Consider the following 57671-nt stretch of genomic DNA (forward strand, 5'->3'; position numbering starts at 1 on the left):
GTGAATATTGAAAATGTACAAGTAATTATTCCCTTTAAAAAGCAAGCAGGACTTTCAATGCCTGACTATATGAAAGAAGCCAACCGGATTATCTCCAGAGCTCGTGTCAGAGTTGAGCATGTGATTGGTTGTATCAAACGCTTACGGATGGTCAAAGAGGTGATCCGATTGAAAAGAGATCAAATTAGAGATCAGATTATGCTGATAGCAACTGGATTACACAATTTCAGAAACCGATTTAGAGCAAAACTAGAAACATAGTGATTTATTCGTGATAATGTCTATTACCCTCTGGAAAAAAAGCCTTGATTTTGAATCAGGGCTTTATGAAAATAGAATCCTAAAATTATATTCTAAATCTCTATATACTTTGGAGCTTTCCAGACAATACTCTCACAACATTTCATCTTACTGTATGTCTCAAAAGACATCTGCGACCAATCTACAGCCACACCAGATAAAGAATATATATCAAATGCTTTAGAGCTAACTGGGTTGCTATACTGAAAATAAAATTCACCTTCATAAATATAACTTTTCCATGCACCAAAGTTTGCCATGCTCATCGAGTCAGATTCAATTTGTGCATTGTCGTCAATAATTCGTTCCTCAAGCCAAGTAGGAAGCTCAACCAGTACAGGGTTAACCTCATCATCCTTTTGACATGACACAGCAATCAGTATAAAAAAAAGGAAAGCAATTATTTTAATAGGTTTCATACTTAAAAATTGAAAATGGTGAAAAATAGTATTTAGATAGAAAAGTCATTATAAAATATAAATAATTCTATTTAATTCTGAGAGAAAGGTAAAAACAACCCTCTTTCATTATTATAAATATTATTCAAGCAATCGATCATTTCATTATAAACTGCTTCACTAACCTCAATACCAGACTCAAATATTTCTTCAGGCAAATTATCAGGTTTCCGATAATTTATAAATACAATATTCCCATACTGAACACCCTCATATTTCATAGTCGCAGCATATTCAATCCCCATTCTATCAAAATTAAATGTCGTAACTGCTGTATTCACAATTCCATATCCTCTGTGGTAACTAACATGATTATTATTAACAATCAATGTTTCTTCCCCGAACATATTCCATAAAAGATATTTAAACCCTAAGAATAGGATAAATCCAATTATCAATACTCCGAAGATAAAACCTACATTTATCTTACTCTCTTCATTTGGTTCAAACTGAAAAGCACCATAGAATAACACTGCTATGAAAGATAGTAGCATCATGGATATTATAATCTTCCCCAGTATTGTAGACCTGATCTCAGAAATCACATATACATTTACCCTATCAGTACTGACTACAGAAAAATTCTTCATAAGAAAATCAAATGATATTACATTTCAAACTTTAAAAAAATTACCTACTTTTTAAGATCATGACTTTATATCACTTATCCAACTATTAATAACTTCACTTACTTCTTCTGCCCGATCATAAATCATAAAATGTGTACCATCTCCAACAAGGACAGTATTTTTACAATTTGTAGGAGGCAACACTTTATCCTTCGTACCACAAATTTTCAAACAATTTTTCAATTGAACATTATTGCTCCATGTCAACAAAACTGACACTGCCCATTTGGCAAAAGTTAGGTCTGTATCATCCAGAATAGATCGCAGTAATGCTTTCTCTTCTGATCCAAAAAAGCAATATGCCAAAGGGTGAGGAATTTTAAAAAACTGTTCTGGAAAAAAGTTGATCAGGTTTGTTTTGCTAAATAACCGAAAGATCAAAGGGAGTTCACTTCTGGTTTCTACTGATGAAATTAATATGGTAAAAGAAGGATTCATTTTTTTACTGATCTCTGTAGCGATCATCCCTCCAAAACTCAAGCCTATTATCCCAAAATCTTCCTGCTGATTGATCACCTTGGAAAGTCTAGTAGCATAAGCCTCAATGGATTCATTTTTTTCTGGCTTGATCCAACTTATATGTGTTAACTGGTAATCAAGTTGAAGTTTATTGAAAACCCGATGGTCTGCACCCAAACCACTGATAGCATAAATTTTCATATCCTATAAATCATAAAAAGTTTTGTATGGAAAACTAAAAGTAATCAGTTTCCACACAAAACTCTTTAGGATGGCTGTTACGAAATGATTTTTCTGAATATGATTATCGCTTTTTGCCCCAAATTTCAACTTTAGCCCTTTTACTAATGACTACCTTCCCCATTGAATCATATTTAAATTTCACTTTCTTCAATTTGTTGTCTTTTCCTGGCAAATCAATGACCCGTGAACTTTGCCCTTTGGTAAGTACACCTACCACTGTCGGGCTACTGTCTTTACCATCATCCATTTCTATTGTGATATCCTTAATCTTTACCGTTCCCTGAATGCATTTTATTTTAATTTTGGATACGTCAGCTTCTCCACTAGAGGGTTTTACTTCATCAGTTTCTGACTGAAAATTGACAGTTTTGGTAGCAATTTTTATCCAACCATCTTCCTTATCTTGACTATAGGCTGCTCTTGTAGTTATAAAGAGAAGCAAAATGCCAATGACCAATAATTTTGTTTTCATAGGTATATGCTTGTTTTGATAGGTAATCAACTGAGAATTCAGTCGGTGAGAGGGGTTATTTATGAACAAACACATTTATATAACAAAGCATTCGTTACTGAGATCCAAAAAGACTGAATACCTATCATTAACCTAAAAAAACACAATATCTTCTTTCATAAGAAACCCTTTATCTAATGTAACAAAGGGTTTCAATTATATCTATATCGCCTCAGCTTTCCCAAGTTACCTCTACCAGCTCTCCTTTAGCATCAGTAATAACGACAAGCAGCTGATTGCAATATTCTCCATCTAATTTTATAGAATAGTCAAAGACGCCATAATTTTTACCATCAGGGTATATACCAACTCTTACTAGTTCCAATAAATCAAGTAACTGTTGCTTCTGAGACAACACAGGAAGTGTTATATCAACATACATTTCGAGTTCATCTACTAAATAATCCTCATAATACTCTTCAATATAAGCTTCAGCTTCTCCGTCCTCATAATAATCTTTCTGATAGTACTGGATATTTTGATTATGATAGATTTCTAAATTATTGATAAACGCCACAATTGTCTGTACTGAATCTGTATCTACGCTTAATGAATCAAAGTTTATATCCAATCTCACTTTTGTTCCATTAATCTCAGTTGAAGCATCATAACGATCTTGGAGTTCATCAAGGTTAACATCACCTATAAATGGGATAGTATAAGTAGCCATAAATTAATTTTAGTTTGATAGATTTTATATTGAAAAGGTAATATAAAACAAAACCCCACCAAAGCTATCGCTTTAGTGGGGCTTCTATTTGAATTCTTGTCCCGTCCTAGCATAGCGTTACACCAAAACTGTAACGTCATGGAAGAGAAGCAAGTAAATGAGGTTTATATAAAGCGAACTCAGAAGGATTATACAATGTCCTTCAAGCTTCAAGTGGTCGCTGAATTGGAAGAAGCCAAGCTCTCAGTACAGGGCGCTTGTGACAAATATGGTATTCAAGCCAAATCTACTGTTCGTGACTGGTTGCGAAAATTTGGTAACTTGGACTGGTCCAACACCCCCCCCTTAAAAATGTCGAAAACCCCTGAGCAAAGAATATTGGAGCTGGAGCAAAAAGTCAAGCTGCTGGAACGTCAGAAGCAAACCCTAGAGAAGCAGGTAGAACGAGCTGACAAGAAGATCATTCTCTTTGATATGATGCTGGAGATGGCAGAGAAAGAATATAACATCCCGGTGCGAAAAAATATATCCCCCGAGTAATCGAGGGCAGCAACATTGAACACGGTTGGAGTAAGGTTGAATGTTGTGAGTTACTCGGGGTAAACAGGCAGTTTTATTACAGATGTAAGCAGGAGCAAAAGAAGCGGGAAGCCCTAACGGTGAAGGTATTGGAGCTAGTGACGCAGGTACGCATGCGACAGCCTCGCTTGGGTGTGCGCAAACTGTACACCATCTTGGAACAGGAGTTAAGGACTCTTGATGTAGGAAGAGATCGGCTTTTCGATATCCTCAGGGCTAACCATATGCTGATAAAGCCTCGCAGAAGATATCACGTGACCACCAACTCACATCACCGTTTCCGTAAGCATAAGAACCTGACGCAACACTTGGAGGTAAAGCGCCCAGAGCAGCTTTGGGTGGCTGATATCACCTACATAGGCACAAGGCAAAACCCGATGTACCTGGCTTTGGTCACGGATGCTTATGCCAAAAAGGTTGTTGGCTATGATGTATCCAACAGCTTAAATGCCCAAGGGGCTATCCGGGCATTGAAAAGGGGACTCCAGCAACGGGAATACCCTGCAGAAACCTTGATCCATCACTCCGATAGAGGGTTACAATATTGTTGTGATGATTATCAAGAAATGCTGGACGACGCACAGGTAACCTGTAGCATGACTGAGAAGTATGATCCTTATCAAAATGCAGTAGCTGAACGCGTAAATGGCATCCTTAAGCAGGAGTTTATAAGAGGAATCCAAATCAATGATATCCAACTTATGAAGAAAATAATCAAGCAGAGTATAGACATCTACAACACGGAAAGACCCCATTTATCATGCAGGATGAAAACGCCAGAATACATGCACCTGCAAAGAGAGATAAAGATTAAGACCTATAAAAAAGAAAACCCACCAGCACTTGAGCTAGTGGGATCCATATAAAGTTGTATCATTGTAAATCTGTAGCGCTATTTCAGGACGTCACAGCTTACTGATTCTTAAGAGAAGTTGTGCAGCATAATTGGCATAACCAGCATCAGAACATCCTCGTCAGTTAGGTTCTCAGCAGGAACGATCAGACCAGCCATTCCCGGCTCTGATAGTTTCAGTGTTACCTTATCAGCGTGGATATTGTTCAGCATTTCAATCAGGAACTTGGCGTTAAAACCAATCTCGATATCTTCACCGTCATGCTCACAGAAAAGACGCTCATTTGCTTCATTTGAGAAATCAATGTCCTCAGCTGAAACTGTCAGCTCATTGCCTTGCACTTTAAAACGAACCTGGTTAGTTGATTTGTTAGCGTAAATCACAATACGCTTCAGACAGCCTAACAAGCCTTGTCTGTCCAATGTAACCAAGTTATCGTTGTTCAAAGGAATTACGTTCTCATAGTCTGGGAAACGCTCATCGATCAGACGGCAAATCAGTTTTGTACTTCCAAATGAGAAGATCGCATTCTGATCATTGAACTCCATTGTCACATCCTCTCTTTCTGATGGAAGGATGTTCTTCATCAGAGACAAAGCTTTCTTGTGGATGATGATGGCTGCATCCAAGTTTGCCTGAAGATCTTCACGACGGTAACGGATCAACCTGTGGCTATCAGATGCCACAAAGTTTGCATGCTCCTCTGTTACATTGAAGAATACACCGTTCATCGCTGGCTTCATCTCATCATTGGATGTTGCAAAAAGTGTATAACCGATTGCATCAGTCAACACATCACTAGGGATTACCAGTGAGTCTGCTCTACCCAATTGAGGGATTGAAGGGAAGTCAGCGGCATTTTCACCTGCCAGTTTGTAACGACCATTGTCAGAGTTGATCGAGATACTGTAAGTATCCAAATCAATGTTGAAAGTTACAGGCTGCTCAGGCAAGTTCTTCAATGTATCTGCCAACATTTTTGCAGGAATTGCAATACTGCCGTCAGTATCAGCTTCTACGCTAACTTCTGAGATGATAGAAGTCTGAAGGTCTGAAGCCGTGATTTTCAACACGCCATTCGTGATTTCGAAAAGGAAGTTTTCCAGAATCGGAATAGTCGGATTGGATGGAATTACCCCGCTCAACGCAGAAATCTGCTTCAGGATCGTGGAGGTAGATGCTGTGAATTTCATAAATATATTCAGCTTTTAAATTTAATCAGATCAAGTATTTCGTTCAGCAATCGCAAAGGATTTATACCTACTTTCTGCTAGACGAATAATTTTATTAAAAATAGAAATTTTTAAAGATTACAACAATAATCGCATCCAAGACTTGAGATCAAAGAATCAAGACTTCACTTCTTATTCTTTTTAACCTCTGATCTTGGTTACATCATTTATGCATAACCCAATTTCTGTCTTACTTCAACCATTTTGGCTTGCGCAATCTCTCTTGCTTTTGCCTCCCCTTTCTGAAGCAGTTCTTCTACCTCATTAGGGTTATCCATATAATGGTCAAATGACTCTCTTTCTTTCGCAAACTTTTCCAAGATCAGGTCCAGTAATGCTGTTTTTGCATGACCGTAACCGAAGTTTCCAGCCAAGTATTTCTGTCGCAACTCCTCAGTTTGTTCCGCTGTTGCAATCAGCTTATACAGTTGGAAAACGTTACAAGTATCCGGATTCTTTGGTTCTTCCAGAGGCGTACTGTCTGTAACGATACTCATAACCTGTTTCTTCAGTTGCTTTTTAGGCAAGAAGATATCAATTACGTTTCCGTAAGATTTACTCATCTTCTGTCCATCCGTACCAGGAATGGTCATCAGCTGCTCATTAATCTCCGCCTCAGGCATCACAAACGTTTCCCCATATGTTCTGTTGAAGGCATTAGTAATGTCACGCGTCATTTCAAGGTGTTGCTTCTGGTCTTTACCAACCGGAACTATATCTGCATCATACAAGATGATGTCACCAGCCATCAGTACTGGATAAGTGAACAGACCTGCATTTACATCAGAAAGTTTATCAGACTTGTCCTTGAATGAATGTGCGTTGGCAAGCATCGGGAATGGAGTCAGACAGTTCAAGTACCAGCTCAGCTCCGCCACTTCCGGAATTCTTGATTGTCTGTAGAAAACAACCTTATCCGTATCCAAACCACACGCCAGCCATGCAGCGGCAGTCGCATAAACATTTTGTTTACGAACTTCACCATCTTTGATGGTTGTCATGGAATGAAGGTCAGCAATAAACAGGAAAGACTCATTGCTCTCCTTGTTTGCCAGTTCAATTGCTGGGAAAATTGCTCCCAACAAGTTGCCCAAATGCTGTCTTCCTGAACTCTGAATGCCTGTTAAGATTCTTGCCATTTTGGTTTTTATATTAATATAATTTGGAATAAAGGCGACCAAATGTAGCCGATAAATATGGCTTTTGTATCGACCTTTTTCTTCCTGTTTATTTTTTATTCAAAAAATGGATAACGTACAAATACAGCCTGCAAAATTAACAATTTAAGGAAAAGTGTCACAAAATATTTCAATAGAATCAGACAGAATTTCCCTAACCAATTCAAATAGGCCAAATAAGCTTACCCCTAAGTATAATGGCTTGAGCATTTTAGCACCTGACAAACAAAAAAAGCAGCCCCATTGAAAGGCTGCTTCCATCTATATAAGAATTGAAAAATTCTTTATTACTGCTGTGGCAGCATACTTTTGAATGTTTGGTAGTCTATTTCTGAAGGTGACTTGTTACATCCAATCTCTGTAGCCAAGCTATTGATATCTTCAACACGGCTATCGGGAGATGGGTGTGTGCTCAAGAACTCAGGTGTTCCTGACGACTGTCCTTCATTCAACAACTTCTGAAAGAAACCTGCAGCACCATTACACTGATAAACTGATGGAGAAAGGTACTTTACCGAAAACTCGTCAGCTTCTGCTTCCTGATTACGGCTAAACTTCAAAGATACCACCCCTGCCAACACGTCAGCAATCTGACCTCTATCCTGTCCTAGCACGATATCCAGCAATACCTGAATACCCATACTTCTTTCCAACTGGTCAATAGAGTGACGTTTTTCTGCATGGGCAATTTCATGGCCTATTACTCCTGCCAAATGATCTTCAGAATCCAGGTACTTGATCAAACCTGTATAGACGTAAATATACCCCCCAGGAGTACAGAAGGCATTCAAAACATCATCCTTATTAATGATCTTAATTTGTTCATAAGCAAATTTGTCCTTGTACTTGATATCATCAGATTCAAGTACCTCAGCCAAGATACCTCTGAGGTAAGAATAAGCTTCAGGATATTCGCCTTCCTTCAGTATAGGATACTCACTTGGGTTATTGGCGATTTCTTCAGCTACCTGCTTCCCCAAATCGATATCCTTCTCAATAGAAAAAAGGTGTACTTCTCCGTTTTCATCACAAGATGAACCTACGAAAAGTGTCAGTAAGAGTGTAAAAGATAGTAGTAGTTTACGTTTCATTCCAGTAATTAATAATAGAGATATAAGATTTTAATATGCTGTATTTTTATTCTAGTTCATTCAATACAATGGCTTTCAACACTTCCCGCTTAACCTCATGGCCTCCTTCAAACCTAATTACATCAGGCTTTTTCAGTAACTGAGTTACCATTTCAACTTGAGCATCAAGGTCAATAAAACTTCCTAGGTGATCCTGATCTCCCAACACCATATAGACGGATGCCTCAGGATTGACAAACAAAAACTGTTCTTTGACAAATTCATCTGGCATTTTTCCAGCCCAAAATGTTAAAGACTTAAACGGTAACTGTCTGGATACAGCCCATCTTGTCATAGTAGCAACACCTTGTGAAAAACCGAACAAATGTAATTGTACATTATCCCAATCTACATTTGCCGCTTCAGCTTCCAAAACAGCATCCAAATATGAAAACTGATTGTCAATATCAGTTTGACGCTCTTCACGGGTCATCCAAGTAGCTCCTACCTTTTTATACTCTTTGTCTAAATAAAACCTTGATAACCCCTGAGGTGCGATAACTAGATGAGTTTCTTCGTCCAGAAAATCAAAGCGTCGCATAAAAAAACGGCTCAACTGACCGTAACCATGAAATACTACCCAAATATGACGTGTCTTTTCTGACACCTTACCTTTGGTATAGTAAGGCGCCTTAAAAGTCATTTGAATTTCCTTTTGCATATTTTATTTATATTCAAGAGAAAAATTACTGACACACAACATTTACCTTACACTTACCACTTACTATCACAGCTATGATCTTTTACCAAGACAAATATGTGACTATTCGGCGTCCGTATGGCACCAGCTCATTTTTAAGAATTGATTGGAAAGAAACCACAAGTAGTCTTTCTGATTTTCACTTTAAAAATATCATCAATATTCTGACCGATATTCTTGAGGAAAAAAAGATTCGCAAAATACTGGCTAACGGCACAAACAACTTTTATGTCATGCCCTCAGATATGCAAGACTGGCATGAAAACGATATTATTCCCCGCTACCGCTCTTTAGGAATTGCTCGCATTGCCTTCCTGATCAGCACAGAATTAATGATTCACCTGGACCATGACACTCCTCACCACTCCCAGAATAATGGCGAAATTCCTGCTGTTCGATTTTTTGCCTCAGAATATGAAGCGATCAGGTGGTTACTAGAATAAATCCACTATTGAATTCTTCCGACCATTACCCCTGTATGACGTTTATACTTCTGAAGGTAATCAGCTAAAGGCATATCTGAAACCACAACTTGTCCTACAGTAGATGCATGCATCAGGTGAATGCGATCCCCCCTCTTTACAGCGATGCCAACGTGGGTAATATCCAATCCTTTGATGGATGTTGTAATGGCAATCAGGTCTCCATTTTCAATTCCAGACTCTAGTTCTGAAAGCTTTTCTTTTGGTATAAAATACAAAGTACGCCCATTCAGTGATTCCTCTATATCCTGAATCGCCTTAAAGTTATCGTCATTGGTAGCCAAAAACGGATAACTGCTACGGTGGGTACTCATAAAATCTATTTTCTTTTCAAATGGCTCACCTCCTATTTCCTTGGTTACATTCTTAATGAATCCTTTTTCTTCATTATCTGCCAACCACTCAGAAAAGTAATGAAGCCTTGAAGGGTAACCATCCAATTTGCCATCACGGTACCTTATTTCTTCTAGGTAATGCGCATAACGATCAAAGTTATCTGTACCTTCTTTGACCATCAACGTAAAGGCTAAGACATTCTCCAAGTATGTAGTACAATCTAACCCATGCAGATTAACCACCAAAGATTCCTCTTCACCTACCTCTAAAGTTTTGGCTACATATGGCATTCCTAAAAATGTTTTTCCTACTTGAGCAGAAATTTCACCTGCATCATCTCGATTGACTTCCAGCCGAGCCAATACCTCCATTTTTTCAGTAAACGCTGCTTTATCTTCCGCTGGACAAACTAATTGTTGCGCAATTGTATATTGGAAAGCTGCACCCATACAGGCTGCTACTAGAATCAGTTTTTTTATCATATCAATATCCTTTTGATCTATGACACTTCAAGTAAGTTGTTGGTTAAATTAAAGAGCGCCTAAATCAAGTATACTTAAAATTCTGCTACACCACAGATTTCAGTGAATTCATTATTTGTAAAAATAATTTCTCCGAAAAATAATAAAACCCTCGAACAAATTAAGCTCGAGGGTTTCAATAAGGTCATATGATATTTAAAAACTCTTCAGTTTCACTCCCAGATAAAAGGTTCTAGGTTTTGCTGGTCCATATACATAATTGGAGTCACGATCAGGTCCAATATCAAAATCATTTTGATATGCATTGAAGATGTTCTGAACTCCTCCAGAAAACTCAATTATTTGCGAAATTTTCTCAAGTTCAAGTGAATAAGTCACCTTCAGGTTTGTTTCCCAAAACTCATCTGTTCTTACAAGCCTATCCTCGTCTACTCCTGGCGAACCACCATAATGTGGCACTAGCATCGGACCCGTATAAACACCACTGATATAAAAGCTCCAAGCTTTTGAAGGCATCAAGTTAAGGGTGTAAAAACCATACTGGTTTGGTGTTCGAAGATACCTTCTTGAACTTTCTGCATTTTCTGACCAAACAATTTCCCTATCATACAAGCTTTCCTGAAGCGTGAAACCCAAATTGACTTCTACCAATTGATCATAGTTGGCTCGTCCTTCCAATGTAAGTCCTTTGACCGTAGAGTTTCCGCCATTTTTCTTTTCCAGAATTATTTGGGACTGACCATCTACTGTACGTTCCAACTCTTCCAATACAAAAGCATCTCTTAGCGTCGTATAAAAGCCTGATACTGTAAAGCCATAAATATAATGTTCGGTAGGCTTATCAAAATCAGTTGAGAAAGTGTAACTGTTTGAGTGCTCAGGTTTCAAATCTGGTGAAATCTGAATTCTGTTGATTCCTCCTCCTGAAAAAGCGATATGCATATCTGCATCAAATGCTTGTGGAGCCCTAAAACCTGTCGCAAATCCTCCTCGAAGTTTGAGATTTTCAACAGGCTTATACAATAGACTTGTCCTTGGAGTAGCTACAATTCCATCCACATAGTTATGCTTGTTGAGTCTAACGCCTGCCAACCAAGTCAACTTTTCATTGATTTCCCAATCTGACTGGGTAAACACAGCCCATTGTTTGGTCACTTGGTCAATCAGGTAATTATAGGCTTCAATCTGATCAAAAATATCATCAAATTGATACTCTAAACCACTACTTAGTGTGTTCTTTCCTCCTATAAAATTATTGATGGTAATATTGTACTGTGCACCTGACTGCCATGTTGTATTCTTGGTATTGCCATATCCTTCAGGAAACTCATAGGTACCAGTATAATGACTTCTTCGGGTATGCTGCAATCCTGTATAAACCGATAAATTGCTAATATCTGAGAGTTTGGTATCCATCTCTACATTACCTGAAAGAATGTTAGTGTCTCGACTTTCAGACTGTAACCTTTTATGAGGCTCCAAGTCTAATTGGTCTCCCCCATCCCTTTGTTCCTGTATAGCATTTAAAGAGATCGCATACCGAGTCCTCGTCGTTGGTTTCAAAAAAGCATTGGTTCCAAAAGAGAAGTTCTTGATTCTAGGCAACTCTGAAAACCCATCATTGTTTTGGTCAAACTCCTGACGCTTTCTGTGTGATAAAAACACCGTCATCCCTCTGTTTCCTGTATTGTTAATCAATGAACCATTGAAATTGACCACATTATCATGCGAATCCCCTCCAATTACTGCATGGTTTACAGATAAGCCATAAGCATTTTTCTCAGGGTCTTTTGTCAGAATATTGATTGTACCCGCAATAGCACTTGAACCATACATCGCAGAGCCACCTCCTCTTACCACTTCCACTCTGTCTATCATATTGGCAGGGATTTGTTCCAGTCCATACAATCCCATCAGAGAACTGAAGATCGGTCGGCTATTTATCAGCAGCTGTGTATAGGCTCCTCCCATACCATTCATCCGAACCTGTGTATAGTTACAGGTTTGGCAATCAGTCTCTACCCTTAATCCAGACTGATAGTTCAACCCATCAGCCAAGCAAGCTGCCTGTGTTGCCTCAAAAATCTTACTGGTCAAAATATCGACAGCAACTGGTGACTGTGAACGCAGCCTATCCGTCCGAGTACCCGTTACCACAACTTCATCCATACTAAATAGGTCTTCCTGCAAGTGAATATTAACTTCACTACGCTTCTCACCTCCAACAAATACTTCTTTCAGGACAGTTCGGTAACCTATGTAACTCACTTTCAAAACCTGCTTACCTACCGTGACTCCTTTTATTTCAAATACTCCTTCAGCATTGGTTATCACGCCTTGTTGAGTACCAGCAAGCTGTACAGTTGCACCAGGCAGTGGCGTTCCTTCCGCTTGCACTTTACCATACAATATCAAGTCCTGGGCTGTCACCATGTTGGTCAGGCTCAAAAACAACAGCAAGAACCACCAGTATAATTTATTTTTTGGCTTAGTAATCATATTAGAATTCGCTATGAAACAATCTATCAATACACAAACCTAAATATATTTTTAGACTTACCTAAATTTATTTTACCTTTACGCTTAAATAAACTTTTTGGCTAAGCAAAAAGTTATCGCTTATAGTCAAATTATCATATAAAAGGTTTTAGGCTGAAAAAGGAGAAGTATGGATATAAATAAGGAGACACCGTAGAATTAACACAGAGAAATAGATAACAATCCCTAACTTTTAGACATATCTAAAAATATTTATAGATATTCAAGAAAAAATTGATTAGTCGAATTGAAATTGCAAACTTTACCAAGTTTCAAAACTAATTCACACAGCTATTTATATATGAGAGTAACTAATTGGCTTATAGTAGGACTGCTAACCCTGCTAATGGCTGCTTGCGGTACAACGGAAAAGCAGAAAGGAGAAAAGCTGACCATCATTACAACTACAGGAATGATAGAAGATGCTGTTAAAAATATTACAGGAGAACTCGCTGATGTAGAAGGATTAATGGGCCCTGGAGTTGACCCTCACCTATACAAGGCAACACCTTCTGACCTACAGAAACTGAGAGGTGCGGACATCGTATTTTACAATGGCTTACACCTTGAAGGCAGTATGACAGATGTGCTAGAGAAATTTGCCCGTAAAAAGGCAGTATTTCCACTTTCAGATGGTCTGGATGAAAAAAAGCTAAGAACACCTGAAGACGGTTCAACGGTACATGACCCACATATTTGGTTTGATGTAGAACTTTGGTCTCAAGCGGTATCCTATGCTGCTGAAAAAATTGCAGCTCAAGACCCCGACAATGCAACTGTCTATAAAACCAATGCTGAGAAATACTTGCAGCAACTTCACGAGCTAAATAACTGGACACGGACTCAAATCCAATCTATCCCTTCCCAAAGCAGGGTTTTGATTACTGCACATGACGCATTTGGCTACTTTGGCTCTGCATATGACATTGAAGTAAAAGGCTTGCAAGGCATTTCAACTGTTGCCGAATTTGGTCTTAAGGATATTTCTGGTTTGGTCAACTTTATTGTAAGCCACAAGATCAAGGCTGTTTTTGTCGAAACATCAGTTCCTCATAAGTCGTTGGAAGCGGTTGTTTCAGGATGCCATGAAAAGCAACACAATATCAGTATCGGTGGTACACTTTACTCAGATGCCATGGGTGCTTTAGGCTCTGAAGCTGGTACTTACATTGGCATGGTCAAATCCAATGTAAACACCATCGTAAGTGCGCTCAAATAAGTCCTTGCTCAGAAATCTCGAGTAATTAGATCGGAAAAGATTTTCAATTATGACGATACATAACGTTCAACATCCCGCAATAGAACTACATAACCTGACAGTAACCTATGATGGCAAGCCCGCTGCTTGGAACCTTGACTACACCCTTCCTCAAGGTCAGTTGATCGGTATCATGGGACCCAATGGTTCAGGAAAAAGTACTTCTATGAAGGCGATGATGGGATTGGTACCATTGGCAAGTGGAGAAGTGCAGCTTTTTGGCAAACCATTAGACAGTGTCAGAAACCGTGTAGCATATGTTCCCCAAAGAGGGTCTGTAGACTGGGATTTCCCTGCATCAGTACTTGATACCGTGTTGATGGGTAGGCTTAACCGGAAAAATATTTTCAAGCGAACCTCTAAGCAGGATAAAGAAATTGCTTTGGAATGCATCAAGAAGGTTAGGCTCGAAAAGTTTGTCCACAGACAAATCTCACAGCTTTCAGGTGGACAGCAACAACGTGTTTTCATAGCACGTGCCTTAGCGCAGCAGGCTGATCTGTACTTGTTGGATGAACCTTTTGCAGGTGTAGATGCTGCTACAGAAAATGCCATCATCGATCTATTAAAAGAGATGAAGGAAGAGGGTAAAACTGTTGTAGTAGTCCATCACGATCTTCAAACAGCCCCTGCCTATTTTGATTGGTTATTGCTGATGAACACCCGACTGGTTGCATCAGGTCCTACAGAAATGGTATATAAAGAAGAAATCCTGAACGATGCTTTTGGCGGTAAACTAAATGTACTCACGCAACTGGGTGAGCTTATAAAAGAGCAAAACCACCCATTCAGGGAAAAGTAAAAGAGATAGACTAATTAATTGAGAGAATAATGGGAGACTTTTTTCTATTACAGGACCCCAATGTCAGATGGGTAGTTTTAGCCATGATGCTGATCTGTGGAAGTGCGGCTGTTGTAGGCTGCTTTGCATTTCTCCGGAAACGTTCGTTGGTGGGTGATGCTGTTTCCCATGCCATCCTTCCCGGTATATGTTTGGCGTTTATGCTTGCCCAAACCAAGCATCCTGTGGTGTTGATGTTTGGGGCAGTGTCTGTTGGACTTTTCTCACTTTGGTTAATTGATTTCATTACTGACAAATCCAAGATAAAGCCTGACGCTGCACTTGCCCTTGTAATGTCTGTTTTTTATGGTATCGGTATCTTGCTGATGACCTCTATTCAGGCTTCTGGTAATGCTGCCCAATCCGGTCTTGACAAGTTTCTTTTTGGAAAAGCCGCTGCCATGATGCAGGAAGATGTTATCGCATATGGCGTCTTTTCATTAGTCTTATTGGCCATTGTCTTATTATTTTTCAAGTCATTTTCACTGATCATTTTTGACAGAGAACATGCACAAGTCATCGGCTTACCTGTCAAGCAACTGGAATCTTTGATGGCTTTATTGACAGTATTTGCCATTGCCATTGGTATTCAGGCAGTAGGTGTTGTACTCATGTCGGCATTGCTCATTACACCTGCAGCAGCAGCTCGCTACTGGACACACAACCTAAAAGTAATGCTGGTACTGGCAGCATTCTTTGCTGTTCTGTCTGGCATAGGTGGCGCCTACATTTCATACACCATTCCCAAAATGCCTACAGGTCCTTGGATTGTTGTCCTTCTGACATTCATGACCATCATCTCAGTTCTATTTGGAGCCAAAAAAGGTGTCTGGTTTAAAAGCATCGAGAATAGGAGGATGACAAGTAGAATGGTTGAGGAAAACATTCTGAAAATCCTCTATATGTTTGGAGAAAAGGAGGATGCATTTGATAAGCAATATTCCATAGCTCAATTGAAATCGAAAAGGAAGTTTAACCTTTTCAAATTTAAGACTGCACTGAAAAGGCTCGAATCGAAAGGAGCAATTCAAAGGAATGGCAACCAAGTTTCACTGACTGCAGAAGGTATTGAAAAAGGAAAAAGAGTAACCAGACTTCACAGGCTCTGGGAGCTATACCTAACAAAATACCTTAACCTCCCTGCCGACCACGTGCATGAGGAAGCTGAAGCAATGGAACACTTGATTACACCTGAACTAGAAAAGGAACTCGAAAAAGAGCTTGACTATCCTCATGTTGATCCTCATGACTCTCCAATACCTAGATAGTATTATTCAAGCCTTTAGGAACGAAACTTCTTAAAGGCTTTTTTATGTCCACATTTTGAAAGCATGTATCTTCATTATTGGTTAACTTAGAAATGCCCACACAACCGCACTTTCTTTTTCTTAACCGGCCCTCATCATGCAAAAGTTTCTGACATCTCCCCTACTTCACTTCTTCCTACTCGGTGCTGTTATCTTTGTTATTTATCACTTCACAAATTCAAAACCCGAAGTGGATACTATTTTAATTGATAATAGCGACATCCAACAAATGGTATCTAAATGGGAAGTAAAATGGAATAGGAAGCCAAATACCGAAGAACTATCCAACTTAATTGACGATGCTATCAATCAGGAAGTTCTTTACAGAGAAGCTCTAAAAATGAAACTTGAGCACAATGACGAAGTAATCAAACGCCGTCTAGCTCAAAAAATGCAATTTATTACCAGTGATCTAGCAAAAATAAAAGCGCCTTTAGAAAAAGATTTACAACAGTTTTTCGAAAAAAACAAAGAGAAATACTCCACCAAAACATCCTATAGCTTATACCAAATCACTTTCAATTATAGCAAAGGCAATAATGCTAAACTAAATGCAAAAGAACTTCTAATAAAGAATGAAAAGGCTACCATAGAAGAAATGAAAGGCAAAGGTGATGTATCTGTTATCCCATTCTATTTGGAAAAAATGGATATTGATCAGCTTAGAAATAAAGTCAGCTTACAATTCGCCCAATCTATAAATGATTTAGAAACTGGTAAGTGGGAAGGACCAATATCATCAGGATTTGGAGAACACTTAGTATATATCACAGCAAAAGAAGCGCCTCAAATACCAAAATTAAACACTATAAAAAATCAGATAACCCGAGACTGGTATTACGAACAAGAACAAAATATCTATGCTTCCATTTTAGAGGAACTCAAAAAAAAGTATAAGATTAAGATTGACATTGAATCCTCTTCATCTGAAATAGATATTTTAAAATTACAGCAAGAGAACTAATGAAACTAACTATCAATATCCCTAAACCTTGCCATGAAAAGTGGTCTGAAATGACGATATCATGCTCATCCTGTTAAACCTAAAAAGCAGCAACCTTTTCTTCAACGTGTACGTGACCTATTCAAAAAGAACGAGGAGTAATGTTTTTACTTAAGTATTTTAAACCAATTGCTATTATCAGTGTTAGTCATATAACTTTGTATTGTTTCTATAGAAAGAAAATAAGATTTCATCACCCGAAAATATAGTAGAATGTTTGATGTGCTGATTGTAGGGGCTGGTCCAATCGGACTGGCTACAGGTATAGAAGCCAAAAAAGCTGGACTCAGTTATGTAATTATTGAAAAGGGATGCCTAGTCAATTCACTATACAATTACCCTGTGAATATGACGTTCTTCTCTACTTCTGAAAGGTTAGAGATTGGTGATGTCCCATTCGTTTCACATAATCCACGTCCTACCAGACAAGAAGCCTTGGAATACTACCGCAGGGTCCAGACAAAATGGGAACTGAATGTACAGCTGTTTGAAAAAGTTGAAGCTGTAAACCGAGAAGAAGGGCAAGAAGTCAGCTATACCATTCAAACATCTAAAGGTACTTATCAGGCTAGGTCAATCGTGGTGGCAACAGGCTTTTTTGACTTCCCTAATTATATGAATATCAAAGGTGAAGAACTGCCGAAAGTCAAACACTATTATGACGATCCACATTTATATGCCTTTACCAATGTTGTAGTGGTAGGTGCTGCCAACTCATCTGTTGATGCGGCACTACAAACCTTTAGAAAAGGGGCAAATGTTACCATGATTATCCGCGAACAGGAAATCAGTCACAGGGTAAAATATTGGGTAAAACCAGATGTTGAAAACCGTATCAAGGAAGGTAGCATTACAGCTCACTTTGGCGCAAACATAGAAGAAATCAAGGAAGGTAGTGTCATCTTCAGAAAAGAGAACGGTGAGGTTGAAGAAATCCCAAATGATTTTGTCTTGGCTTTAACAGGCTATCAACCGGATTTTGGTTTCCTGAAAAATATTGGGATTGATCTTTCTGATGACGAAAAAATGGAACCTGAGCACAGTAAGGAAACTTACGAAACCAATATGCCAAATATCTTCTTGGCAGGTGTAATCTGTGGAGGGATGATCACCACTACTTGGTTTATTGAAAACTCACGAGAGCATGCCGATATCGTCATCAATCAGATAAAAGAACGAATTGGCAAAGGGAAGAATGTTGAAATCAGCAACTAGATAAAAAAAGGAGATAAGCATTATTCATTAGCTTGTCTCCTTTTATTTTACTTCCTGCCAGATTCACTGGTCAGCATTGTATAGTACTCAAGAGCCTCTATAAGTTCATCTTCATTTTTCAACTTCAGGTCATTATCTGACACAAAGTTCTTGACAGCCTTTCTGTATGCCCCCATCAAATCATAGAATCCTTTTTTGTTGTACACAAACTCATCAGAAAACACCTCTAAAAGTTTTGAACCTTCCAGATTAGGGTATTTGAATGAATGAAGTTTATGCAATTGGTTTTCCCTGATGACTAATAGCGAATAACGGCTAGGATTTCTGAACTCACGATAAGCTTCTCCATTACTTCCTGATTCTGCACTTGTCATTGGAGTCTGACGGACAGCCAAAACATCAAAATAGTTTGACTTATAACGCAACTCCATAAAAAGCTTTCGCTCACCGCCTGTATAGTCAAAATTGACTTCCACAGCTTCAAAATGTCTTTGCTCTTCATTTTCCATATCATAGAACACAAATGCATTAACCTGATAAGGAGAAAAACTTTCTGTAGATTCAGCACCTTTTAAGTAAACCAAACTTTGCAAGCCTCTTGATACAAAGTTTACTTTCCCTTCTTTTACTTTGCCATCAGCTAATTCAACAGCACCATCATACCATACATTGGGGAAATTGTCTTGTGCAAAGGAAAACGTGGAGGTGAGGAGGAAAGTTAGTAGCGATAGTAGTTTTCTAACCATATACGATTGATTTTTAGGATAATAGATTAATTCCCTCCCAAAGTAAAAAAAATATTGTGTTGGTCTAATTAACAAATGAAAATACCTCACAAAATTTCGATAAAAAGTTCATTTTGTGAGGTTTTCAGTTAAATATCACGAATTATTTGCGTGCATCTTTTTGTTTCTGCTGAAATTTTTCTTTTGCAATCTGCCCCAAAGACTTACCCTTATATTGAGACCTGATAAGGTGTTTGCTTGTCCCTACAATCTGAGAGTTATAAATACCTGCATGTCCTGAAAACAAGTAACTTACAACACAGGCTATTGCTATATAAACTCCATAATTAATTCCGAAGAGTTCCAAACCCATTACTGCACACGCAATCGGTGTGTTAGCTGCTCCCGCAAAAACTGCTACGAAGCCCATTCCCGCTAAAAGATCAAAAGGCAACGGAATAATACCTGATAATGAATTTCCCAATGCAGCTCCGATAAAGAATAATGGGGTAACCTCCCCTCCTTTGTATGCTGCACCTAAAGTCAGTGCTGTAAAAAGTAATTTCCCAGCCCAGTCATAAGGTGCTAAATGTTGAGAAAATGCGGCTTTAATGGTTGGCACACCTAGCCCCATATATCGAGTACCGACATCAGGACCGACCCCGAAATACAATACCCCAAAAAGTATCATGACGATAGCTCCCCCAACCAAAGGTCTGAAAGGTGCATAGGATATTTTCCTTTTCAGGAAATCACCCCAAAGGTGTGTTGTCTTGGCAAAAAGCCTCCCTGCCAAACCAAAGCAGATACCCGCTAAGGATGCATACACTATATGCATCACAGGGATGACATGGTCTGGATCTCCCGCCACATGGTAAACTGAATGGTGAATATATAGGTACTCATGTGAAATCAACCTACAGAAAAAGTCTGCAATGGCTGCTGCAAGGAAAGCCGGTAAAATAGCCTCATGGGAAATACGACCTAACAGAAAGACTTCAAGCCCAAAAATCGCCCCCGCCAATGGCGTACCGAATACTGAGCCGAATCCTGCTGCCATACCTGCAATCAGTATCATCTTTCGATCTTGCGCAGTCAGTTTGAATAACCTTGTAAACTGATCAGCTATAGAAGCTCCCATCTGGATGGCAGTTCCCTCTCGACCTGCTGAACCACCAAATAAATGGGTCACCACAGTTCCAAACAACACCATTGGAGCCATCCTGAAGCGAATGATTTTGCTAGGCTTATGGATTTGGTCAATGATAAGGTTGTTCCCTCCCTCTACTTCTTTACCGAAGTAATTATAGAGCAGTCCTACCCCAAGTCCACCAATTGGCAGGAGTAAAACCAACCATAAGTGTGCTGCACGGGTATCACTTGCCCAATGCAATGACCAAAGGAAAATTGCTGAAGCAAACCCTGCCAATACACCTATAATCAATGAGAGAATTACCCACTTGATCAGATAAAAAATGATAGGGAATCGCTGAAAAATCGGAAATAATAGAGAACCTTCCTGTATATAAAAAGGATTGAATCGCTTCATGGTCAAAATAAGATATTGTAAAAAATCAAGTCGCAATTTAATCAATCTACCAAAATAGCCTTATGTTCATTGATATAATCGTATCCTTTAAACTAAATGATCTTTATCAACTATCGAAATCACAAAACTCCCATGAACAATGTTATCAATTGTTTGCAGCACTTTATCAAATCTTAATACCATTCTAAAGCTCACCTATATATTAATAAGAATCCAAAATCCGTTATTGATGTAACCTGCTAGTAAAAGCATTTAAACGATTATTTTTAACCAACTAAAAACCAAAAAGAAATGGGTTTCTTTGACAAGCTAAAAGCTGTAAAAAACATGGTTACAGGTGGTGCTGCTGAAGTGGTAGCGTCTATCGAGCACGATGGAGAACTATCTGTAGGCGAGCCATTCAACATCAAGGTTCAGGCGCTTACTAAAGACGCAGACCTTAAAATCGGTAAAGTTTACCTTAAGCTGAGAGCCGTAGAGCATATTGAAGCGGAAGGTATTGAGGTAGAGTATGAAGGTGGCGAGCGTGAAGTAGAGCATGAAATCGTGAAAAAGACAGTAGAAACCTACAACCACGAGATTCTTGTAGACGGCCCTCAGACTATGGAAGCCAACGAAACTTATGAGTGGAATGTGGAAGTGACTATTCCTGAAAAATGTAATGGCACTTATAACGGAGTTCATGCTGAACACAGATGGATGTTCTTCGTAGGTCTGGATGCATTTGGTAATGATCCGGATTCAGGATGGATTCCTTTTGATATTTACTAATACATGAATCCCTGCTAAGAGTAGCAGGGATTTTTTTTGCCGTTTTTTGCCTTTCTATATCATAACATTGCGCTACCATTCTGAAAGAAATCTCACCTATCTGTTAATGAACTGAAATATTACATTCAATATTCTCAGAACCTTCTGCACAATTCATATAGGCTTTATGAAATTAAATGAATAGGCTTTTTATTGTGAGCCGTGTCTATGGATGCTTATTGTCAAATAAGACATTCAAATGTTCAATTTTAGTCACTAATTAACTGTAACTGAAAACTTTCAAAATGCTATGAAAAAATTACATCTAATTGTAACAGGCCTATTTATGATGTGCCTAATGTTCACAGGAGTATCTTATGGCCAGACCAGAGGTGCTTCGATGGCTGCAGGTGAAGCCAAAGAACAGATCCATCAAATCAAAAGCTACCTGACTGAGAACCTAAAATTATCTCAAGACCAGCTTAACATGTTGGAGAAATCTAACCAGAATGTGATCAACACTTTGAGTGAAATCGACAACAGTGAAGAGGATGCAAAAGTGAAAGCTGAGAAGATCAAAGCTTTGGCTACACAACGTGAAAATGAAATGAATACCATCTTCACTGATGAAGCTCAAAGAGATATGTTTGACACGCATATGAAACAGTATGCGAAAGAGCTGAAAGAAAAGAACAAAGAAGGTGGAATCCACTTACCAGATATTGGAAAGGACCTGATTGATGATCATGGTAACATCACTGCTGAAGCAGTGAACTTAGTATTGGGACTATAATCATTATCGTCAATCAATTAAAAAGCCATTCTGTGTTATTGCAGAATGGCTTTTTTATGATAATCATCTTCACCCTATTGGACTATTTCCAAACTCAATACCTCATCCGAATATGGAGATGGATGCCCCTTGCAGGATATATGATTATCGTGTGACTCTTCCTCTGCTATCCTGCCTCCAGTATTTTGCTGATCAACCTTGGGTTTCTCATCCACATTAGCCAACTCCCAAGCGGTGGCAAATACCAATTCGGTTCTCCTTTCCAGTAAAGCATAATCAATCTTATCAGCCGTATCTGTAGGTCGGTGGTAGTCCTCATGTTCACCATCCGTAAAAAACATCACAGGAATATTGTGAATGGCAAAATTGTATTGATCAGAACGGAAGTAATACTGTTTTGGATGTGTAGGGTCATTATGTTCAAAGTCCATTGTCAAGTCTTTAAAGTAAGAACCACTGATTCCCGTAAAGATTTCATGCAAGTCTGATGAGAGAAAATCAGAACCAATCGGGTAAACATATTGCCCCCCACCTGAGTGTTTGTCGTCTATCCTGCCCAACATATCTGAATTGACATTAGCGACTGTTTGATCAAGCGAAAATACAGGGTTCTCTGTATAATAAACGGAACCTAATAACCCTTTCTCCTCACCTGAAAGTGCCAAAAAGACAAGAGTTCTTCTTGGTCCATTTCCTGAAGTCTTAGCCGAAGCTACAGTCTCAGCCATTTCCATCAAGGCAGATGTACCAGAACCATTATCATCAGCCCCATTATAAATCACATCTCCAAATGCACCAACATGGTCATAGTGCGCTGTCAAAACTACCACCTCATCCTTGAGGTCACTTCCTTCCACATATCCGATTACGTTTTCAGTCTGTACTTTCCCTGTCTCTGATGTAACTGACATCGATATCGTCTGTTCACTTTGCCCTGCCGACTCATTCAGTAGTGTGCTTACACTTTTTCCAAACAAACCATTTCCCATTCCAGGTGCTCCGATAAAAACAGGAAAATCATCTGATTCCGATAGCTCATCAAAAGTCAGTTTCGTTCCTTCAAAATATGACTGGTAATGATCAAAGTAATTGATATAACCTGACTCATCATAAAAGATTGCAATGGCAAATGTCGCCCCATGCAACTTTGCCTCCGCTATTTTTCTGCTCATTGCTGCATTGTCGCCATTTTCCAATGCCAAATCTTCAGGTGCTCCCAAAAAGAACATCACCCCTTTCCCGTTTACATCAACACTTTCGTAGTCAGAATATTGAGGATCTACAATTCCAAACCGGACAAAAACAACGTCCTTATTTAGTATTTCTACATTTATGGGTTTTGATGCACCATAAGGCACAAAATCATCAAACAGGTCTGCGCTATAATTTCCCGCTTCCAAAACACCAGATGCCAAATTCCAGCTATTCAAATCAAATGACTGAAAATAAGGGTTCTCCAATGCAGTAGGACTTTCCAAACCAACCTTCTGAAAATGGTCTCTTATATAGTTAGCGGCCATTTTTTGCCCTTCGGTGCCTGTATCCCTTCCCATATACGCATCACTACTGATTTCTGTGAGGTGTGCCTTTATCCTATTCTGATCAATTGTTTTGTAAAAAACATCCTTTGACGATTCAAATATGGGATCTGGCTCATTGGGTGTATCCTCTTTACAGGAAGTAAAAAGTAACAATAGCATCAAGCTTGCCTGAAAAAAAATCGAATGTCTTGACATAGTTATTTATTAGTTAGTGCTGTAGTGATAATTCCTAAACTAGGAAGAATTGATTTGAGTTTAACCTAAGTCCTGTTATCAAACTGAACCAATCAAACCCAATTGATGTACAAAGATGCCATCCAATTAATTAATACTTGATGAAACTGACTAAAAATCTAACAATAATCCTATTCGATTTATACTTTTCCAAGGTGCCATATTAAGATTTGTTGATACTACAGGCTTATCATTTCGGAACTCCTCCCCTACCTTTGCTGTTCTCTGCCTGTTGATCGAACTCAAGTTCATCAGCAATAAAAGAGTGAATCAACCATATACAACCTTGATTCCTCTCTTATTGGCTAATAGCCACAAGTGCATCTTTAATTCACCTAATTAACAAACAAGTTACCATGAGCAAGACAAAAGGGAATACGTCAAATAAATACTTTGACGTTCACGGTCCCGTTTTTTGGCCTGCAACAATTCTGATTGTACTCTTCATTGCCATTACACTAATTGTTGGAGAGCCTATTAAAAACTTTTTTTCAGAGGTTCAAAATTCTATTTCCAATACCACAGGCTGGTTTATTATTATTTCCATAAACTTCTTCCTGTTTTTCTGCCTGTATATGGCATTCAGTAAATTCGGGAAAATTAGGCTTGGTGGAAAAAAAGCAAAACCTGAGTTCAGTACAACTGCATGGTTTGCTATGCTTTTCGGAGCCGGAATGGGTATCGGATTGATGTTCTGGAGTGTTGCAGAACCAATCTATAACTTCGTGTCACCTGCCAGACCTGACATAGAGCCAAAATCTATGGAAGCATACTCTGAAGGTATGAAATATGTATTCCTTCACTGGGGATTCCATGCTTGGGCGGTTTATGCTTTAGTAGGAATGGCTTTGGCTTACTTTACTTTTAACAGGAAGTTACCTTTAGCCATTCGATCTGTATTTTACCCGATTTTAGGAGAACGTATTCATGGCCGAATTGGTGATGTAATAGACGTGCTTGCTGTAGTCGCAACCCTATTCGGTTTGGCATCTTCCTTAGGACTAGGTGTACAACAGGTAGGTGCAGGTATGGAATACCTTTTTGGATTTGAAAATAACACAAGCCTTCAGATCATTCTCATTACAGTGATTACCTTGGCTGCTACGATTTCGGTGGTTACTGGACTTGATGGTGGGGTAAAATTGTTGAGTCAACTCAACCTGAACCTGGCTACCGTATTCCTGTTGATTCTGCTGATTCTAGGCCCAACAATGTTTATCCTAGATGGTTTCATTGAGAATCTAGGTAATTACCTTGGAGACTTTATTAAACTAGGATTCTGGACTGAAAGCTATGTAGACGGTAAACTTGATCCTAATCACGTAGATTGGCAAAATGGCTGGACACTGATGTACTACACTTGGTGGATTGCATGGTCGCCATTTGTTGGTATTTTTATCGCCCGTATTTCCAAAGGACGTACCATTAAGGAATTCGTATTAGGTGTATTGGTCGTACCTACATTGGTTACCTTCTTCTGGATTAGTGCATTTGGAGGCACGGCATTTTTCTTCGAACTGACAGGTGTAGACATGTCATCTACCATCATGAAAGATGTATCTACTTCCCTTTACTTCCTGATGGAGCAACTGCCACTGTCTAGTATCACTTCGTTTCTGGCAATGATTCTGGTCATTAGCTTTTTTGTAACCTCATCAGATTCAGGTTCACTGGTAGTGGATTCTATCACTTCTGGTGGTAAACTGGATGCGCCAGTAGGTCAACGTATATTTTGGGCACTTACAGAAGGTTTTGTTGCAGCCATGCTGCTATACGGTGGAGGACTTCAAGCCATACAGGCAGCCGTGATTTCAACTGGTTTGCCATTTACTGTGATTCTGGTGCTTATGGCATTCAGTCTGCGAAAAGCCATGAAAGATGAGAAAGACCTCGATGAGTCAAAAAGCAGTAGCGGTAAGGAGAGTGAAGACTACAAAAAGGTTATTGCTGAAATAATAAAGCAACAACAAACCAAGAAAAAGTCCATCGTGACCGAAAATCAAATAATGGAGAACCAAGAAACAGCATTGATTAAAAATGAAAGTAATTGATCATATTATCGTTGGGCTAGACCTGTCCACCATGGACGGTTATCTTTTAGAGTATGCCGCTTTTATCAGTAATAAGCTAGGTGCAGACAAGATCAGCTTTCTTCATGTCACCCCAACATTCTCCGTTTTTGATGAGCTTGAGGATGATTGGACGGAAGAGGAAATTCCCGATTCACTGGAAGAAATCATTAAGGAAGAACTTTCGGACAGAGTTCAGAAATACTTTCACCCCAAAAGCAAGACAAGTATCGAACAGCAGGTAGTTGTACTTGAAGGAGACACCACTGAACAATTTATCCGTTATGCTGTTACCAGCAATGCAGACCTATTACTGCTAGGTAAAAAATCAGGGTTAAAAGGTGCTGGACTGATTCTGAAACAGGTTATCTCCCTTTCTCCATGTTCAGTGATGTTGGCTTCAGAGCTTGCTCCACACAGTATTGATAATATTATGTTGCCGCTTAACTTCTCCAGCAACTCTATTTTAGCATATGAAAGGGCTGAGATGCTGTCAAAATACTTTGGGGCCAATTACTTTATGCAGTTCGTTAACACTGAAGTTACACTTACTTCCTTGTTAAAAACGAAAATCTATACATTCTCTGAAAAGGAGAAGGAAGCCTTCAAAGGAAGTGTAGAAAAGGAAGCCAAAGCGAAGTATAAAAAATTCCTGAAGAAAATCGGTAAGACAGAGGATGAGATGACTGACATCAAGTTTACGGTCAATACAGATGGTGACCCTGCATATACCATTTACCGATATGCCATTAAAAGAAAGGCAGACTTGATATTGCTGGGTGCCGGTATCAGGAGCAGTTACTCCAACTTGTTTTTGGATAGTATTTCTGAAAAGCTGGCAGCTTATGATTCAACAATCCCTGTATATATCGTAAAGAACAAGGAGCGTAACCTCAAGAATATTCACGACCTGTTCTGATGGTATCTACATTCCAATAAAATTAAGGCAGTCCTGTACAAGGGACTGCCTTTTTTATTTGGTTCACTATTTGTCTATTCACCATTAAACCACAAAAATACTATCTGAAATACCCATAAGACGGATTTCTATACCTATTTTCATATGGCTAAACAGGATGATCTGACGATAATTTTTATCTTTACCCATGAGAATAGACTAAAAATTAACCAATATAGAGATGACGAAAGAAATGAAAAGACTTTTTGGTCTGTGCATCACACTTTTTGTCGTGACACTCTCCTCACAGGGTCAGGGAGTTATGATTGGAGCGAGAGCAGGAATGAACCTAGGGATGATGAAACATTCAGAATATGAAATTTCTCCAGATGTAGGTTTCACGGCGGGAGTTATTTTTGAAGCAGCTACGAGTCCTATTTTCTCACTGCAACCCGAACTGAACTTTGCCATTCAGCGTGTACAAGTCGAAAACCAAGCAATCAACATTCAATCTTTTGAAGTACCATTGCTCTTCAAGTTCAGCACTACTCCACGCAGAAAAGTTAGGGTTTTTGGAAATATTGGACCAGCGATTAGCCTTATCCAAAAAATCAGTGGTGACGGAGTCTATTACCCATTTACAGAACAATTTGACTTTAGTGACCCTGAACCAACTTGGAGGGACTATTACAAAAGTGCTAATCTCAGTTTTGTGATTGGAGCAGGTGTGGCATTTGACAATATCCTGATTGAAGGAAGATATTATGGCGGACTGAGTAACCTGAGCAACTCTGATAAGCCTTCTATTTCTGTATCAAAATTCAATCTGACTACAGCCTATATTCTGGTATTCTAGCATACCAATTCTTGATAAAAAAAGGGTTTGAAATTACGATTTTCAAACCCTTTTTTATTGACTGAACTACTCAGTTTTATCTGTATTCAAAGCGGCATTTACGTTCCACTTTCCATGTCTCATTCTCACTTTTGCGGGCAAACCCTCTACTGACAACCTCTACCTTTGTAGATGGGCTTGCAGTACCTACCACAACCGTATAAGGATCCAGTTTTTCATCCTTATTCATATTTGCCTGATGCAATTTCACAGGATGGTTGATTAACTCAAATTCCGCACGATCTTCATCCAGCAGTGTAACTCGATATTGAAACGCCAATCCTTTATCATGACGACAAAGCTCTGTCAAGAAGCCCTCTTCACCTTTAGCATAAAAGTAATCTGTCACAGAAGCTTTCACATACTCCAATTGCAAATCACCTAGGAATGATTGCATATCAACCTCTCCTCCATCACCTTCACCTGTAACCGCACTAGCCACTTTCTTGTCAGTATGATTTACTGGCTTCTCAGGCAAGTCGTTTTCCTGATATTGTCTGCCTTCTTTTACAGGAAAAGATTCAGACTGATAACTTCTCTGACCAATATTGCGAATTTGCTGCTCAAGACGCTCAAGCCTGCCATCGATGTTATAAGTATTGACTTCAGAACGCCCCTGTTCATTCATTTCCCTTTGGCGTTGCTGAATAATCATTGCTTCACGACGACAATCCTGTAGCTCACGCATCAGGTCTTCACGTACATTCTCTATTTCATCCTGAAGTGTGAAATAGCGTTTGTTGAGTTGCTGGTTGACAGAGAGAAGCTCATCTTTCAAGGCCCTTACCTCATCATCATAATGACGCAGTGCATTTGAGTTATGATGATGCCCTCCTCCTACTCCTCCTTCAGAAACAGATCTTTCCAGTTTTTCAATTCTGTTGATATAGCCATCCAAATAAGTTCGGGTTTGCAGCAATGCATCAGATGGAAAATATTTTTCCACATAATTAACAATTGACTGCTGTACGCCTTCTTTTACTTTTTGGTGAAATTTTTCTTCAACTTTCTTAAAGAGCATATTGATGATGTCCTCTTCTTGCTGGTATATAATTTTCGCAAGCAATTCTGCACGTGTTTTATCCAATACTCGTGCAGCATTGCTGATAAATTCTTGCTGGTCTGTATTTTGACTATCTTGAAGTAGTGTTGAAAGCAACTCCGTTACAACCTCCGCATTCTTTTTGTACATAAAAACTAATAAATCTGAGTCAGCTACTTGATTGATTGGTTAGTCTGTCGGACAGGTGACGTTACCGACAGTTTTTGTATATGACAAAATTATACCGATTTCTCAGATTTCTATCTTTTTTGTAATTTTTCTATGATTTTATTGTAAAAACCTCTTAAAATCACGCCACCTAACACTTTTTCATTAGCGAGTCACAAAATCCCTTGACCAATAAAAAAGCCCTCAAGGTGAGTAATCGCTCACCTTGAAGGCTTCTTAATCAATATATAAAACTTTACTATTCGTCGGTAGCTTGTTGATCAACAGGGCATCCCGTCTTAACCTCGTACACAGTTGTAATCCCAGATGTATTAAAATATTCCCTTCCTAAGAAAACCGCTCCACTGTAGTAGTCAAACTGACCACCTAGAAGTGATGTTCTTTCGCCATCTGACCCTACCAAGAAAGACGCTTTGCTTACCATATTTCCGTTCCCATCGTACTCATATTCCGTAAGCTTTTCATAAGTAGCTTCTTCTCCCACTCCTTTTACATAGTAGTTCTCATTCTTTAAAAGTCCATTTTCATAATATTCAAAAAGAACATACTTTTCCACAAAACTCTCTTTGATATCCTGTCTGATGAACACATCCGTCTCTTCATCATAGGTATTGGTATAGACTATTTCACTGCCTCCACTTTCATACTTTAGCCTGTTCCCAAAAGAATCAAATGTGATATCATAAACCAAGTCTTCTTCAATACGGACATTGTAGTATCGAACACGTTTCTGTGTAATGCCGTCTACCCAATAGTCAATCACTCTATAGGAAGTCAATTGCCTGTTGGAATTAAATTGTTCCACCTTGGTTGGCATTCCTTTACTATTATATGTAAAAACGGAATAGTCTGTGTACTGTTCTTTTTGGTTTCTCCTGTAATAAAACAGTGAGTCCGCGCCATAAACATCCAAATGGAACAATGCCCCTGTTGTATTCTCTACATTGGTTTCATAAGCGACTAAACAGTTTCCACTACCCAACACCTGATCAATAGGTAACAATTCTGTAGGGTCACATCCACCAAAAAGAATTAAAACGGGCAATAAGAGAAGGTGTAGTTTATTTTTCATATGCCTTGAAGCTCTCAGTTTCAGAATAAAAATATGGTTAGTTACTTCGTTAGCTATTATACGAATAATTTTGAATAGAATTTTAGCAATCAAAAATAATGTGCATTTCCCAAAAGGGATGTGTTAATTTGCAGTCGCTATTTTAAATCAACTACACAGCACCTTATATCATGACTATCAGAGAGAAGATTTATAATATTATAGATAATGAGAAGAACCTAAGCACAAGACTCTTCGATGCATTTATGACCACCCTGATTATACTGAATGTAGCTGCCATCATTCTGGAGTCCCATCAGTCACTGGCAACTGCATTCCATCAGGAGTTTTTCGCATTTGAAATCTTCTCTGTTTTTATCTTCACAATTGAATTGATGCTACGGATCATTGTCGCTGATATCCATTATAAGTCGGAAAATTATCTCAACTCAGTCATAAGGTACCTATTCTCATTCAGCGCCATTGTAGATATTCTTGCGATTATGCCTTTTTACCTACCGATGTTCCTAGCAGTAGATTTACGCTTTATCAGAATGCTAAGACTTGTAAGGCTACTCCGTGTACTGAAGATCGGACGTTACAATAAAGCTTTAAAAGCCGTTGCAAAAGCATTAGGTCAAAGAAAAGAGGAACTGTTCCTAACGTCTTTTGTAGGATTGGTACTGCTACTATTTTCCGGAACGCTGATGTACTATGTAGAGCATGAGACACAACCAGACGCATTTCCTAACATTACAGCCTCACTATGGTGGGCCATCGCAACACTAACAACAGTTGGTTATGGAGATGTTTATCCTGTTACAACATTGGGAAAATTTATTGCGGGTATCATTGCATTTATAGGCGTAGGGTTTGTAGCACTTCCAACGGGTATTCTCAGTTCAGCCTTTATGGAGCAAATCAACCGAAGAGAACAAGAAGAAAAGGAAAAAGAGGAGAATATTGATGAACATAAAGAAGTATGCAGTTGCCCACACTGTGGGAAAGAGCTGTAAAAATCATCTACTATAAATCACTTCGATAATATTCAGCCTTTCAAGGCTTATTCCCTAAAAGGGAAAAATTAATTCGGATTTCAATACATCAAAGAAATCAAGATTAGCCTATTCAAATTGCCACCTAACTTAAAAAAAGGGATTGAGTTAAACTCAATCCCTTTTTTGTTACTCAACAGTAAAATTAAAACTGTCCCAAAACTTTATTCCTTCACTATATTAACAACTCTTTCATCACCATCTGACACCTTCCATTTCAATTCACCGTTGTACCAAACTTCTGTTAGAATAATATTATTGTGACTCTTGTTAAAATCACACATTAAGGTATCTGTATCAGACTCATTCCACTTAATATAAGTCACAGCAAGATTATCATCATCTGCTGTTTCATTAACAAAAAGGTTCATATAGTATTGCCCATCAATCTCCACTACTTTGAAATGTTCCGGTAAATCAAGATTACCATCAAAAACACGTTTTTCTTCTCCATCTATCAAGGCATATATATCAATAGAGGCTTCATCATAATGGTCAGGTTCTTCAGGGTTTAATAAATCAGTTCCATCATTACCAGTTAAACTTATCAATAAACTGACATCAATGACTGTACAGCATTCTTTTCCATCTGAACTGCAACCAAAAGTCAAAATCAATAAAAATAAAAGAAATTGGGTTATGTATTTCATCTCTAAATATCATGAAATTATAAAATCAGTTACACATAAGTAAAACTGAAAACAGCTTCACTTTTAATGACACCTGAAAACCAAAAAGTGACATATAATAACTTCAAGCTTTATGTATAAATAAACCTATATTTTGCAAAAATTAAATGTAAGTAACCCACTGAAAATAGCGTAAAAGAAACAACCTGTTTCATTAACTTTTCAAAGATGAAACACCTCACCTACAACCAGCGGAAAAAAATTGCCGATGGCATCAAGAAAAATATGTCTGATGCGGCTATTGCACGAGAAATAGGCGTGCACCGAAGCACTGTGGGCAGAGAGATCAAACGATATGGTGGAAGAGAAAAATATTCGGAGTACCTTGCTTTCAAAATTGCGCTGCACAACCAGCGATTTGCTTCGTTTATGTTACGATGCCCTGAAGGAAAGGGTAGCGTTTTAGGAAAAAGATGGGGTGTTTTGGATATCACAGCACATATAAGTTGGTCATCTGTCCCGCCCATACGCTGGTTATCTATTCCACTTGACAACACTTACCATATAAATAACTGCCCTAAAAATAGTGGTGATTCTTTTTCCTTGTTTTATGTGCCCCCAATGCGCCTTTTTTATACAGGAAGCTTTTTAGACACGTACCATCAAGGATGTAACAATACTCCACACTTTCAACAAAACGTCACCCTATTTCTTCCCAAAGTGGTGTCAGATAAAATACTCAAGTCTTACACTTGCCTGAGATCTTACGCTATAAAAAGCCTAACATCGAAATACACTTCTTCCCTACATGCTGCTAAAAAACTATGGTTGCCAAAACCAATAAATAAAAAACGAATCATCATGGCTTTACCCTGAACAATCGCTACTGAAAAGGTCACATATAATAAATATTTCACACCTTCCTTTCATTAAAAAAATCTCCAACTAATAGTTTGGAGATTTTTTTTTGGAGGTGTTGCATTTTAATTGATAACTTTTCGAATTGCAATTGTTTTTTTAAGATAAAAAAACAGTTGAACTATTTAATTTTTTCTAATCAGCAAAATTGTATGTACCTCAAAATTATTTCCTCTCGGATACTCTACCCTATAGGTTTCTATTATGTCCAGTTGATTTGTTTTTAATGCAGCTGTAATTTTCATTAGGTTATGAAAATAAAAATACATTCTATCACCAGTACTCCCCGACTGAAAACCGGATTTTGCATGATCACCTTCCACAAAACTCAGATAGAAAATTCCACCATCAGTAAGCAGATTGCTACACGCACTAAAAAGTTTAGCACAATCTTCCAATGAAAGATAAGGTATACAAAACCCTGCGACTATTGCATCAAAGGTTTGCTGAAAGCCACTAAGGTTTCGAATGTCCATCACCTGAAAATTGGCAGTTGGATTATTTATCTTAGCCAATTCAATCATTTTGGGAGATACATCAACACCCTCCCATAAAATGTCAGGTCTTTTGTCAAGCAGGTATTTGGTGATATTGCCAGGCCCACAACCCAGTTCCAAAACAAATGGTGAATGCTTTTCAATCAGTGCGCAAAATTTATCATAGGTATGGTTATATAAATCAATACCCATAAAAACCTCCTCATACTTTTTAGATACCTTTTCCCAAGAATTGAATGTTTCCTGATATTGATCCATGCTTTCATTATTAAATTTGATACTTTCTAGTCAATCCTGATTTTAAGAGAATCAAGATTTTGATCACCATAATAAACTATCATTTGGTTCTTATCAATCAAATCAACACCCTTGATACTTTTCATTTCGAGTTGAAATTCACCAACTTTTGTTTCCAAAAGGCTACCCACTTCATAAACACTATAATCGCAACAAGCATCCAAAACACCATTAAAATCTTCTCTGATTTGATATTGTCCCTTTTCAATAACCGTTTCAGTAGGCACAAAATAAAAAATTAAAGCCGCCCCAACGATTAGTCCCATCATTCCATCTATTAACCAAGCAACCGCTACAACTAAAGGATAGCATAGGTATAAGGAATAATAAACTACAGAAAAGCGAAACCTTCTAACATTGAGAAAAAACAACAACACACCAGTTAGATAAATGACTATTCTAGTAAAATAGACCAATTGGGAATTTACACCGAAATTGAAACTCCAGATAAAGAGAAAATGAAATAGTATAAAAAAAATTAAGGTAATATGAGTCCCAAACAATATTTTATTAAGCTTCATAAACTAGAAAGTCATTAAATGGTGATTACTACCTTTTGATTAAAAATAATTCCTATATCTAGTATAAATTATTGCTTGTGAAAAACTCAGGAATACACGAAGTTCCCTGAGCGAAGTCGAAGGGCTTAAATATTGAGACTTCGACTTCGCTCAGTCACCGCATTTATTAAAATATTTATGTCTATAATTTCACATCGATTTCTCAACCTATAGCACCAAATTCCCATTTACATAGGTTTTCACACATTCTATCTGCTCCAGCTGATGAGTTGGTGTTTCAAAAGGATTTCTGTCAAGAATAATAAAGTCTGCATACTTCCCTTCTTTCAATGATCCAATTTTATCCTCCATACCAAATTGCCATGCAGCATTAATGGTCAATGCTTTGACAGCTTCCATCAGATTTATTTTCTGATTTACACCGATCGAGTCACCTGAAATTGTTTGACGCTCGATTGCGGTTTGCATTAATCGGAATGGATCACTTTCAAACATAGGCTGGTCAGCATGCAATGAATATTTTATCGCCATATCCTGTGCAGCACCAAGCGGCAAAATATTTTCTACTCTATCTTCTCCTAACATGGATGACTTTAAGGCATCACCATAATAATAAAGATGGTTGATATGAAAACTTGGCGTGATATTCAGATTTTTCATGCGTTCCAATCCGGTAGTAGAAAGCAAAAGGCAATGTTCCAATCTATGCTTAGATTCTGAAAAATTGAGTGCGCCATTCAATGACTCAAAAACATCCAACACTTCATTTGTTGCCGCATCACCTTGCGTATGAATAGCAATCTGCCAACCTTGCTGGTGATATTTTTGAATGATGTGTTTCAAACTGTCTTTTTCCACCAATGCATGACCTGCGTGTGAATGTGGAATTTCCAGTGTTTCGTTCGTCATTTTTGATTCCTTGTAAGGTTCGTTCAGGTACATTGAACCGATATAGGGAGAACCATCATACCATAGCTTTACTCCGATTATATCATAAAAATCATCTCCATTTCCTTTTTTTTCAGGCAGCAAATGTACTACGTCATTTCGCATATATACAAAATGTCTGGGAGTAGCCTTACGCTGTGGAAACATGCCAATTTTTGTCAATAAGCCGCCGAGAAGTGTTGGCTCCTGTGCAGACAGGTGTTCAAAAAGCATCAATGGTTTGCTGTCCGTGATAGTGGCGCCAGTTGTTACAATTGTTGTATTCCCGTTTTTGGCATATTCCGACATAACTTTTGCGCCCATCTCTCCCAATACTTTTGGCGTCAGCACTTTGTCTTTCAACAAATTGGTAAATGGTTTGATCGCCTCCTGTTCTACAATTAATCCAGTAAACGCACCACTGCTGTCTTTGTCATAATAACTATGATCTGAAGGATTGGGTGTTTCTGTTGTAATGCCTACTTCTTCAAAAGCTTTAGAATTTGCCCAGTAGCTGTGCAAACTTTGACTGAAAATCAACACAGGATTATTTGGCGCAACCTTGTCAAGATATTGAATAGATGGGGGAATCAAATCACCCACCAAAATCGGATCAATACCTTTGCAAATTACCCACTCCCCTTCTTTGTGCTGCTTGACTGATAGTTCAAAGCTTTCCCAAACCTCTTGATTTGATTTGTGCGTAAAGCCTGACAAATCATGCATTTTTGACAAGAACATCGTAATTCCAAAGTGGGTATGCGGATCTATAAAACCTGGCATTACCGTAGCACCTTTCAAATCAACTTGTGCAACTTTGTCAGTTTTATAAGTTGCGATTTCCTGCGCAGAACCAATTGCCTTGATCTTTCCATCTTCCACAAACATAGCGTTTGCAGTAGGTCTTGATTCTTCCAGCGTAATAATGTTCCCGTTGTAGTAAATCGTAGGGGTTGTCTTTTCAAAGTCCTGTTTCAGATAATAGTATAAAAAAAATAGGATCACAGTGAATCCTAAGATAGTAGAAAGTAATTTTTTCATGTTGTTTGTTTGTCCTGCTTCTGATGTATGTGTATGACTACAATGATAATCAGAAAAATGTTTCTAATTGAAGTGACTTTAGAAATTAAGTGAATTCAATTAACTCATCTAACCAATCATATTTAACTCTTCACACTAGAGTAGCAATTCATTTTTTGGTATTCAATCCATAAAAAAGGCGCCCATGTAGAGCGCCGACTATAGGCAATTTAAGAATCTATAAATCTTGCTTTTGGGTATTTAACCTCAAGCATAAAATTAATCATGCTGACTTGACGTTAAATATTCTTCTTTCATCAGCTCGTCCAGTTTATCATAAAACTCCTCATTTTCACCGACGGCTTTAAACACAACGTGTCCTTCCTGATCAAGAATCACTTTTGTTGGAAAACTACTCACGCCATACATTGTAGGAAGATCAACCTCTTCTTTATTGTTCAGGAGTTGAATCCAATCGAGTTGCTGCTTTTCAATCATTTTTCTCCACGTCTCTTCTTCATCTTTACAGGCAATTCCAACAAAAGCTACACTTCCCTTATATTTATCGAAGTAGGTTTTCATTTTGGGCATTCCTTTTAAACAAACACCACACCATGACCCCCAGAAATCCAACACTACATATTTTCCCTTTACTTGTTCTAGTTTAAAAACTTCTCCTTCACTTGAAATAGAACTAAAAACTGGTGCCAATTTTCCAGATTCTGTATTTTCCCATCCTGCTACCATACCTGTCAGTCTTTTGCCATTTTCAGAATTGCGTACATGTTCTGACAGAAGTTCTTCGTATTTACTAGCTGTATCCCTAGATACGTGACTCTCCAAAAATAAAATGGATGACAGCTCATAATCCAAATGTTTTTTAGCCCATTCTGTACGAAGTGGTTCTACAGTTAAAAGCGACAGACTATCTAACTTCTCATCTAATCTTTTGGACTCATTAGGATCAGAATCTTTCAGTTCCCAACTTCTTCTATATAATTTAGATTCATCTATATAATATGGCTGTAAAACTTTTCGAAGCTCATTTTGCTGTTGGGTTATTTCATTTCCTTTAACTACATCATAATCAACACCCCATTCATCTGCACTACCTTTCAAAATAACTTCGCTGTCTGGCCCCAAATAAGCATTAATAAATCTTGAGCGAAATGTTGTTCTAAATAAAGCTTCATCAAAGTAAATAATTTGAATTTCTGATTGTTCCGTAATTGGCAATGAGACATTGATCTTGCCATTAATACTGAAAGCAAATTTAAATTCATCATCATAGACAACTACCAACAAACCAGTTCCATAATTCTCAATATCAGCTTTTATTGTGCTGTTACCTATCTGACTATAAATCCCTATAAACATCAAAGCGGCTATAATAAGGGCTAACAATGACAAGCTAATTATCTTTAATACTTTCTTTAAAAAATTCATTTGATTGGATTTAGTAAATTAAAAAATTCAACAATTACTTAAACTGACTAAAAAATTAACTAAGTAATATTTAATTATAGCCGAACAACTTAATGATATATTAATTAAAATCATAATTTAATTTAGATCAACTCACCAATTCCAATCCTACACCTAACCAGAAATCAGTATAATTTTCAGTACTTATTTTGAAACACAAACCTCTCAACAATTATCAAAACGCTAGAAACTTGTAAAAGACACTTTCAAATTATTTTCGAAAAATCACAAAAAGTAAGCACAACAATAAATCAACTACATTTCGATTCACAATATCCCTTTCAATTTATTACACATATAAAAAAGGGCGACCATTTGTGGTCGCCCTTGACATTTCACTTATACCTTATCTTTCAATTTCAAAGACTTTTCAAATAAGTTACTTTTTTTGCAACCCTTGATTATTATAAAATGCTTGCAAGACAGAAAATGCCTGTTTCTTTTTTCCATCTTCTGAAATTAATCCCTTTCTATTCCAACCATCCTGAATTTCAGGAAGTGGTCTTCTTGGCGATCTGAAATCCACCAGAATCCAAGGGGAACATCCCTGAAACTGTTCAATTTGCGAGAGCATTTTCAACGTTTCTTCATAGAGATAAGCCTGATACTCTTCCGTCCATCTTGTTCCTTTATCACCGTGTAAACCTTGTTTGGCACCTGCCCCAAACTCAGAGATAAAAACGGGTTTGTCCTGTTCAATCACCCATTGGATTTCTTTGCATGTTTCAGGTGTTCCGCCATACCATCCAATATATTGGTTGAAACTTAAAACATCCACCACATCTGCAAATGGGTCAGAGATTGTTTTTACATTTGGCTTATCCTGATAGGCACTTTGTTCCAGTGCAGCACTGATTAATCTTGTCGGGTCCATCTGCTTGGCAGTTTTAGCCAATCGCTTCAGAAAAATATTTCTTGCCTCGCTGTTTGGTGTTTCATTCGCCATTGACCAGATAATAACAGATGCCCTGTTCTTGTCACGGCTAATTACCGTTTTCAATTGGTTTTCTGCATTTTCATAAGTCGCTGCATTTTCCCAATCGATTGTCCAGTAAACTGGATTTTCTTCCCAAACCAGTAATCCCATCTGGTCTGCCAACCTTACCATATGCTCATTGTGCGGATAGTGCGCCAACCTTACAAAATTGCATCCCAATTCTTTTGCCCATTCCAGCAGCTGCACTGCATCTTCTTTTGTATAGGCTCTACCTTCCCTGAATGGACTTTCTTCATGAATTGAAATTCCTTTCAGGAAAACCTGCTCCTCATTCAGTAAAATATAAGAACCTTTCGTTCTGATGGTACGGAAACCAATCTGATCTTTCAGTTTATCCCCCTCCATTTCAATCTCCACATCATAAAGTTTTGGGTTGTTTGTTGACCAGTACTCAATACGGTTTTGCTTGATTTCAAAACTTACCTTGCCTTCCTTATCGGTCTTCAGTTTTTTATGAATGCCCAATTCAGGAATCCTAAGTTCTACATTTTTGTCACTTGCTTCTTTTCCATTTACTGTCACAAACCCTTTAATCAGCTTTGCATTGGAAGGATCAAGTTGTACAACATAATCCGCTATGTAAGTAGCTCCTGTTTCAACCAGTTTCACCTCTCTTGTGATACCGCCATAATTCCACCAGTCTGTATTCAAAGTAGGCACCCCTTCCTTCTTTCTTTTGTTGTCTACTTTTACTACGAGAAAATTATCTTTCTCTTTCAGCAAATTGGTCACTTCATAATTGAATGGTGTAAACCCACCGATATGTGTTCCCAGTTTCTTACCGTTCATGTAAACATCTGCCTGATAATTTACAGCACCGAAGTAAACAAATACACGGTTATCATCCAGCTGCTTTTTATAATCAAAAGATTTTTTGTACCAGACTGTTCCTTCGTAATAAAAGAGTTTTTCACTTTGTGAATTCCAGTCTGATGGCACCGCCATACTTTCTGACTTGTCGAAGTTATACTCCACCAAATCTGTTGGCCCATCTGCTTTTGCATTTAAAAAATAAGCACCTTTCCCCGGATTTTCCTGCTGATCGAATGGCTCATAACGATAATTGTAATAGCCATTCTCATAAGGATCCACAATGTAATTCCACTGTCCATTTAGAGAAGTGGAAGATCTGTTGTAAGTATTAATCAGAAGTGCGGTTTTTTGTGCGAGCAACACGTGGTTACAGATTAGCAAAACTGCTAAAAAAAGAGTCAGTTTTTTCATGATGAAAAGTTCAAGAGTAAGTGTGTAAAAAATTGAATGGAATATACTTACTCTTGGAGTTTTATAAAACCGAAAGGTGTTTAAATGACATTTATTTTATAATGGAATTATAATAGGTTAATACTTTTAGTATAAGCAGAGATATAATTGAAATCGGAAGTTTTAAACGCTTCAATGATTTATAGGTTCAACTCCTTTGGAGTTGGAAAAATATGATTTACTTATACCTCAGGCTTACGCCTAAGGCTACTATTGTTCAATTCCTTCGGGATTAATTAAAAAACGCAATATTACTGATGATCAGGGAGTTACCGTAAAACGCAAGTACAGTGTTTTACGGTTTTTTTATTCCCATGTTTTTGATATTCAATGCCTTACAATTTTGGTAACACTAGTGGTAACAGGGATTTATTGCATGTTTTGGTAACACTCCCGGTAACACTTGAGGTAGTCTTGGTAACACTTGCGATTTCATTTTAGGATAGATTGAGATTTATTTTTTTAATAACTCAATTTTTTTGTTTCAATCATGATTAAAAACAATTCAAGATCCATGAGTGTGCAGTACCTGGCACGCAAAGCATCAAATGGTTATGTTACGATCTATGCCCGTATCGAAGTGAATGGTGATCGGGGTACACCGTTCAGTACAGGTATCCGCTGTTTGGAAAAGCATTGGAATGGGGATATGATCAACCACAAACACGCCAGTGCAGACAACGAGGAACTTGCTATTATCCGAAATGAGGTCAAGATGGTGTATCTGGAGATGCGCAAATTTAGAATGTCTATCACGCCTGTAACATTGCGTGAACGTTGGGAGAAGTTTGTAGAGATAAAGTCCATAAGTCTGCTAGGTGTCTGGAAAGAATGGATCAAGATGAAGGGCAAGGTGCTTAAGGCGAACACCCTCTACAATATTGAACGGAGGTGCTTGCGGTTTCAGGAGTTTTTGAAGGAAACTGGCGCATCTGATATGGATGTGAACAAGGTAACAAGGCCTTGGGCTGATACCTTTATCAACTGGATGCGAAAGCATAAGTATAGTGTCAACTATATAGCAAAGTTGGTGGAGGAGCTGAAAGCGGTAGTTGCCTTTTCGGTGGATAAGGGGTACTTGTATGTTAATCCACTTCTGGGGCTTAAGTATTCCAGAACTACAGACGCTGAACGGGTGTACATAAGCAGCGATGAGCTGGAGGCGATTACGAAGATGAAGTTTTTCAGGAAGCGATTGCAGCGAACTGCCGACCTGCTGGTATTTTCTTGCCGTACGGGGCTGAGCTATGCGGACCTGATGGACTTTGACTATGAGAAGCATCTGCACTATATCGGCAATCAGGCTTGCATCAAGAAGAAGCGTGTCAAGTCAAAGGTTGAGTTTATCGTCCCGATTGATTCGGTTGCGATGAAAATCCTGAACAGCTACGATTACAAGCTCCCTAAGATTGGTAATAGTGGCTATAATATGAACCTTAAGATTCTGGCTGAGGTAATGGGTATTCGAAAGAATTTGACTACCCATGTGGGAAGGCGTACTTTCTCCATGGTACAATACCAGCAAGGGGTAAGAAGGCAGACCATTGCCCGCATGCTTGGCCACAAGTCTGAACGAACAACTGATACCTATTACCTAGACATGCTACAGATCAGTATCGAGGCTGAACTTGATTTGATCTTGAGTGCCTAAACTATAATCCTACCTGCAAGAATATCAACAAGACCAACGTAATAATTGAACACAAAAAAGTTCGGTTGCTAGCCGAACTTTTTATATTTTCCCTCCTGTTTAATTTCGTTTAACATATAGCCCAATTTTTTTATGAGAACTATATTGATTCTAACCATCACCCTAATCTTTTCAACCTGTCTTTATGCTCAAAAAGGAACCACTTTGATTGGGGACTTTAAGGCTGGTATGAGTAAAAAAGAGTATAGGAGTGCAATAAAGGAAGTGCCTGTATCTGCTTTTTTCCATAGAATGAAATTCAATGGGATTGAGTTTATTGTTAATGGAACTAACAAAGCCTATGGTGCGGGAGAAAAAGAGCTTAAAACATTTACTATGTATTCAGCATTAGATCACGATGCAACAGAGGCGGCCTTATTCAAACTAATGTCCTTATTTAAAAATGAGCTTAAATATGAGGTAGTCTACGAAAAAGAATATGCCAAGTCACCAGCACTTAGTAAAGGGGATTTGATGGCATGCTATAATGATATTAATGGAAATCGTGTTTTTACCATTACTATGGGAGGTACTTCTTATACATCAGGTGTTCTATTTTACTATATGTATTTAGACATTGAGTCAAAGAAAGACTTTGATTTGAAGCTAAAAGACTCAAAAGTGGATCATAACAAGGATGTTAATGATGCAAAGAAGATGCTTAGTGGTAATTGATATACCCTACTGTTTGAAAAGCCCTGGTCAATCTAGCTTTGACCAGGGCTTTTTTATTACTCCAGAACTGCTCCCTCTTTTGGCACCCTTGCTTCCATCTTGACATCCTTAATCCCGTCATGGGTTAACTTATATGTTAACTTTTTTGGGAGGTAATGGAAGTTGTTTGTTTGGTACCAGCTAAATGGCTGGTAGCTGATAATGTCTGCAATGGTCATTTTGGGCTTGATCTTGATCAGTTTGCAGTTGGCTAGAAACAGCATGGCCCTTTTGTGGAAAGTCTCGTATAGTCCTTCCTCATCGTCCCAAATCAGGGAGTACTGTATTTGGTTGTCTTGCCTGTTGGATAGCCTGATTTGTGGGTTACTGGTTTGGTAGTTGGTAGCCGTAACATAGTTGTAGTTGTTCCCTTCGTAATCATCTATTGGCTGATAGTCGGGAAAGTTGCTATGGTTAAGGTGTCCAATCCTGCCAGACTTATCGCCTGTTATTTCGGGAAAGTAGCGGAACCCATAGGTGAACTCAAATTCAAACTCCCCGTCCAATTCTTCCTGTATAGGAAATGTCAATGGAATATTGGTGCCTATATTCAGGAAATGCTCTTCACCTTGTGAGTGTGTACGTGCATGGGATGTGATAAGCCCTCTTCTGCGTACTTCTACATTATTGTCTTTGTAATAGATCTCCACTTCCATTAGGTCTTCGATATCAGGCAACGGCTCGTTGTTTGGGTCGGTATCATCGTATCGAATTTGTACACCTAAATACCCAGGGGTGTTAGTGGGTTCTATTGGCCTGACCAAATCAAAGCTGCTTTGTTTGATTATCTTTCCTCTATTGACCATATAAACAGGGTCAACGCCTGTGTTGATCTCCATCTTCTGGTCTCCTTCCCGAAAGACTACTTCTTTTGGATATCGGTTAAATCCTAATATTGGTTGCCAAAGCAGGTCGATTGACTTGTACCAGCTGGTGTTGGCTCTTACATAGTAGGTCTCGCCACTGGCAAAGTTTACAGGTGGCAAATCCTGATAGGTGTCCACCGTTCCGTTCAGGGTTGGTTTTGGGTCTCCCTGTTTGGTATTGTGTGAAAATGAGACCTTGTCTATATGCCCTTTTTCGGAACTCTCGATGGATAGGACATCCAAGTACTTGAACCCGTAGTTATTCTCATAGTATAGGTAGCCCGGCAATGAGTGGATATCCATCAGGGTTACTTTGTTTTGGACGGTATCAAAGTATGTGAAGATGCCGAAATTTCTAGCCAGGGCATTCAGGAATGTAGAAACTGTTAGGCTTGGTGGTGCGATATCGTAGGCGGTATCCCAATACAGCCCATTGTTAGGGTGGTCTGTAAACCACATTACGGATTTGTACTGCTCTGCCGGAAACCTGAGAATCATTTCCATCTCATAGCCAAGTGCTGCAAATAGCTGCTCCAATAGGTAGGTAGTTGAGATGCAGAATACGGAATCGTCAAACACGACCGAATCCTCATTTGTTCGGGTGAGGATCTGCTGAAAGTCATCTGAAGCAAACAGGTCTGCTACGGGTGTGTAGCCTTCCTGTACCAGTTGGGTGTTGCGGTCTAAGTAACCGATTATCTTGATGCTGAATAGCTCAGGCAAAGTAACCTCTTTGATTTCTGCGAGTATGGAGGTGTTGGAGGTGACAAATACCTCATAGCCTTTGCTGGTACAGCGTTGCAGGATGAGCTTACCGGATATAAGGGTAAATCCTTTGAAGCTGATTTGGCAGTCGTAGGTGTTGATAAAGTTGTTCTTGTACACTTCGGGCATATGCTCAAAGCCGAACACTTTTTTTGAGGCACCGGTATAGGGGATCACAAACGAGTAGGTATGTGTTCCGGAAAGGTATTCGAGGTTGAAATAGTCTGAGTCCACCACAAAGTTGATGCTGGTGTCTTTGTCTACTGGCAGTACTTCACCGCTGACGGTTATGCTGATCATCTGTTTGGGATATCGATTGAAAACTCAAAACTGTAAAGGGTGTCTCCATCTTGTGGGCCTTTGATTTTCTTGTCGGTGATGGCTACCTCTACATACTTGTCTGACAGTTTGGCCAGTACCCTTTCGGCCGACATGATATTGAGTGCTGACTGGAACTCGCTTTTGGATTTGAAATAGCCTGTACGAAGTTTCATCATCATCTTTTCTTCCACTTTCTGCACCATGCCATTGTCTACCAGTGTGGTGCTGTAGCTTGGCCCATAGATGGAATAGTCGTTTCGCTGGAACTCGCTTTCGCTGCTGCTTTGCCCTTTGGCGATCAGGGTTTCGAAGTTGCCGGAATAGCGGTCCCAATACAGGAGTTCCACTTCGTAGATACTCTTTTTGCTGGATGGGTAAAGTGTCAAGGTCTCGTTGTTGAAGGTGATGACCACCCGGCTGATCACTTTCCCTGGTTGCTTGTCTGCATAACCTTGCTGAGGAAAACCCACGGGTACCAGATAGGCTCTTTGCTTGATGGCCGAAAACACGACATCGTTGTAAGTGGGCGATGGCAATAGCTGTGTTTCGGTATGGGTAGTGCCGTCATCGTAGATGATCTTGAACTCTACCGGATCATTGGGATAGCCTGCCACTGTTACAAAGTAGTTGGCGGTTTCGCTTACGGTTCGGCTTGTCAGTGCGGCAAATAGGCTACTGCTGTATTGCTGGTTGATGTTGGCGAACTGGATCTTTGATTTGATGGCTGACCATTCCACTACATCCGTATAGGTGACACCGTCGGTGCTTTCCTGTAGCTTGAAGTACTTTAGGTGAAATGGCAGAAACTGGATGCTGACACTTTCCGGATTGGGGGAAATAAATTCGAGCTGTGAATCTGTCAGTTCGGATAAGTCAAAGAGAAATTCTTCCTGGTTGTTTCTGACCAGCTTTTGAATGATGGACATTTCGCCATATTCGAGGTCTTCCACCTTGACAAAAAGGAAGTCGTCTTCCGTATCAGAAAAGTGCATCAGTATGCGGTTGAGGCTTGGCAAAAGCCCTACTGGTTGCTGGATATAAGTCCTCATATTTTTACGAAGTTTTCAATTGTTTCTTGCTTCTCAACTTCTTCCCGGCTATTGGTGGTGTCATCATTTGTCCAGATGATCTTTGCATATTTCGGTTGCTCCCTTTGGGTTTGTAGCTCTTGAACTACCGCTCCTAATAGCATGGTCTGTTTTTCGAACATGCTTGTATCCAATGGTGGTGGGGTTGCGGCTTGTGTGCTGCCTCCTGCTGCAAACTTGTTGGCTCGGATCATCTCCAGCATGCCAATGATTGGTCCATAACTTGGAGAGTCTACCATCCAGTTAGGTGCTACCCATTCGGCTCCACGTTCGCCAATGATGCCATAGTGTGCACTTCCTACATGGCCACCACCTGCAAAGGTTCCGGCACTTCGGATAGGGGACCATCTGCCTTGGTCATAGAAGGTGGCTCCACCTGCTGCATATGTGGTACCGCCTGATACGGTTGCACCTCCTCCCGAATTGTATTTAGGTGCTTCCGGTGGCTTGGATTTGTTGACAGCTTTTAGGGCTTGTCCTATACCTGTGATTGCTGCTGAAATACCTGTAGCGATATAGGCCCCAACTACATATGGGAATGCGGGTCCTTTATCTTTTGCGGCCTTGATAGCACCTGCTGTCGCATTGGCAATGGCAGAACCTTGTTGGGCAAAGATTTCAGCAACCGCAACCGCTTTGCCAAACTTGGAGTACTCATCAATGTATTCGGCCACACTTGAAAGTGAGTTGGCTATCAGGTTGGTGCCTGTCATGATATTGTCAAACATCATCTGATCATACGCCTTTTGAGCGGCCATCCTCTTTTTATGTTTGTCGAGTGTTTGGTCCCGTAAGATATTGATCAGGTTTTGTTTTTGAACTTCAAGATCAATGCTCTTGGCTGCCAGTTGTTCTTCAATGCCAATCAGCTCAAGGTTTTGGTCATAAACCTCTTCTGTATTTACTTCCTTGGCTTCCTCTGCTGCGATACGTTCATCAGCAGCGGCTTCCTGCTTTGCTTTTTCTTCTGCCAGTCTTTGTGCTTCGAGTTGCTTGTCTCTGTCAGCAGCCCATTCAGCGTCATTGGCTTGCTTGGCTCTGAGTGCTTCTTCTGCTCTAAGGTCTACCAGCTTTTGTTTGAGCGTATCTACCTGCAAGGTGGTTTCCCTTAATTTTCTGAGCAGACTTTCATAGGATGCGTCGGACATGGCACCGGGACCACCGTCAATCAATGAATTAAGGTCTTCCTGTTTTTTGACCAGCTTTGTGAGTTCTTTTTCACTGTCTGAAATCATCTGAGGTAAGTCCTCAGTGGTGGCATCCTTGATGTTTTTCAGGTTCTTGGCGATCCTTTCATCGAGTGTATCATAACTCTCAATGATGCGGTTTAGCAGTGAAAGCGATTCAGCCAGTACGACATTGAAAAAGTTCTTTGTCCCTTCTACCAGGTCTTTGGTGTTGGCTGACAGTCGAGCGTATTCGGTGTTGATCTTTTCGGCATAATCGACCTGTTCCTTTTGCTTTTCTCCTAGGTCATCCAATGTGTCGAGGTTGGATTTCATGGCCGCATCAATGTTGTTGAATGCGTTCTCCAATCCTCCCAAGTCTTCCAGCGGGCCACCTCCCAAATCTGCAATCAGGGTTTGGGTTTGTTGGGCATTGAGTCCCATCTCACGAGCCTTCCGGATAATGTCCTGGAATATGTCGATCATGGATTCTTTGCCGCTGTTGATCCTTTGGATTACATCCTCATTGAATGCGTCGCCCAATGGTGCCAATGCTGCTTTTGCTGCTGGTGTTAATTCTCTTATCTGTTCAGCAAATGTTTTGACCGCATCAATTAGCTTGTCGTCGAATATGGTACCTTTTTCTTCCTGTACCATCAGCTTTACAAAGTCCTCCGCTTGAATATTCGCCTGTTTCATTACAGGAGTATATTCGTTGATTTTGCTGAGGAAATCCCCGCTTGCGTCTGCTCCTTGGAGGTAGCCTTTCTTGATCATCTCCAAAGAGTCCTGAAAGGTCATGCCATAGGTTTTTGCAAGGGTGTTGGATGCCCTTAGTACCTCGTTTACATCAGCGTCAAAGGTATCAGCCAAGGCTTTCGCCTGACCTGTAGCCTGATGTAGGGCATCACCTTGCAGCTCGGAATAACGTTGGGTTACTCGGTTGAGCTTTGCGTATTCGGCTATGATTCTCTGAAGCTCGGAGGCTGCCAAACCGATACCTGCCGCCACTGCCGCCCATCCAGCTTTTGCCATGCTGAAAATCTGCGGTTGGGCTTTGGCCATCATGGACATGTTTTGGTTGTTGGAGCGTGCTTCCTTGCTTACTTCACCGAGCCGGGTCCTTACCTTTTTGAGTTCCTTTGATTTATCAGCGAACTCTTTGGTATTGGTCGGCATCTTTTCGAGTTGCTTATTCAGAACAGCAGCAGCGGCTTTCATCTCTTTCATGCTAGCCTCGGCTTTTTTGCCGTTCATGATAATCTCGACGGTCCGTTTATCTGTATTAGATGCCATTGTCTTTGATATGCTTTAGAAGTAATGAAGCTGCTTTAATCCTTTCTTTTTTATGGTGGAACTCGCTTGAACCTATAGGTAGTTTTGCTAAATCATGCTTAGCTACAACTAGGCTCTTTTCAGCTCTAAGTATTTTAGATGCCAAGGTTCCAAGCATTGGCGGTGCTCCAACAATTAGCACTTTCCTTATTTTCTTTTCCATTACAGTTCGATCATTCGTGGAATTGCTTCCAGCAGTTCTTCAATAGCTCTGTCGCTTGAGTTTTCGAGTGTGCGTTCCATCAGCCTTCTATAGAACCAAGCTGTATGTGTTGTGAACCATGGTTTTGGTTTCCTTAGCTGCGTCTGTTTGTTTGCAGCTTGCATCATTCTTCTGCGTTTGTAATAAGACTTTCCGGTATTGATCTTCTTTTTGCCAAACCGCTTTCTTTTCCAGTTTGCGGCTGCTCCTTCGCTGAACTTCAGTCCCCGTCCTGTTCCCTGATCGACATACATACCCCGTCTGAGGTATGATATCTTGATGCTTTTGACCATCTGAGGGTTGGCCAGAATGTGGCGGTTAATGGATCGGGCTAACTCTCCAGTGTCGCCAATGTTGAGGTTCCGGAACTCAAGACGGTACTTGTCAAAAAGCTCATCGAGTAGGAGTGCGACCAGCTTGACGTTGGATAGTGCTTTAGCCATTGGCTGTGAATTTTTCTGGTTTGTACTTCAGGTCAGTGGTGCTGTTGGTTCGGAACAGGAAGCTGACGTATACGCCATAGTATTGGCTGGCGAGGTTGCCTATCTTTTCGATCCGCAAATCCTGAATGCTCATAAAGTACTTTGCTCGGTTGTCGAGCAGGTGTTTTTTGATATATCCGATACAATCCTCTGCAATGACTTCTGCTATTGAAATGGCCTCATCTTTTTCGTCGTCAGTGGTGGCTTTATCCAGGATAAAAAAACCTGCTGCACTGTCCCGTAGGTGGTTGTCTGCTCCGTTGTCGAGGTATCCCGTTTCGGTGGTTTCGACCATCAGCAGTGGGAGCTGTTGACTTTGCCGCTTTTTGCCTTTGGCTACCAAGAAACTTTCAATGTCCATGGCGGATTGGATGGGGTCGGCTCCTGTGATGATGCGGGCATAACCTTTTAAGTCAATATGGGCTTCCTGCATTTGCTTCATCATGGTGATATAGTCTCCGTGTCTCATTTCTTCAGGTTCTTTTGGTTTCGCATATCAATATCCAAGCTGATAAAAGCGGTATGCAATAGGGTGTTGCAGGTGGCTTGCCAGTCTCCAAACTTATCGCCAGCCATGCCGTTGATCAGTTCCAGCCATCCGTATGACTTTCCTTTGATTTTTTCACCGCCTTCAAATACATTCTTGTACCTGCCATTGAGCATCTTTCGGCAACCGTAGTAAAATATCCTGATAGCGGTCAGCTGGTCGGGCTTGATGTGTTTGCGGATCAGGTCGGCTCTCTGCTGGACACTTGGTTCTGAAAAGGGTATCCGCTTGTCTGTTTCGGTTGGCGTTGCGGTTGCGGGTCGCCAAAGGACGGCTACCATCTTGTATAAGAAGCTGATGTACTTGTCGGGGTTTTCGCAAAACTTGATATAGTAGCTGTCTGCTGCTGCAAATTCGAGCAGGTTGATATTGTTCAGCTTGTCATTTGGTCCGATCAGTTTGGTGCCTCTTAGGGTACCGAGTGAAAGTTCAGGATAGGGGTTTTGTGTTAGCCGGGTTTCATTGAATATGAAATCTGTACAGTCCCAAATGTTGATGATTTGGACATTGGTCAGCAGCTTGAAGGTGCTGAAAGGAACGTCCAAAAGTATTCTGAGCATCTTGACTTTTGCCTCCTTATGGCTTTTGGCTGAATGGAATACGTTGGCGATTTGGCGTACCTGCTTTGGGGTAAGCTCGTTCCAGTTTTCAGCTATGTTCCTTTTGTACTTTCCTATTGTTGCCTCGATCATAAGCGAAAGAAAGCCGCACGCCCAATGGCGAGCGGCTTTTTGGTTATTAGTTGACTGTCAAATCAAAAGATTCCATGCCATAGGTGATGGCCAGTTTTACCAGTAGCTCAATGGCTGCGGCTGAGTAGGTAACATCGAGTTGCCCGTCAGCATTGAGGTCTGAGGATAGATCCAGTCCCAGCAAGACGCAACCCTTTGTATGGCTGTTGTAGGTGCCGGAATGGATCAGTATTCCTGATCTCCCTTTCACTTCCTGACCGTTTTTCTCTGTGACATGAAAGGCTCTGTTCTTGTATTTGCCCGTAGTCCTGAGTGTACAGTGGTAAGTCCCAGTCGGGATGCAGGATATGTTCTGCTGATTGTTGAGCCATGGTAATTCTAAACTGCGGCATTCGAACAGTTTCTGCCTGTTGTTGTAGAGCGAAAAGATGCCCTCGGTCTGTTTGGAATTGCCCTTGATCCTTGTCAGGGTGGCTTTGTAGTTGCTCATAGATCATTGCGATTGTGTCGATTTCGACGGGTTCCTGATAATTAGCTGGCGTGTCTGGAATGTTCTTGATGATCTCCTGACCAGCGCCTACGATAGGGCCTGTGTATTTGGTGATCCCAAAGAAGGTTCCTGCCAAGGTCAATAATGATAAGATGGTGATAGCGATACTTTTGCGCTTTTTCCGTTTTTGGATGATGTCTGACATTAGTCAATGGTTTTTAGGTGAAGAATTATTTTTGACCTATAAGCAGGTCGAGCTTTTTATTGATTACTTGAAACTCCCGATTCATTCCATCCTCCATATCCTGTTGATCTTCCTTGCTTGAGTCGGTAATTGTTTTCATAGCGGCTGTGTTCTGCTCGATCGCAATGACGCTACGAATGGCGATTTCCTTGAAGTCATTGAACTGAATCCAGTTGACGAAATAGGAGATAAAAAGTATTGCTATGAGCAGCACTACAATGAATGGCTGCTGCTTGGCTTTTTGAATAAAAGTGCTTCCTGCTTCGGTTGCGAGTTTGGCTTCTTCAATCATATCAGTAGTACATTTTGGTGTGTGGGTCCCGACATTCTTTTTCATTGCTGTATTTATCTGAATTAAAGAAGGTGGCATACAGGGTGTCTGATGCTTTCTCCTTTAAATAATCGATAGCCTTTTTGAGGTATGCTCCCCCGTCGTTTTCAAGGTTCTGGCTGGTCATGTCAATGTCGCTCATGCTTGCCATTTTCTCTTTTTCGGCTGCTCCCTCGTAGCTGTCAAATGATCGGATGCCATTGTCTGTGATGATGACCACAAACTCACGGATGGCTGTTGCTGATGACAGCAGTACTACTGCCGGAACCAGCATGTCAATCAGCGTCTGGTTGTCGGCTGAGACGTTGCCTGTTTTGATTTCGGCTTTTAGCTCATCGTAGAAGTCCTTGCCTAATTCGGCTTGGATGTTGAAGTCTTCCACCTTGCGGATAACGGAAGACATACTACGGAATGTAGTCCGTGAACCGTGTAGGTTATAGTATAGCTGGAACTGGTCGATAGTATTGACAAAGTGCTCCTTGTTGATGGTGTAGGCATTTGAGGCTACCCATTCCGGAAAGTCTGCCTTGTTTGTTTCGAGAAACTCCAGTAACATATCGATCCCTTCAAAACCTGTTTGCAACAACTGTTTCTTGAGGTTGGCAATCTGCCAAGGCCATGCAGTTTTTTGCGTCTCGCTTTGGTTGATATGGAAACCAGACTCTGAGATATCCAATTGGCCACTTGTCATGTAACTGGCAAATGCCAGGTTAGCGAGTGCTGACTGGATCTCGTCCAATAGCTCCTGCTCAATATCTGTCAGTGTAGCAGGGTCGGCTTCGTACTTGTCATTGATGCGGTCATACAATGCCTTGCTGATCACTGGAATGATATGCTTGCGCTCTGTCCTGCGGATGGCAGGTTTTATCAGGTCGATATCAAAGTCATCCTTGACGTTGTCAAGATTGTTGGCCAGTTCTTCAGGTGTAGAGATTAACATATTAGCTATTGGTTTTCTCGGTTACTTCAGCGCCTGAGTCAAGCTTGTTAATCAGGCTGTTTTTGAATTTCACTTCATACTCCCACCCATTGTAGTCGAATATGAACTGCACCGGCTCCAAGATGATATCCTGGTCAGGCTGAGAAGTGAGGATGTAGTTGTTGAAAGCTACTCGTTGCTCCGAGCCGCCAGCGTTACCCATCTGCTTTCCTGGTGTACTACCAATAAGCGTTGGGTGAACTCCTGCTGCGAATAGGGTGTGTGAGCTGGCTTCCTGCGAATCCTCGATATAGGCACCGTCTTTCAGCTTATTGTCAATTGGGGTAATGGTCCAACCCTTTCGGATGTTACCCATTCCGTCATCATCTGTAGCAGTCATGATGGCTTTCATGGCATTATCAGTACCAGTCATGGTTTCAGTAAACCATTCCATTTCTTTCTTTACTGTAGCTACCTTTTCACTGGTTGACATGGTGCCCCATTCTTCGTACTTGTCCTCCCACCACCATTTAGCTATTTCTATATGGAATGCGGGTGTTAGCTGATTCTTGAGTGCAGCTTTCTTGAACTCAGGAATACCCATGGCTACTTCGTACCAACCGGACTTACGGACGGTATCCCATGCAGGGAGCGGATAGTATTCCTCATCGATTGCCGGGAATGATAGGGGATAGATCAGCTTATCTGCTTTACTATCTTTTACCGATTGTATAGGGTCATACTCTACATTGATGACATCAACAATGGTCTGGTCTTCTTCCTTGGCTGCTTTCCAGTCCGGATTGATATAGCATTTCTTGAGTGGGCCACTCTTTATCAGGCCCCATCTGCACCATGCTGCTTTGATGCGGTTGATGTTGGCTATCTTATTACGGCCATTACCCATGATCAATTCAGGGAACACTGTATGGTAATAGAAGTAGTCCAGGCAAGCAGGGAACAGGTACATACGCTTGAAGTTGGTTCTCTTGAGCCATTCCTCCACTTCCTTGTCCTGCTTGCGGATAAACGTCTCGTTGCCCTTATCATCTATCTCAGTGACACCGTACACCATACCGCCAGCATATAGGGCCTTGGCTTTCCACTCCAATGTCCGTTTGAGTATTGTTGAGCGGCTTACATCCTCGTACATCTCTTGTGGTCTGAGGTTGTTCTTTCCCCAGTGTGCTATCTCTGTATTACCTGATGAACTGCTGCTGGAAGTCTTGGAGGTTGGACCAATGTTGGTCTTGACCAATGCATTGACACCACCACCGATGTAAGCAGCAGCTCCGTTCTCACTGATATATATGCTCTGTGCGCTCATTAGCTAGGGATTACTCGGTGATCATTAAAATGTGTCATCAGGAAAATGCAGAACTCTCGGATCTTCCCGGCTTTGGTCTTCACCCTGCGATTCCCATGTACATGGCTGATACCCTGCAACTGGCAATCCGAAAGGTGAACTATTTCACCCCCACGGTTACGGTTGCTGTCAGCAGTGACAAATGTGATGGAAAAGACTGCTCCTTCTTTCCTCATCATCTCTATTGCGTGCGTTCTAGTGATTGTATTTTCCATAGGGTGAACTGTCATATACCATATTTTTCACCTTTAGGGTGAAGTTTTTGCAACAGTGCGCGGCGGGGTCAACTTTGTCTTTAAATAGAATTTTAAAGGTTTTAGAAATTGAAAAACCGCCTTATTGATATTGTTAGAGTAGATATTTCGAAAATCCCAGTACAGAATTTTTTTTAGCCATTCGGCACGAAAGAACTACCTGGTGTGATCTTTCCTTTATTGACGGCCACTGCCTGCAAATCCCATGAGTCTGAAAAGTGGGTAGTGGTTCGTTGGTCAACACTTGCGTTCCGCTCCCTGCTCTTGTCCTTCTGTATTTCGCCTTTGCGTCCTTCCTTGACTTTGGCCTGCATCATAGATAGCAATAGCCATTTACAGTTTTCACGGTTGAAGGTCCAGCGGTCAATACGCTCATGGTTGCCTGCAAAAATCTTGTGAGCAATCTGATACTTCTCTGATTGTAGTGCAGGTCTGCCAAGATTGATTCGTTTTATTCGCCAGCCTCTTTTTCTCAGTTGCGCTACAAAGTCATCATTCATAGTCGTCTTTGATCCTGGCGATTTTGTATTGCCCCAATGATCTTCAATGAATGTCACTTCCTTTTTGAGGTGCGCGAGGTAATAGTCTCCAAAATCATTAGCCAGGTCATAGGTCAGTTTCGGATGCTTCACATACAAAGCATTGACTGTTCGCATCTCCCGTCCATGCTGCTGTGACACTGGTAGTGTTGATACTATAGAACCCCAGTCCACTGAAATGATCAGCGGTTTGTTTGGGTCTACATCCGTATCAAATCGGCTATCTCGTTTGCTGAGTGCTTCAAGGTTGTAGCCCAGTTTTTCCAGATAACTGAAGTTGGACTCTGCTACATAGGTGTGTAACCTGTCACTCAGCATAGGATAGAAGCCACCCTCAACTTTCCCTGGTCTTTTATTCAGCATTTCAATCATGAAAATGAATAGCGGTAAATCCCTGAATTGCTGCTCTATATATTTAAAGCCAAGGTTCTGGATATTGTCAAACGCTGAAGCTTCAGAATAGAACATCCCTTTTTTGGAAGGGAAGTACTTTAGTAGCTTGTTAAGCTTCTTGATATCCTCCCAAATCAGCAGCCTTTGTTCCTGCTCTTTTGATTGCAGGAAGTCTATCTGTAGATCAACAATTTCATTTCTGATGTCGATGATATCCGTCTGATAATCATCCTTGTAATAACTTCCATATTCCAGCAACCAATCCGCTTGGTTCATATAAGGCATGGAGCTAAAAATGAAAACACCATGGTGTAAAGGGATATGCTTAAAATAGTCAAGGTTACCACGGTTGGTGGCTGAGACTTCCTTATCAAACTTATCCTTGTCAAGCTCCAACCCTTCATCGGCTATAATTCCATCAGAGTTGACACCCCTTGCAGAACTACTATTGCCATCTTGAGATACAAATTGAAAGATTGTCCCGGTATAGAAATAAATACAGTTGTCATACTTGGCTGGCGGTTCGTAAGGCTCATCCCAGTCCCAAAGCTTTGGAGCCTTCCGGCCAATGAAAAAATGATAGTCCTTGATATAGCCAATCCGTTCCAGTGAAGCTACCGTAGAGGGAAGTGTCTTACTTAAAATGGCACTGTAGGTCCTGCCAACAAGCATCCACTTTGAGCGAGGCATAAGCTGTACAATCAAGTGCATCAGCCATGCAATCAATGAAGACTTACCTGTTCCCCTTCCCCAAATAGATATTGAAGAAGCAAACTTGTGAATCATGTATCGAAGCTGAGGTTTATTGAATTTCAGCTGCTTTATTACAAGATCATTCTTCTTCTTTTTCTTTGCCATCGAGTATCATTTTCATTTCTTCCCTACTTACTTCCATTTCCTCCATTGCATCAACCACCATTTGATGTTTTTGCTTAGGAAGGCTGGAAAGGTCCTCAAAGTCAATATCGATTACCTCACCATTTGAAATTAGCTGGATCAAGTATTGATGTGTTGGCAAATCAGGTACAGCACCGTCAGCCTGTTCAAGCCTTGAGAGCTTAATCATCTGCTCATTGGCTCGGAGCATAAACTCTACATCCTTTGCTTTAGCCGCTATCCTGAAAGCATCCATGGCCAATTCATAATGAATAGCCCTTAGACCTTCCTTCTCAGCTATATTCAAATTTCCATAAAGCCTATATGCTGCCTTGCAGTCCTTGTATGCCTGACTTTCACAGATACCGAACTCATCCATTAAGGAGATTACTACATTGGATTTTTTCTGTCCAGACAATAACATCGACCATGCAGCACGTATCCGGATTGAAGCAGCCTGTTCTTTGGCGCTCAATTCTACAGACTCATCAATGCTGTTGGCTTTGATCCTGTCCAACAGGTTGCCTTTATCATTCAGCAGTTTTTTGTAGTAACCTCCTAATTTTCTTTTCACGCGATGGATGCTTTCAGTTCAGCAAGGGTATCTTCCCACTTCTCAACTAAATGGGCCTTGCTATCATCTTTTCTGTATTTGCTAATCATCTTCTGAGCATGCACGATTTTCTTTTTAACCTCTTCCTGCTCTTCCTCAGATAGAGTTGTAGGCTCAGGCGTTGGCACTACCTTTTCCCCGTTCTTGGCTGCATCAAGTTTGTTATGCACTTCAGGAAGTATCTTGATAGCAATCTCCTTGCACCTGAGAGCGGCTTCCTTTCGTTCCTCGATATGAGTCTGAGCGTTTAGCTTGTTATGGAACAGGAAATTGAACTCATCATACAAAGCCCTTCTTTCCTTGTACAGCGGTTCCAAGCTTGCCTCATCCACCCGGTCATCAGGTTCGGTCAGCTCGGTTAAGCCTTCCTTGAAATCAACTTCCTCAGCTTCCTGCTCAGCTGGAGCTTCAGTATCTTCAGCTTCCTGCTCTGCTGTAGTTTCTTCAGCAGCTTCAAGTTTAATAGGCTGGTTTTCCTGCTTTACCTTTTCTTCCTGAGCCTTTTTACTGTTTGTGTCCTGCTCATACTTCAGGTACATGTACTTCAGTACAGAGTTAAGCTTCCGGACATTGTAGTCTGTCTTTCCTCTTTGGAATAGGGCTACAAGGTTACGGTTCTTGCCGTACTTCAGGTATAGTCTGACACCCGCCTCATAGGAGGGTGTCTTTTGTTCCAAATACTTTTTGATGTCTTTCATTATACGCCAGGAGTGATTACGCCCGTGAATGGATCTTGCACGCTGTCATCAGACAACTTTACAGTACCCATAAAAATAGGTGCAGGACCTTTTCGAGCTGATTGGAAATTGAATGTATTACCTCTTCGATCTGCTGAAGCAGCACCAGTTGTAGCAACTCCACCAGATACACGCTTGGCCGGATAGCCACGATGTCCAAGCATACGTGTTTGGCCATCCATTTCACGCACAAGGATAATGAAGTTGCCATTCTGCGTGTACTGGTCAAAACCAAGCATTTCCCCTTTGGAACCCGGATGCAAAAACTCTATGGAGTTCAATTTTGACATGCCGTCAAACTCACCCTGAGATTCCCCATCAAGCTTCAATGTCTCAATGGTTCCATAGACACGCGTGAACCCTACAGTATTGGCGAATACAATATCTCCCGTGATCGTCACCAAATCTGACAGCAGGTTATCTACATAAGCAGGTTCGTCAGATACAGGAACAGGAAGCGTTACAATATCTTCAAGTTTGGCAATGGCAAGGATCTGTTCCAGTCCCCAGGGTTTGGCTCGCCATCGTTCCATAAAACATCTTCTAACATGATTGATATGATTTGTAAGAAGTGAGAGAATAGGTCTGATTGGCGTTATCAATCAGACCTTTATTGGTTAGGCTTGGTCGTTGATCCAAACCGCATCTAGGGTGGCAAACTGAACACCAAAGGCAAGCGCAAGGAAGATGGCCAACGTTTTAGGGTTGGTCTTCATTACCTCGATTTTCTCCTGGTCAGATTCACCGTCAATACCCACACACATATTCCATTCAGGAGAAATGATCACACGTTGAGAGGTACCCATTCCAGCCAAAGGAACAATCTCACACATACCCGCTGAGCCTTCCAAGTAGGTTTGCTCATACTTGGTATTGTATGGATTTGCACCAGTCTCGGCTTTGTAATCGTCACAATATTTATCGTAAACATTGTAACTCATGTACATCTTAACAGGTCTGCTTCTGAAGGCATCGTCAATTTGACGGTACATGTCTTTAAGCTTCGTTAGTGCATCCGCTGAAGTGATTGCACCTGTAGCAATGACGTTACCTCTTGTAAGGTCAAAACCTTCTGTTGCATCACCAGCATTGTCTATCGCTGATTGCGCGCCAATGGCAAGCTCATCCGTGATGATCTTAAAGAAGCCATTATTCACATCCACCGCATCGGTACCAGCACTGTTATAGATGCCATTAAACAGGACATCCATATTCAGTTCATGACCTACAGTAGCGAGAATCTGCTCAAAAAATTCTTTCTCAAAAGGATGGTCACTTGCATCGACACCCT

At 40.1% G+C, this 57671-nt stretch carries 57 protein-coding genes (2 of these 57 cut by a window edge); 18 read left to right on the plus strand and 39 right to left on the minus strand.

The genetic code is table 11. The annotated features are described in order from the left end of the window. Positions 1 to 261, plus strand: partial view of a transposase family protein gene (locus V6R21_RS17250; RefSeq protein WP_334244879.1) — the final stretch only. Its footprint begins 657 nt before the window's first position; the window shows 261 of its 918 coding nt (coding positions 658–918); the start codon falls outside the window, past its left edge; its stop codon occupies positions 259 to 261. A gap of 92 nt (positions 262 to 353) precedes the next feature. Here the strand turns inward: V6R21_RS17250 and V6R21_RS17255 are convergent, their stop codons facing one another. The 5 genes from V6R21_RS17255 to V6R21_RS17275 form a co-directional block, all read right to left on the minus strand. Further along, positions 354 to 719 (minus strand): hypothetical protein, encoded by a 366-nt coding sequence (locus V6R21_RS17255; RefSeq protein WP_334244880.1) that lies wholly within the window; start codon positions 717 to 719, stop codon positions 354 to 356. A 71-nt stretch (positions 720 to 790) separates the two neighbouring features. After that, positions 791 to 1348, minus strand: a complete 558-nt coding sequence (locus tag V6R21_RS17260; RefSeq protein ID WP_334244881.1) for a hypothetical protein — start codon at positions 1346 to 1348, stop codon at positions 791 to 793. A 57-nt stretch (positions 1349 to 1405) separates the two neighbouring features. After that, positions 1406 to 2047 (minus strand): alpha/beta fold hydrolase, encoded by a 642-nt coding sequence (locus V6R21_RS17265; RefSeq protein WP_334244882.1) that lies wholly within the window; start codon positions 2045 to 2047, stop codon positions 1406 to 1408. Positions 2048 to 2150: 103 nt separating this feature from the next. Continuing rightward, positions 2151 to 2561 (minus strand): DUF2541 domain-containing protein, encoded by a 411-nt coding sequence (locus tag V6R21_RS17270; RefSeq protein ID WP_334244883.1) that lies wholly within the window; start codon positions 2559 to 2561, stop codon positions 2151 to 2153. A gap of 211 nt (positions 2562 to 2772) precedes the next feature. Beyond that, positions 2773 to 3270, minus strand: coding sequence for a DUF2004 domain-containing protein (locus tag V6R21_RS17275; RefSeq protein WP_334244884.1), 498 nt, complete (start codon positions 3268 to 3270; stop codon positions 2773 to 2775). Positions 3271 to 3408: 138 nt separating this feature from the next. Between V6R21_RS17275 and V6R21_RS17280 the strand changes: the two genes are divergently transcribed. After that, complete coding sequence (locus V6R21_RS17280; RefSeq protein ID WP_334244885.1) at positions 3409 to 3810, plus strand: transposase; 402 nt, start codon at positions 3409 to 3411, stop codon at positions 3808 to 3810. A 14-nt stretch (positions 3811 to 3824) separates the two neighbouring features. Then, the gene (locus tag V6R21_RS17285; RefSeq protein ID WP_334244935.1) at positions 3825 to 4715 is read left to right on the plus strand and encodes an IS3 family transposase; all 891 of its coding nucleotides are present in this window, start codon (positions 3825 to 3827) and stop codon (positions 4713 to 4715) included. Between the two features lie 56 nt (positions 4716 to 4771). Here the strand turns inward: V6R21_RS17285 and dnaN are convergent, their stop codons facing one another. The 4 genes from dnaN to V6R21_RS17305 all read right to left on the minus strand — a co-directional run bounded on the left by dnaN (position 4772) and on the right by V6R21_RS17305 (position 8904). Beyond that, entirely contained in the window at positions 4772 to 5896 is a 1125-nt protein-coding gene (gene dnaN / locus V6R21_RS17290) for a DNA polymerase III subunit beta (protein WP_334244886.1), read from the minus strand. Positions 5897 to 6102: 206 nt separating this feature from the next. After that, positions 6103 to 7074: a tryptophan--tRNA ligase gene (gene trpS / locus V6R21_RS17295; protein WP_334244887.1), complete on the minus strand. Its 972-nt coding sequence runs from the start codon at positions 7072 to 7074 to the stop codon at positions 6103 to 6105. Between the two features lie 326 nt (positions 7075 to 7400). Continuing rightward, positions 7401 to 8204, minus strand: coding sequence for a M48 family metalloprotease (locus V6R21_RS17300; protein ID WP_334244888.1), 804 nt, complete (start codon positions 8202 to 8204; stop codon positions 7401 to 7403). Between the two features lie 46 nt (positions 8205 to 8250). Continuing rightward, a complete protein-coding gene (locus V6R21_RS17305) occupies positions 8251 to 8904 on the minus strand; it encodes an alpha/beta hydrolase (protein WP_334244889.1) in 654 nt (217 codons plus the stop codon). Positions 8905 to 8978: 74 nt separating this feature from the next. Here V6R21_RS17305 and V6R21_RS17310 point away from each other — a divergent pair, with 74 nt between their 5' ends. Further along, complete coding sequence (locus tag V6R21_RS17310) at positions 8979 to 9386, plus strand: hypothetical protein (RefSeq protein ID WP_334244890.1); 408 nt, start codon at positions 8979 to 8981, stop codon at positions 9384 to 9386. A gap of 5 nt (positions 9387 to 9391) precedes the next feature. Here the strand turns inward: V6R21_RS17310 and V6R21_RS17315 are convergent, their stop codons facing one another. Continuing rightward, entirely contained in the window at positions 9392 to 10243 is an 852-nt protein-coding gene (locus tag V6R21_RS17315; protein WP_334244891.1) for an N-acetylmuramoyl-L-alanine amidase-like domain-containing protein, read from the minus strand. Positions 10244 to 10438: 195 nt separating this feature from the next. Next, entirely contained in the window at positions 10439 to 12742 is a 2304-nt protein-coding gene (locus V6R21_RS17320) for a TonB-dependent receptor (RefSeq protein WP_334244892.1), read from the minus strand. 340 nt (positions 12743 to 13082) lie between these two features. On the opposite strand from V6R21_RS17320, the gene V6R21_RS17325 reads away from it, so the two are divergent. The 5 genes from V6R21_RS17325 (at position 13083) to V6R21_RS17345 (ending at position 18405) form a co-directional block, all read left to right on the plus strand. Beyond that, positions 13083 to 14000, plus strand: coding sequence for a metal ABC transporter solute-binding protein, Zn/Mn family (locus V6R21_RS17325; RefSeq protein ID WP_334244893.1), 918 nt, complete (start codon positions 13083 to 13085; stop codon positions 13998 to 14000). Between the two features lie 49 nt (positions 14001 to 14049). Continuing rightward, positions 14050 to 14841, plus strand: a complete 792-nt coding sequence (locus tag V6R21_RS17330; RefSeq protein ID WP_334244894.1) for a metal ABC transporter ATP-binding protein — start codon at positions 14050 to 14052, stop codon at positions 14839 to 14841. A 29-nt stretch (positions 14842 to 14870) separates the two neighbouring features. Further along, on the plus strand, positions 14871 to 16148 hold the full coding sequence (locus tag V6R21_RS17335) for a metal ABC transporter permease (RefSeq protein WP_334244895.1): 1278 nt from the start codon (positions 14871 to 14873) through the stop codon (positions 16146 to 16148). A 136-nt stretch (positions 16149 to 16284) separates the two neighbouring features. Further along, complete coding sequence (locus V6R21_RS17340; RefSeq protein WP_334244896.1) at positions 16285 to 17151, plus strand: peptidylprolyl isomerase; 867 nt, start codon at positions 16285 to 16287, stop codon at positions 17149 to 17151. Between the two features lie 252 nt (positions 17152 to 17403). Then, positions 17404 to 18405 carry a YpdA family putative bacillithiol disulfide reductase gene (locus V6R21_RS17345; protein WP_334244897.1) on the plus strand — a complete coding sequence of 334 codons (1002 nt, stop codon included), beginning with the start codon at positions 17404 to 17406 and terminating at the stop codon, positions 18403 to 18405. A 47-nt stretch (positions 18406 to 18452) separates the two neighbouring features. On the opposite strand, the gene V6R21_RS17350 is transcribed toward V6R21_RS17345, so the two are convergent. Next, positions 18453 to 19151: a hypothetical protein gene (locus V6R21_RS17350; RefSeq protein WP_334244898.1), complete on the minus strand. Its 699-nt coding sequence runs from the start codon at positions 19149 to 19151 to the stop codon at positions 18453 to 18455. 142 nt (positions 19152 to 19293) lie between these two features. Continuing rightward, positions 19294 to 20679 (minus strand): voltage-gated chloride channel family protein, encoded by a 1386-nt coding sequence (locus V6R21_RS17355; RefSeq protein ID WP_334244899.1) that lies wholly within the window; start codon positions 20677 to 20679, stop codon positions 19294 to 19296. 291 nt (positions 20680 to 20970) lie between these two features. On the opposite strand from V6R21_RS17355, the gene V6R21_RS17360 reads away from it, so the two are divergent. Continuing rightward, the gene (locus tag V6R21_RS17360; protein ID WP_334244900.1) at positions 20971 to 21450 is read left to right on the plus strand and encodes a hypothetical protein; all 480 of its coding nucleotides are present in this window, start codon (positions 20971 to 20973) and stop codon (positions 21448 to 21450) included. Positions 21451 to 21739: 289 nt separating this feature from the next. Then, positions 21740 to 22222, plus strand: coding sequence for a hypothetical protein (locus tag V6R21_RS17365; RefSeq protein ID WP_334244901.1), 483 nt, complete (start codon positions 21740 to 21742; stop codon positions 22220 to 22222). 74 nt (positions 22223 to 22296) lie between these two features. Here the strand turns inward: V6R21_RS17365 and V6R21_RS17370 are convergent, their stop codons facing one another. Then, positions 22297 to 23958 (minus strand): M28 family peptidase, encoded by a 1662-nt coding sequence (locus V6R21_RS17370; protein ID WP_334244902.1) that lies wholly within the window; start codon positions 23956 to 23958, stop codon positions 22297 to 22299. Between the two features lie 395 nt (positions 23959 to 24353). Between V6R21_RS17370 and V6R21_RS17375 the strand changes: the two genes are divergently transcribed. The 3 genes from V6R21_RS17375 (at position 24354) to V6R21_RS17385 (ending at position 27820) form a co-directional block, all read left to right on the plus strand. Further along, positions 24354 to 26048: a BCCT family transporter gene (locus V6R21_RS17375; RefSeq protein WP_334244903.1), complete on the plus strand. Its 1695-nt coding sequence runs from the start codon at positions 24354 to 24356 to the stop codon at positions 26046 to 26048. Beyond that, complete coding sequence (locus V6R21_RS17380; protein ID WP_334244904.1) at positions 26035 to 26985, plus strand: universal stress protein; 951 nt, start codon at positions 26035 to 26037, stop codon at positions 26983 to 26985. Before V6R21_RS17375 ends, V6R21_RS17380 begins: the two co-directional genes overlap by 14 nt. Before the next feature lie 220 nt (positions 26986 to 27205). After that, entirely contained in the window at positions 27206 to 27820 is a 615-nt protein-coding gene (locus V6R21_RS17385) for a porin family protein (protein WP_334244905.1), read from the plus strand. A 76-nt stretch (positions 27821 to 27896) separates the two neighbouring features. Here V6R21_RS17385 and V6R21_RS17390 read toward each other — a convergent pair whose 3' ends face one another. Both V6R21_RS17390 and V6R21_RS17395 read right to left on the minus strand, forming a co-directional pair. Continuing rightward, positions 27897 to 29051 carry a hypothetical protein gene (locus tag V6R21_RS17390; RefSeq protein WP_334244906.1) on the minus strand — a complete coding sequence of 385 codons (1155 nt, stop codon included), beginning with the start codon at positions 29049 to 29051 and terminating at the stop codon, positions 27897 to 27899. Between the two features lie 277 nt (positions 29052 to 29328). Then, complete coding sequence (locus V6R21_RS17395; RefSeq protein WP_334244907.1) at positions 29329 to 30162, minus strand: hypothetical protein; 834 nt, start codon at positions 30160 to 30162, stop codon at positions 29329 to 29331. A gap of 170 nt (positions 30163 to 30332) precedes the next feature. Between V6R21_RS17395 and V6R21_RS17400 the strand changes: the two genes are divergently transcribed. Beyond that, positions 30333 to 31157, plus strand: coding sequence for an ion transporter (locus tag V6R21_RS17400; protein WP_334244908.1), 825 nt, complete (start codon positions 30333 to 30335; stop codon positions 31155 to 31157). 203 nt (positions 31158 to 31360) lie between these two features. Here V6R21_RS17400 and V6R21_RS17405 read toward each other — a convergent pair whose 3' ends face one another. Further along, on the minus strand, positions 31361 to 31846 hold the full coding sequence (locus V6R21_RS17405) for a hypothetical protein (RefSeq protein ID WP_334244909.1): 486 nt from the start codon (positions 31844 to 31846) through the stop codon (positions 31361 to 31363). A gap of 207 nt (positions 31847 to 32053) precedes the next feature. Between V6R21_RS17405 and V6R21_RS17410 the strand changes: the two genes are divergently transcribed. After that, on the plus strand, positions 32054 to 32701 hold the full coding sequence (locus V6R21_RS17410) for a helix-turn-helix domain-containing protein (RefSeq protein WP_334244910.1): 648 nt from the start codon (positions 32054 to 32056) through the stop codon (positions 32699 to 32701). A 167-nt stretch (positions 32702 to 32868) separates the two neighbouring features. Here V6R21_RS17410 and V6R21_RS17415 read toward each other — a convergent pair whose 3' ends face one another. The 5 genes from V6R21_RS17415 to V6R21_RS17435 all read right to left on the minus strand — a co-directional run bounded on the left by V6R21_RS17415 (position 32869) and on the right by V6R21_RS17435 (position 39711). Beyond that, on the minus strand, positions 32869 to 33432 hold the full coding sequence (locus tag V6R21_RS17415; RefSeq protein ID WP_334244911.1) for a class I SAM-dependent methyltransferase: 564 nt from the start codon (positions 33430 to 33432) through the stop codon (positions 32869 to 32871). Positions 33433 to 33524: 92 nt separating this feature from the next. Continuing rightward, entirely contained in the window at positions 33525 to 34058 is a 534-nt protein-coding gene (locus V6R21_RS17420) for a hypothetical protein (protein ID WP_334244912.1), read from the minus strand. A gap of 207 nt (positions 34059 to 34265) precedes the next feature. Continuing rightward, positions 34266 to 36026 carry an amidohydrolase gene (locus V6R21_RS17425; protein ID WP_334244913.1) on the minus strand — a complete coding sequence of 587 codons (1761 nt, stop codon included), beginning with the start codon at positions 36024 to 36026 and terminating at the stop codon, positions 34266 to 34268. A gap of 258 nt (positions 36027 to 36284) precedes the next feature. Continuing rightward, positions 36285 to 37451, minus strand: a complete 1167-nt coding sequence (locus V6R21_RS17430; protein WP_334244914.1) for a TlpA family protein disulfide reductase — start codon at positions 37449 to 37451, stop codon at positions 36285 to 36287. 418 nt (positions 37452 to 37869) lie between these two features. Beyond that, the gene (locus tag V6R21_RS17435) at positions 37870 to 39711 is read right to left on the minus strand and encodes a glycoside hydrolase family 2 protein (protein WP_334244915.1); all 1842 of its coding nucleotides are present in this window, start codon (positions 39709 to 39711) and stop codon (positions 37870 to 37872) included. Between the two features lie 529 nt (positions 39712 to 40240). On the opposite strand from V6R21_RS17435, the gene V6R21_RS17440 reads away from it, so the two are divergent. Further along, positions 40241 to 41401: a site-specific integrase gene (locus V6R21_RS17440; protein WP_334241681.1), complete on the plus strand. Its 1161-nt coding sequence runs from the start codon at positions 40241 to 40243 to the stop codon at positions 41399 to 41401. Between the two features lie 132 nt (positions 41402 to 41533). Then, complete coding sequence (locus tag V6R21_RS17445) at positions 41534 to 42115, plus strand: hypothetical protein (RefSeq protein ID WP_334241683.1); 582 nt, start codon at positions 41534 to 41536, stop codon at positions 42113 to 42115. Positions 42116 to 42171: 56 nt separating this feature from the next. Here the strand turns inward: V6R21_RS17445 and V6R21_RS17450 are convergent, their stop codons facing one another. The 17 genes from V6R21_RS17450 to V6R21_RS17530 form a co-directional block, all read right to left on the minus strand. Then, entirely contained in the window at positions 42172 to 44085 is a 1914-nt protein-coding gene (locus V6R21_RS17450; protein WP_334241686.1) for a hypothetical protein, read from the minus strand. Continuing rightward, positions 44082 to 45155 (minus strand): hypothetical protein, encoded by a 1074-nt coding sequence (locus V6R21_RS17455; protein ID WP_334241688.1) that lies wholly within the window; start codon positions 45153 to 45155, stop codon positions 44082 to 44084. The genes V6R21_RS17450 and V6R21_RS17455 overlap by 4 nt, the downstream gene beginning before the upstream one ends. Continuing rightward, entirely contained in the window at positions 45152 to 47656 is a 2505-nt protein-coding gene (locus tag V6R21_RS17460) for a phage tail tape measure protein (RefSeq protein WP_334241690.1), read from the minus strand. The genes V6R21_RS17455 and V6R21_RS17460 overlap by 4 nt, the downstream gene beginning before the upstream one ends. After that, positions 47646 to 47858 carry a hypothetical protein gene (locus V6R21_RS17465; protein ID WP_334241692.1) on the minus strand — a complete coding sequence of 71 codons (213 nt, stop codon included), beginning with the start codon at positions 47856 to 47858 and terminating at the stop codon, positions 47646 to 47648. The genes V6R21_RS17460 and V6R21_RS17465 overlap by 11 nt, the downstream gene beginning before the upstream one ends. Further along, on the minus strand, positions 47858 to 48340 hold the full coding sequence (locus tag V6R21_RS17470; RefSeq protein WP_334241694.1) for a hypothetical protein: 483 nt from the start codon (positions 48338 to 48340) through the stop codon (positions 47858 to 47860). The genes V6R21_RS17465 and V6R21_RS17470 overlap by 1 nt, the downstream gene beginning before the upstream one ends. Further along, positions 48333 to 48848 carry a hypothetical protein gene (locus V6R21_RS17475; RefSeq protein WP_334241696.1) on the minus strand — a complete coding sequence of 172 codons (516 nt, stop codon included), beginning with the start codon at positions 48846 to 48848 and terminating at the stop codon, positions 48333 to 48335. Before V6R21_RS17475 ends, V6R21_RS17470 begins: the two co-directional genes overlap by 8 nt. Next, complete coding sequence (locus V6R21_RS17480) at positions 48845 to 49618, minus strand: hypothetical protein (protein WP_334241698.1); 774 nt, start codon at positions 49616 to 49618, stop codon at positions 48845 to 48847. Before V6R21_RS17480 ends, V6R21_RS17475 begins: the two co-directional genes overlap by 4 nt. A gap of 46 nt (positions 49619 to 49664) precedes the next feature. Next, a complete protein-coding gene (locus V6R21_RS17485) occupies positions 49665 to 50108 on the minus strand; it encodes a DUF5675 family protein (protein ID WP_334241700.1) in 444 nt (147 codons plus the stop codon). A 230-nt stretch (positions 50109 to 50338) separates the two neighbouring features. After that, positions 50339 to 50644: a hypothetical protein gene (locus V6R21_RS17490; RefSeq protein ID WP_334241701.1), complete on the minus strand. Its 306-nt coding sequence runs from the start codon at positions 50642 to 50644 to the stop codon at positions 50339 to 50341. Between the two features lies 1 nt (position 50645). Next, positions 50646 to 51623, minus strand: coding sequence for a DUF6712 family protein (locus V6R21_RS17495; protein ID WP_334241703.1), 978 nt, complete (start codon positions 51621 to 51623; stop codon positions 50646 to 50648). Position 51624: 1 nt separating this feature from the next. Continuing rightward, positions 51625 to 52929, minus strand: coding sequence for a hypothetical protein (locus V6R21_RS17500; RefSeq protein WP_334241705.1), 1305 nt, complete (start codon positions 52927 to 52929; stop codon positions 51625 to 51627). After that, on the minus strand, positions 52929 to 53183 hold the full coding sequence (locus V6R21_RS17505) for a hypothetical protein (RefSeq protein WP_334241707.1): 255 nt from the start codon (positions 53181 to 53183) through the stop codon (positions 52929 to 52931). The genes V6R21_RS17500 and V6R21_RS17505 overlap by 1 nt, the downstream gene beginning before the upstream one ends. Positions 53184 to 53356: 173 nt before the next feature. After that, complete coding sequence (locus V6R21_RS17510) at positions 53357 to 55012, minus strand: hypothetical protein (protein ID WP_334241710.1); 1656 nt, start codon at positions 55010 to 55012, stop codon at positions 53357 to 53359. After that, positions 54987 to 55604, minus strand: coding sequence for a hypothetical protein (locus V6R21_RS17515; protein WP_334241712.1), 618 nt, complete (start codon positions 55602 to 55604; stop codon positions 54987 to 54989). The genes V6R21_RS17510 and V6R21_RS17515 overlap by 26 nt, the downstream gene beginning before the upstream one ends. Continuing rightward, positions 55601 to 56341 carry a hypothetical protein gene (locus V6R21_RS17520; RefSeq protein WP_334241714.1) on the minus strand — a complete coding sequence of 247 codons (741 nt, stop codon included), beginning with the start codon at positions 56339 to 56341 and terminating at the stop codon, positions 55601 to 55603. Before V6R21_RS17520 ends, V6R21_RS17515 begins: the two co-directional genes overlap by 4 nt. Further along, positions 56341 to 56913 carry a hypothetical protein gene (locus tag V6R21_RS17525; RefSeq protein WP_334241717.1) on the minus strand — a complete coding sequence of 191 codons (573 nt, stop codon included), beginning with the start codon at positions 56911 to 56913 and terminating at the stop codon, positions 56341 to 56343. The genes V6R21_RS17520 and V6R21_RS17525 overlap by 1 nt, the downstream gene beginning before the upstream one ends. An 84-nt stretch (positions 56914 to 56997) precedes the next feature. Then, positions 56998 to 57671: the 3' portion of a hypothetical protein gene (locus V6R21_RS17530; protein WP_334241718.1), read on the minus strand. The gene runs 313 nt beyond the window's last position; the window shows 674 of its 987 coding nt (coding positions 314–987); the start codon falls outside the window, past its right edge; its stop codon occupies positions 56998 to 57000.

It is taken from the genome of Limibacter armeniacum (assembly GCF_036880985.1).
Taxonomy (GTDB): domain Bacteria; phylum Bacteroidota; class Bacteroidia; order Cytophagales; family Flammeovirgaceae; genus Limibacter; species Limibacter armeniacum.

What these genes read in the sequence shown, in the direction of transcription:
- V6R21_RS17255 (WP_334244880.1), bottom strand. Translation starts at nt 719, where the DNA reads ATGAAACCTATTAAAATAATTGCTTTCCTTTTTTTTATACTGATTGCT.
- V6R21_RS17260 (WP_334244881.1), bottom strand. Translation starts at nt 1,348, where the DNA reads ATGAAGAATTTTTCTGTAGTCAGTACTGATAGGGTAAATGTATATGTG.
- V6R21_RS17265 (WP_334244882.1), bottom strand. Translation starts at nt 2,047, where the DNA reads ATGAAAATTTATGCTATCAGTGGTTTGGGTGCAGACCATCGGGTTTTC.
- V6R21_RS17270 (WP_334244883.1), bottom strand. Translation starts at nt 2,561, where the DNA reads ATGAAAACAAAATTATTGGTCATTGGCATTTTGCTTCTCTTTATAACT.
- V6R21_RS17275 (WP_334244884.1), bottom strand. Translation starts at nt 3,270, where the DNA reads ATGGCTACTTATACTATCCCATTTATAGGTGATGTTAACCTTGATGAA.
- V6R21_RS17280 (WP_334244885.1), top strand. Translation starts at nt 3,409, where the DNA reads ATGGAAGAGAAGCAAGTAAATGAGGTTTATATAAAGCGAACTCAGAAG.
- dnaN (WP_334244886.1), bottom strand. Translation starts at nt 5,896, where the DNA reads ATGAAATTCACAGCATCTACCTCCACGATCCTGAAGCAGATTTCTGCG.
- trpS (WP_334244887.1), bottom strand. Translation starts at nt 7,074, where the DNA reads ATGGCAAGAATCTTAACAGGCATTCAGAGTTCAGGAAGACAGCATTTG.
- V6R21_RS17300 (WP_334244888.1), bottom strand. Translation starts at nt 8,204, where the DNA reads ATGAAACGTAAACTACTACTATCTTTTACACTCTTACTGACACTTTTC.
- V6R21_RS17305 (WP_334244889.1), bottom strand. Translation starts at nt 8,904, where the DNA reads ATGCAAAAGGAAATTCAAATGACTTTTAAGGCGCCTTACTATACCAAA.
- V6R21_RS17310 (WP_334244890.1), top strand. Translation starts at nt 8,979, where the DNA reads ATGATCTTTTACCAAGACAAATATGTGACTATTCGGCGTCCGTATGGC.
- V6R21_RS17315 (WP_334244891.1), bottom strand. Translation starts at nt 10,243, where the DNA reads ATGATAAAAAAACTGATTCTAGTAGCAGCCTGTATGGGTGCAGCTTTC.
- V6R21_RS17320 (WP_334244892.1), bottom strand. Translation starts at nt 12,742, where the DNA reads ATGATTACTAAGCCAAAAAATAAATTATACTGGTGGTTCTTGCTGTTG.
- V6R21_RS17325 (WP_334244893.1), top strand. Translation starts at nt 13,083, where the DNA reads ATGAGAGTAACTAATTGGCTTATAGTAGGACTGCTAACCCTGCTAATG.
- V6R21_RS17330 (WP_334244894.1), top strand. Translation starts at nt 14,050, where the DNA reads ATGACGATACATAACGTTCAACATCCCGCAATAGAACTACATAACCTG.
- V6R21_RS17335 (WP_334244895.1), top strand. Translation starts at nt 14,871, where the DNA reads ATGGGAGACTTTTTTCTATTACAGGACCCCAATGTCAGATGGGTAGTT.
- V6R21_RS17340 (WP_334244896.1), top strand. Translation starts at nt 16,285, where the DNA reads ATGCAAAAGTTTCTGACATCTCCCCTACTTCACTTCTTCCTACTCGGT.
- V6R21_RS17345 (WP_334244897.1), top strand. Translation starts at nt 17,404, where the DNA reads ATGTTTGATGTGCTGATTGTAGGGGCTGGTCCAATCGGACTGGCTACA.
- V6R21_RS17350 (WP_334244898.1), bottom strand. Translation starts at nt 19,151, where the DNA reads ATGGTTAGAAAACTACTATCGCTACTAACTTTCCTCCTCACCTCCACG.
- V6R21_RS17355 (WP_334244899.1), bottom strand. Translation starts at nt 20,679, where the DNA reads ATGAAGCGATTCAATCCTTTTTATATACAGGAAGGTTCTCTATTATTT.
- V6R21_RS17360 (WP_334244900.1), top strand. Translation starts at nt 20,971, where the DNA reads ATGGGTTTCTTTGACAAGCTAAAAGCTGTAAAAAACATGGTTACAGGT.
- V6R21_RS17365 (WP_334244901.1), top strand. Translation starts at nt 21,740, where the DNA reads ATGAAAAAATTACATCTAATTGTAACAGGCCTATTTATGATGTGCCTA.
- V6R21_RS17370 (WP_334244902.1), bottom strand. Translation starts at nt 23,958, where the DNA reads ATGTCAAGACATTCGATTTTTTTTCAGGCAAGCTTGATGCTATTGTTA.
- V6R21_RS17375 (WP_334244903.1), top strand. Translation starts at nt 24,354, where the DNA reads ATGAGCAAGACAAAAGGGAATACGTCAAATAAATACTTTGACGTTCAC.
- V6R21_RS17380 (WP_334244904.1), top strand. Translation starts at nt 26,035, where the DNA reads ATGAAAGTAATTGATCATATTATCGTTGGGCTAGACCTGTCCACCATG.
- V6R21_RS17385 (WP_334244905.1), top strand. Translation starts at nt 27,206, where the DNA reads ATGACGAAAGAAATGAAAAGACTTTTTGGTCTGTGCATCACACTTTTT.
- V6R21_RS17390 (WP_334244906.1), bottom strand. Translation starts at nt 29,051, where the DNA reads ATGTACAAAAAGAATGCGGAGGTTGTAACGGAGTTGCTTTCAACACTA.
- V6R21_RS17395 (WP_334244907.1), bottom strand. Translation starts at nt 30,162, where the DNA reads ATGAAAAATAAACTACACCTTCTCTTATTGCCCGTTTTAATTCTTTTT.
- V6R21_RS17400 (WP_334244908.1), top strand. Translation starts at nt 30,333, where the DNA reads ATGACTATCAGAGAGAAGATTTATAATATTATAGATAATGAGAAGAAC.
- V6R21_RS17405 (WP_334244909.1), bottom strand. Translation starts at nt 31,846, where the DNA reads ATGAAATACATAACCCAATTTCTTTTATTTTTATTGATTTTGACTTTT.
- V6R21_RS17410 (WP_334244910.1), top strand. Translation starts at nt 32,054, where the DNA reads ATGAAACACCTCACCTACAACCAGCGGAAAAAAATTGCCGATGGCATC.
- V6R21_RS17415 (WP_334244911.1), bottom strand. Translation starts at nt 33,432, where the DNA reads ATGGGTATTGATTTATATAACCATACCTATGATAAATTTTGCGCACTG.
- V6R21_RS17420 (WP_334244912.1), bottom strand. Translation starts at nt 34,058, where the DNA reads ATGAAGCTTAATAAAATATTGTTTGGGACTCATATTACCTTAATTTTT.
- V6R21_RS17425 (WP_334244913.1), bottom strand. Translation starts at nt 36,026, where the DNA reads ATGAAAAAATTACTTTCTACTATCTTAGGATTCACTGTGATCCTATTT.
- V6R21_RS17430 (WP_334244914.1), bottom strand. Translation starts at nt 37,451, where the DNA reads ATGAATTTTTTAAAGAAAGTATTAAAGATAATTAGCTTGTCATTGTTA.
- V6R21_RS17435 (WP_334244915.1), bottom strand. Translation starts at nt 39,711, where the DNA reads ATGAAAAAACTGACTCTTTTTTTAGCAGTTTTGCTAATCTGTAACCAC.
- V6R21_RS17440 (WP_334241681.1), top strand. Translation starts at nt 40,241, where the DNA reads ATGATTAAAAACAATTCAAGATCCATGAGTGTGCAGTACCTGGCACGC.
- V6R21_RS17445 (WP_334241683.1), top strand. Translation starts at nt 41,534, where the DNA reads ATGAGAACTATATTGATTCTAACCATCACCCTAATCTTTTCAACCTGT.
- V6R21_RS17450 (WP_334241686.1), bottom strand. Translation starts at nt 44,085, where the DNA reads ATGATCAGCATAACCGTCAGCGGTGAAGTACTGCCAGTAGACAAAGAC.
- V6R21_RS17455 (WP_334241688.1), bottom strand. Translation starts at nt 45,155, where the DNA reads ATGAGGACTTATATCCAGCAACCAGTAGGGCTTTTGCCAAGCCTCAAC.
- V6R21_RS17460 (WP_334241690.1), bottom strand. Translation starts at nt 47,656, where the DNA reads ATGGCATCTAATACAGATAAACGGACCGTCGAGATTATCATGAACGGC.
- V6R21_RS17465 (WP_334241692.1), bottom strand. Translation starts at nt 47,858, where the DNA reads ATGGAAAAGAAAATAAGGAAAGTGCTAATTGTTGGAGCACCGCCAATG.
- V6R21_RS17470 (WP_334241694.1), bottom strand. Translation starts at nt 48,340, where the DNA reads ATGGCTAAAGCACTATCCAACGTCAAGCTGGTCGCACTCCTACTCGAT.
- V6R21_RS17475 (WP_334241696.1), bottom strand. Translation starts at nt 48,848, where the DNA reads ATGAGACACGGAGACTATATCACCATGATGAAGCAAATGCAGGAAGCC.
- V6R21_RS17480 (WP_334241698.1), bottom strand. Translation starts at nt 49,618, where the DNA reads ATGATCGAGGCAACAATAGGAAAGTACAAAAGGAACATAGCTGAAAAC.
- V6R21_RS17485 (WP_334241700.1), bottom strand. Translation starts at nt 50,108, where the DNA reads ATGAGCAACTACAAAGCCACCCTGACAAGGATCAAGGGCAATTCCAAA.
- V6R21_RS17490 (WP_334241701.1), bottom strand. Translation starts at nt 50,644, where the DNA reads ATGATTGAAGAAGCCAAACTCGCAACCGAAGCAGGAAGCACTTTTATT.
- V6R21_RS17495 (WP_334241703.1), bottom strand. Translation starts at nt 51,623, where the DNA reads ATGTTAATCTCTACACCTGAAGAACTGGCCAACAATCTTGACAACGTC.
- V6R21_RS17500 (WP_334241705.1), bottom strand. Translation starts at nt 52,929, where the DNA reads ATGAGCGCACAGAGCATATATATCAGTGAGAACGGAGCTGCTGCTTAC.
- V6R21_RS17505 (WP_334241707.1), bottom strand. Translation starts at nt 53,183, where the DNA reads ATGGAAAATACAATCACTAGAACGCACGCAATAGAGATGATGAGGAAA.
- V6R21_RS17510 (WP_334241710.1), bottom strand. Translation starts at nt 55,012, where the DNA reads ATGGCAAAGAAAAAGAAGAAGAATGATCTTGTAATAAAGCAGCTGAAA.
- V6R21_RS17520 (WP_334241714.1), bottom strand. Translation starts at nt 56,341, where the DNA reads ATGAAAGACATCAAAAAGTATTTGGAACAAAAGACACCCTCCTATGAG.
- V6R21_RS17525 (WP_334241717.1), bottom strand. Translation starts at nt 56,913, where the DNA reads ATGGAACGATGGCGAGCCAAACCCTGGGGACTGGAACAGATCCTTGCC.